Raw genomic sequence first — 55,294 nt, 5'->3', positions numbered from 1 at the left:
GCCAAGCGGGCCGCACGGGAAATGACGAGCCTCAGTGTCAACGCGCCGGCCGACATCGACGCGCTCCTCGAGGCGATCGGCGGCACCCCCCACGACGCCCGCCACCACGAGGGCGAGATGCTCCATGCGACCGAACGCCTCGTGGTGAGTCCCTGCGGCGGAGTGTTCACCCCCGTCGACGACTGCCCCGACGGATCCGTCATCGCAGCCGGCAGGATCATCGGCCATGTGGCGGGAACCGAGGTCCGGTCACCGTTCGCCGGCGAGTTGATGGGCTACCTCGCCCTCGCCGACGAGCGGGTCACCCCGAGCCAACCGATCGCCTGGCTCCGGACCGTCTGATGCGCGCATCACGGATCATCGGCTGGGGGTCGCACCTTCCCCCGAAGATCGTCACCAACGACGACCTCGCGAAGTCGCTTGACACGAGCGACGACTGGATCGTCGACCGCACCGGCATCAAGGAACGGCGCATCGGCACCTCGACCACCGAGAGCGCCAAGCACGCAGCGGAGGCGGCGATCGCCCGGGCCGGCATCGACCGCGGCGACATCGACCTCCTCGTTCTCGCCACCACGACGCCGGACCGCATGGTCCCCGCGACAGCGTCGGGCCTCCAGCACCTCCTCGGCCTGAACTGCGCGGCCTTCGACCTCAACGCGGCGTGTTCGGGTTTCGTCTACGCCCTGTTGGCAGGACGCGGTTTCGTCCAGCAGGGGTTCGACACGGTGCTCGTCGTGGGGGCCGACACACTGAGCCGCATCACCGACTGGGAGGACCGCAACACCGCCGTCCTCTTCGGCGACGGGGCCGGGGCCGTCGTCCTTCAGGCCTCCGAAGACCGCGAGGACTCGATTCTCAGCTGGTCACTCAAGTCCGACGGCTCCCTCGAGGAGCTCCTCTACTGCGATCTCGGCGGCAAGATGCAGATGAACGGCCGTGAGGTCTTCCGCCGCGCCGTGCGGATCATGGTCGACACCACCAACGAGGTCCTCGAAGGAGCCGGGCTCAGCGCCGGCGACATCGACGTGGTCATCCCCCACCAGGCGAACATCCGCATCATCGAGGCGGCCTGTGACCGACTCGGGATCCCAGCCGAACGCGCCGTCGAGGTGCTGTCGTTCTCCGGCAACACGTCCGCCGCGACCGTGCCCCTCGCCCTGGCGGAGGCAGCGGACAAGGGTCGACTCGAGCGTGGCGACCACGCCCTGCTCGTCGGTTTCGGCGCGGGAATGACGGCCGCGGCCACGATCATCCGGTGGGACCCGTGAGCCGCGTCGCCCTCGTCACCGGCGGCAACCGCGGCATCGGCGCGGCCACCGCCCGGGCCCTCGCTGATGCCGGCCACCGTGTAGCGGTGACCTACCGCACGACGGAACCCACGCTCGGCGACGACATCGTGGCGGTCCGCTGCGACGTCACCGACGACGACGCCGTCGAGGAGGCCTTCAGCCGGGTCGAGGCGGAGCTCGGTCCGGTGGAGATCCTCGTGTCGAACGCCGGCATCACCGCGGACAACCTCGCACTGCGGATGGGCACGGAAGACTTCAGCGGCGTGCTCGACGCGAATCTCACGGGCGGCTTCCGGGTCGCCAAGCGGGCGCTCAAACCCATGATGCGCGGGCGCTGGGGCCGCATCGTGTTCGTGTCGTCGGTCGTCGGACTCGGGGGGCAGGCCGGTCAGGCCAATTACGCCGCTTCCAAGGCCGGCCTCGTCGGCCTGGCGCGCTCGCTCGCCAAGGAGTTCGCGTCACGTTCGGTGACCGTCAACGTCATCGCCCCCGGCCCGATCTCCACCGATATGATCGACGCGCTATCCGAGGATCGTCAGGCGGCGATGGCTGAGGCCGTGCCGCTCGGTCGATTCGGCACACCGGAGGAGATCGCAGCGACGATCACCTTCATCGCCTCCGAGGGGGCCGGCTACATCACCGGCGCCGTGATCCCCGTGGACGGCGGCCTCGCGATGGGCGCCTGAGATTCCCCACCCAACCACACCCCCGGAGGACAACTGTGAGTGACGACAAGTTCGAACGCTTCCGCAAGTGCGCTGTCGAGGTCCTGGCCGTCGACGGTGCGCTGGTCACCAAGGAGGCCAGCTTCGCGGACGACCTCGATGCCGACAGCCTCGACCTCGTCGAGTTCGTGATGGCCCTCGAAGAGGAATTCGACATCACGGTCGAAGAAGAGGAACTCGAGGGCATCGACACCGTCGGTGGCGCCTACGACCTCGTGACCTCGAAGCTCTGAGATGACTCGCCGTCGCGTCGTCGTCACGGGCATCGGCGTCCTCGCGTCGTGCGGGATCGGTCGGGACGCGTTCTGGGCCGGACTCCTGGCGGATCCGCCCGAAGGGGTTCGTCTGGTTCCCGACTTCGACCCACTCCCCTACTTCGACAACCCCAAAGACGCCCGCCGCCAGGATCGCTTCGCCCAGTTCGCCATCGCGGCCGGCGCAGAGGCGCTCGAGCAGTCCGGTGACCCCGGCGCGGACCCCGATCGGACCGGTGTCCTGCTGGGAACCGGCATCGGTGGGCTCCAGACGCTCGAGACGCAGGTCCAGGTCCTCCTCGAGAAGGGCCCGCGTCGCGTCTCACCGTTCCTCGTGCCGATGATGATGGCGAATGCCGGAGCGGCCGCCATCTCGATGCGCTACGGGTTCCGGGGCCCGTGCGAGACGGTCGTCACCGCTTGTGCGTCGAGCAACCAGGCCATCGGCAACGCGACCGAGATGATCCGAAACGGACGCTGCGACGTCATGATCACCGGCGGCTCCGAAGCGACGAACACGCCCACCGGCACGCAGGCCTTCATCAACATGACGGCGACGTCCGCGGCGGGTATCTCACGGCCCTTCGACGCGGAGCGTGACGGCTTCATGCACGCCGAGGGCGGCGCCATCCTCGTCCTCGAGGAACTCGAACACGCGCAGGCCCGGGGTGCCGACATCCTGGGCGAGATCGCAGGCTACGCGACGACAGCCGACGCCTATCACATCACCGCTCCCCGCCCTCAGGGTGCGGGCGCGGTGCGGTGCATGGAGATCGCCATCGAGAACGCCGAGCTGTCCGCCGACGACATCGTGCACGTCAACGCCCACGGCACCTCCACGCCCCTCAACGACGCTGCCGAGGCCGAGGCGATGGCCAAGGTGTTCGGCGAGCCGGGACCGCTCGTGACCTCCACCAAGGGCGTCACGGGCCACGCGCTCGGTGCCGCCGGGGCCCTGGAGGCCGTGGCCGTGCTGATGGCCATGGAGCACCGCCTGATCCCACCCACGGCCGGCTGGGCGACCCAGGACCCCGAACTGCCCACGATGCGCCTCGTGACGGGCTCAGCGGCCCCCTGGGAGCCCGGGCCGAGCCTGTCGAACTCGTTCGGCTTCGGTGGACACAACGCGACGGTTGTGATCTCACCACCGCCGACCTGATCCGTCGGCGCCGCTCAGCCCGCGGCGTCGACCATCACGAACATCAGATCGCATTCACAGGCGACGTTCCCGCCCACGAGGGCCCGCCCTGACCCCTTGCCGGCGCGAGCCGACAGACGGCCCATTTCGACCTCCAGATCCAGTCGGTCGCCCGGCGACACCTGACGACGGAAGCGGGCCCCGTCGAGCCCGCCGAACAGCGGGAGACGTCCGCTGAAGCGCTCGTCGCTCAGTACCGCGATCGCGCCCAGCTGCGCGATGGCCTCGGCCATGAGCACCCCGGGCAGGGTGGGTCGACCCGGGAAGTGGCCGCCGAAGAACGCCTCGTCGCCCGTGAGATCCCACCAACCCGCCGCCGAGACCCCCGGCTCGAGCGCCGTGAGACCGTCGACGAACAGGAACGGGGCACGATGGGGAATGACATCGGCGGGTGCCGGGAGGCTCACGAGTCGGCCTTCAACGCGGCAAGGAGCTTCTTGGGGGTGTCCTTCGGACTCACCTTGTACCAGGCGCCCTCGATCCGCCCCGTCGGCGAGATCAGGAACGCGGAACGGATGATCCCCATGTAGGACTTCCCGTACATCTTCTTCTCACCCCACACGCCGTAACGCTCGGCCACGTCGTGGTCGGCGTCCGACAGCAGGGTGAAACCGAGGCCGTGCTTGTCGTCGAAGGCCTTCTGACGGTCCGGTTCGTCGGGGCTGATTCCGATGATCACGGTGTCGCCCACCTCAGCGGCGATCTCGCTGAGCCCGATCGACTGGGTCGTACACCCGGGGGTCAGAGCCTTCGGATAGAAGTACACGAACACCCGCCGGCCCTTCAGGCCTGTGAGCTTCACCTTCTCGCCGGTCTGGTCGCGGAGCGTGAACTGGGGTGCCCGGTCACCGGGCGCGAGCTTCTGGTCTGCCATGGCGGCAACCTACCCGCACCGCCGGGGCTGGGCGAAGTGCGGGTGCGTGGCCGGACGCGACTGCGGGGCCACCGGTTCGGGGGCCCCGCAGTCGATCATCCGTAGGTTCGTGCTCAGGCGCCCTTGGCGGCCGCCTTCAGCTTGGAACCGGCCGACACCTTGACGGCCTTGGTCGCCGGAATGTCCAGCTCCTCGCCCGTCTGGGGGTTACGACCCTTCCTGGCCGACCGGGTGGTCTGCTCGAAGCTGATCCACCCGGGGATCTGCACCTTCTCGTCGCCGGCGGCGACGACGTCGGCGACGACGTCGAAGAGACCTGTCAGTACGGCATCGACGTCGGTCTTCGTGACGTCGGTCTTCTCAGCGATCGCTGTCACGAGTTCGCTCTTGTTCATCCAATTCTCCTGTTCGATGGCGATCATGGCCCGGGCCCGCGGACGGCCGGGCGAATTACAACGATGCAACGCGAGTACGAATAGCCCGGAAAGTCAAGCATTTCCCGCTCTGCAGTGTGGCGCGGGTCCGTCGCGAACCACCGCGCGCGTCTCAGCGAGGATCGCCGCGGGGCCCGGTGAGCTCCGCTGCGACCCATCCGCGCAGCCGCTCGAGGGCCGTCCGATCGTCGCGAGCGAGACGTGCCAGCGAGCGCTTGAGACGTCGGATCAGCACCACGGTGGTGCGACAGTCCGGGCACTCGTCGAGGTGGCGTTCCACGTCGGGAACGACTCCGGCGGCCAGTTCCGCGTCGACGTAGGCGTCGAGGCGGCGCCGAGTTCGCCGATGGCGCGTCGTCCGCATCACGATCGTGCAACCCATCGGACGGCCCCGCGATTCCCGAGGCCGCGCCGACGGCAAAGGTAGGATCGCTGCCTGTGACCCCTCCACCGGCCACGAACTCCGCCGAGGCGTTCGAGGCCCATGTGCTGCCCGAACTCGACGTTCTCTACCGCGTCGCGCGGTCGATCACCCGCAACCCGACCGACGCCGAGGATCTCGTACAGGACACCCTGTTGCGTGCGTACAGGGCCATCGACCGTTTCGACGGGCGCTATCCACGCGCCTGGCTGCTCACCATCATGCGAAACGCCCAGATCAACCGGGTCCGCCGCAGGCGCCCGGAGCTCATGCGGGATCCCGACACCACGCTCGAACGCCTGGCCGACGAGGACGCAGAGGCACTCGACGTCGAGGCTCTCGTCGTCGAGGCGACCTTCGACGCGACCGTGGCCGCTGCGCTCGACGACCTGCCCGAGAAGTTCCGCGCCGTCGTGGAGCTCGTCGACATGGAGGGCCTCGCGTACCAGGAGGCAGCGGATCGACTCGGCATTCCGGTCGGTACGGTCATGAGCCGTCTCCATCGCGCTCGCAGGCGCATGCGCGACGCTCTCGACGAGTCCGATGTCGCTCGGAGGTACCGCCGATGATCCAACGGAGCTCACCATGAGACTGCGGCGAGCCTGGTGGCGGCGTCCCGACACGCCCCTGAGCTGCCGCGAGGTCGGACGCGCCCTACAGGCGTACCTCGATGGAGAACTCGACGACGACTCGGACCTGGTCGCCGCCCATCTCGAAGACTGCCTCCGGTGCGGACTCGAGGAGAGCGTCTACACCGAGATCAAGGCGTCGCTCGCACGCGGTCCCGCCGAGACCGACCCCGAGGCCATCGCCCGACTGCGGCGCTTCGGCACCGAACTCGCCGCCAGGGGTCCCGGGGTCGACGACTCTCGCTGACGTGGACGGTCAGTGCACCGTCCGGAGCCCGAACAGCGCGACGTTCATGACCGCGAGGCCCCAGACGAAAAGGCGCACATCACGCGACGTCCCACGCATCGCGTACAGGACCACCGGCCACACGACGAGCGCCACGATCCACTGGATCGCCACCTGCCGGTCCGTCGCGGGCAGCGCCATGTCGAGGAGGAACTCACCCATGTTCCGCGGAACCCTCCAGCGGGCGCCGGTGATTCCGCGGGCAGGCGCCGGTCAGCCGGCGTCGAGAGCGCGGCGGAAATCGCCGACCACCTCGGCGACCCCGGCGGGGCCGTCCTCCATCAGGCGGCGCACGACCGCCGATCCCACCACGACGCCGTCGGCGTCCTCGCACACCTCGACGGCCTGGGCGGGGGTCGACACGCCCACACCCACCAGAACCGGGATGGACGCTACGGCGCGGGCACGCGCCGCGATCAACCGGGCCGACGTCGCCAACTCCGCGCGCTCACCCGTCACTCCGAGCAGGCCGACTGCGTAGACGAACCCGCGCGCTCGCGCCGCGATGCGCACGATCCGCTCGTCGGGGCTCGTCGGAGCCACGAGCATGACAGTGGCCACGCCGATCTCGTCCGCGACGGACGCCCACGGCCCGACCTCGTCGAGGGGCAGGTCGGGCAGGATCGCTCCCGAGATGCCCGAGGCCACCAGGCTCCGGGCGAACCGCTCGTGGCCCATGCGGAACGCGATGTTGTAGTACGTCATCACGGCGAGCGGAACGCCGACGTCGAGACCCGCCGCCTCTGCGATCAGCGACGGGGGCTCGGCTCCGGCCCGCAGTGCCAGCTCACTGGCGGCCTGGATCGTCGTACCGTCCATCACCGGGTCCGAGAACGGGATACCGAGCTCGACCGCGTCCGCGCCCGCGTCGACCGCGGCACGGACAGCGTCGACCCAGCCGTCGAGGCCACAGGTCACGTAGGGCACGAGACACCGTCCCCCCGCGGCCACCTTGTCGGCGAGCGCGGTCTGCAGATCGATCGGTGTGACCACGTCGGCCATCAGCCGAGGATGTCCATCATCTGCCCGACGTCCTTGTCGCCACGCCCCGACAGGTTCAACAGCACGAGCTTTCCGGCGAGCGCCGCCCGGTCCCGGGATACCCACGCGAGTGCGTGGGCGGGCTCGAGAGCCGGGATGATGCCCTCGGTACGCGCGAGTAGCTGGAACGCCTCGATGACCTCGGCGTCGGTGACCGACTCGTAGCGCGCCCGGCCACTCTCGGCCAGATGCGCATGCTCAGGACCGATCCCGGGATAGTCGAGACCCGCGCTGATCGACTCAGCCTCGAGGACCTGACCGAACTCGTCCTGCATGAGATAGGACAGCGAACCGTGGACGACGCCGGGCACACCGTGACCGACGGCCGCGCCACCTGCGGGTTCCACCCCGACCAGTTCCGCGTCCGTGTCGTCGAAACCGCTGAAGATCCCCGCAGCGTTCGAACCGCCTCCCACGCATGCCGTCACGACGTCGGGCATGCGGCCGTGACGCTCGAGCATCTGCGCCCTCGCCTCGGTCCCGATCACCCGGTGCATCTCGCGGACCATCCACGGGTACGGGTGGGGACCCATGACCGATCCGAGGCAGTAGTGGCTGTCACCGACCGTGGCGACCCAGTCCCGCATCGCCTCGTTGATGGCGTCCTTGAGTGTCCTGCTCCCGCTCAGCGCGGGCTTCACCTCGGCGCCGAGGAGTTTCATCCGGAAGACGTTGAGCGCCTGGCGCTCGATGTCCACCTCACCCATGTAGACGACGCACTCCATCCCCATGAGCGCCGCAGCCGTGGCCGTCGCCACCCCGTGCTGGCCGGCGCCGGTCTCCGCCACGAGGCGGGTCTTTCCCATCCGGCGTGCGAGGAGCGCCTGGCCCAGCACGTTGTTGATCTTGTGGGAGCCCGTGTGATTCAGGTCCTCGCGCTTGAGCACCAGCGTGAGCCCCAACTCGTCGGACAGGCGCGGCGTCTCGGTGAGCGCCGACGGTCGGCCGGCGTAGTCCGCGAGGAGACCGTCCAGCTCGGCACGGAACTCAGGATCGCCCCAGGCCTCCCTGAACGCCCTCTCCAGCTCCTCACACGCCGGTACCAGGGTCTCGGGCACGAAACGGCCGCCGAAGCGACCGAAGCGGCCCTCAGGGGAGGGTTCGAGCATCGCCATGTCAACGTCCTCTTTCGTCGCGCTGCCAGTCGTAGAGATCCTCGGGGGCCGTGACGGGCTCCCAGTCCCCCGTCGGGGCCGAACGGGCGGCCCGGATGAAGTCACGCACCAGACGCGGGTCCTTGCGGCCCGGTGACCTCTCCACACCCGACGACACGTCCACGCCCCACGGGTGAACCTTGGCGATCGCCTCGATCACGTTGCCCGGTGTCAGACCCCCGGCCATCACGATCGGGAGTCTGCGGGGGGCATCCTCGGCGAGTGACCAGTCGAACATCTCCCCCGAGCCGGGCGTCGCGGCGTCGATGAGCACGAGGTCGGGCTCGTAGTCCGCGGCGCGTTCGAGTTCCCGCGAGCCGGCCGGGAAAGCCTTGATGACTATCGGCACGCGCTCGCCCACCCAGACGCTGTCGGCGACCGACTCGTGACCGTGGAGCTGCGCGGCCCGCAGCCCGGACTTGGAGACGATCTCCACGACACGTTCCGGTGACTCGTCACGGAAGACCCCCACCGTGAGGATCTCGGGGGGGAGCCGCCGCACGATGTCGCCCACCCGTGTCGGGCTGATCTGGCGCGTCGACGGGGCCATGACGAAGCCGACGGCGTCGGCGCCCATCGCCACCGAGAGGAGCGCGTCCTCCTCTGTCGTGATCCCACATATCTTGACGAACATCGGCTCGACCCTACCTCCGGACGGGTTCCGGATCGGGGCTCACCGGGCGCTTCGCAGGGCGCGCACGGCGGCGGCGGGATCCCCCGATGTGACGAGGGACTCCCCGACCAGGACGGCGTGGTAGCCCGCCGCTGCGAGAACCGCCGCGTCGGCGGGGCCCCGCACGCCCGATTCGGCGACCCGGACGGCGTCGTCGGGCAGGACCGCGGCGACGCGCACCGCCCTTTCGGTGTCCACCTCGAAGGTGACGAGGTCCCGCTGGTTCACCCCGATGAGACGTGCACCCACGGCCAGGGCACGCTCCACCTCGGCCTCGTCGTGGACCTCGACGAGCGCGTCGAGGCCGAGCTCGGTCGCAAGTACCCAGAAGTCGGTCAGCTCGGCGTCGTCGAGGGCCGCGGCGATCAGCAGCACGGCGTCGGCGCCCATGGCGACCGAGTCGACGACGTCGAGCTCACTCACGACGAAGTCCTTGCGGAGCACGGGGACCTCCACCGCCGACCGCGCGGCGGCCAGATCCTCACCGCTGCCGCCGAAGTGCTCCACGTCGGTCAGTACGGAGAGGCACGTCGCCCCTCCGCGCGCGTAGTCACCTGCAAGCGCTGCCGGATCGAGATCGGCCGCGAGGTCCCCCTTCGACGGTGAACGGCGCTTCACCTCGGCGATCACGCCGAGTCCGTCCACGGCGGCGATGGCGTCTCGAAACCCGCGGGCCGGCGGGAGGTGCTCCACCTCGGCGAGCGCGACGTGGAGGGACCGCCTGTCGGCGGCGGCCGCTTCACGGTGGGCGGCCAGGATCGCGTCGAGATAGGTGGCCATCAGCTGACGCTATCGGCGGTCACGCTCGGAGGCGGAGAGGGCGAGCAGCGGGATCACGAAGAAGGCGATCGCCGACACCGCCAGCACGACGACCCCCAGTCCCATCACCCCGCGACTGTTGAGGATCACACCACCGAAGAGGGTCACGAGTGCCAGCGCGAACAGCCCGAACGGTGTCATCGTCGCCCAGCGGGGCACCGCGCGCGATCGCGTGTAGGGGTGTTCCTCGGTCGATCGGCCGTACTCGGTGTCGTCGAGCGGCGTGAACTCGACGCGGCCGTGGCCCGTCGCCCGGAACCCACCCTTCGGACCCGGCCCGACCGTCGGGACGTCCAGTGTCCGGTCGTAGGCCTCGCGGCGGTTGGCATCTCCCAGGACCGTCCATGCGGCGTTGATGCGCTGCATCCGCCGTTCCGCGGTCACCCGGTCAGCTCCCGTGTGCCGATCCGGGTGATGTCGGCGGGCCAGGGCGAGATACGCGGAGCGGACCTCGGCCGCCGTGGCGGCCCGGGCGACGCCGAGCGTCTCGTAGTGGGACCGCCCGGCCACCGTTCATTCGCCGATCGGCAGCGCCACGACCCGGGCGACCGCTGCGTCGGAACCGTCCGTGCCGACCAGCACGTCCACGGGCGGCTCGACGGCCCGCTTGATGTAGGCCAGGGCGATGGTCGCCCCGCGACCGGGTGAGGTGGCGGCACTGGTGACCCGGCCGACCTCGATTCCACCCGCCCGCAGGACAGCGCCAGGCATCAGCGACTCGTCACCCACGACACCGCAGAGCCTCTCAGGCGTGTTGCCGCCGCGACTGTCTATCCGTGCGACGAGTTCCTGGCCCACGAAACAACCCTTGGTGAAACTGACGGACCCGGCGACGACGCCGGCCGCCGCGGGAATGGTGGAGTCGTCCATCTCCGAACCCATCCGGGCGACGCCGGCGGCGATGCGAACGATCTCGAGCGCCTCCGGTGGGCACCAGGTCGCGTCACCGACCGTGACCTCGGGACCGAGAAGGTCACGACCGACCGATCCGGGCCAGTCCACCGCCGCATCCACCTCCGCTGTCGCGGCCACCGAAGCCGACGCCGGCCCGCGCAGAGCCACGGCCTGCCACCGCACCGGCGTCAGCGTGCAGTCGACGCGCAACAGGAACCGGCTGAGTCGTTCGAGAAGCCGGTCGCCCCAACCCGCGTCGACATCGAGGACGAAGTCGTCGGCGGCGCGGCGGGTGACCCGACCGTGGACGTCGATCTTTCCCTGAGGCTGAAGAACCAGTGTCCAGGAGCTGTCGCCGTCGGCCATCACCGCCAGGTCGGTGGAGAGTTGCCCCTGAAGGAAGGTTGCCGCGTCGGTACCGACGGCGAGCACGACGTCCCGGGCGATCTCGACCGCGCCCACCGTCTCGGTCAGCGCGGCTTCGCCGGACGCGACATCGACCGTCGCGGCGTCGGGGGTCACTCTCCTGGCTCGCCGAGGCGGCGGAAGAAGCAGGACCTTTCCCCCGTGTGGCAGGCACCGCGGCCCTCCTGCTCCACGACGAACAGCAACGTGTCGCCGTCGCAGTCGTACCACGCCTCACGGACGTACTGGCGGTCGCCGGAGGTCTCCCCCTTGCACCAGTACTCCTGACGGGACCGGCTCCAGAACCACGTCCGTCCGGTCTCGAGGGTCCGCGCCAGAGACTCGTCGTTCATCCAGGCCATCATCAGGACCTGGCCGGTGGCCTGCTCCTGGACGATCGCGGGAACGAGTCCGTCAGAGTTGAACGTGACCTCCGCCATGGCATCGGCGTCGATCGTGAAAGGGGTGCTGGTCGGCATGGCTCAATGCTACGGCCGACGGGTCCCGCCTAGAACGTGATTTCCCCGCCGGTCCGCCTCACAGGTAGAGACCGGTGCTCGACTCCTCGAGCCGGGGCGCCGCCACGGCGTGGACGTCACGCTCGCGCAGGATGATGTAGTCGGCGCCGCGTACCTCGACCTCGTAGCGGTCCTCCGGATTGAACAGAACCTGGTCTCCGGGTTCCATCGCACGCACATTCGGCCCTGTGGCGACCACTTCGGCCCACGCGAGACGCTTGCCGACCTGTGCCGTGGCGGGGATCAGGATCCCGCCGGTGCTGCGGCGCTCGCCCTCTGCCACCTCGATGCGGACCATGATCCGGTCGTTGAGCATCTTGATGGGGAGCCGGTCGTCGTCGCCGCTGCCGTTGGCCGTCGCGGGCCCCGAGATCGACCCGGTGTCTGGGGGTACCATGGAGGTCGACGGTATCGGCGCACACCGCTCACGCGGGGCGGACCGTCACCCCGCGCGCCGCCATGTGGCGCTTCGCCTCGGCGATCGTGTGCTCGCCGAAGTGGAAGATCGATGCCGCGAGCACCGCGTCGGCGTGGCCGTCGGCCACACCCTCGACCAGGTGGTCGAGAGTCCCGACGCCGCCCGAGGCGATGACAGGCACCCCTACCGAATCCACCACGGCGGCGGTGAGTTCGATGTCGAAGCCGTCGCGCGTGCCGTCGCGGTCCATGGAGGTGAGCAGGATCTCGCCTGCTCCGAGGTCTGCGGCCTCGACCGCCCAGCTCAGCGCGTCGATTCCCGTGGGGCGCCGTCCGCCGTGGGTGTAGACCTCGAAGCCCGACTCGATCCCCGGCTCCGTCGACCGCCGGGCGTCGATCGCGATCACGACGCACTGCGCTCCGAACTCCGCGGCGATCTCCGAGAGCAGTTCGGGCCGGGCGATGGCGGCCGTGTTGACCGCCGTCTTGTCGGCCCCGACGCGTAGCAGCCGTCGGGCATCCTCGACGCTGCGGATGCCGCCACCCACCGTGAAAGGAATGAACACCTGCTCCGCGGTGTGCGCTGCGACCTCGACGATCGTGTCCCGGTCGTCCGACGACGCCGTGATGTCGAGGAAGATGAGCTCATCAGCTCCCTGGCGGTCGTATTCAGCGGCCAGCTCGACCGGGTCACCCGCATCGCGCATCCCGACGAAGTTGATTCCCTTGACGACCCGGCCCGCGTCCACGTCGAGGCACGGGATGACCCTCGCCACCTTCATCGTGGATGTCCTGCGAGTCTCGTGACGGCGTCAGCGACATCGACGGCACCTTCGTAGATGGCCCGCCCCACGATCACGCCGGCCAGACGCGAGCCGTCCACCCGCAGCGCCGCGAGGGCGTCGAGATCCTCGGGCCGGCCGACTCCACCGCTCGCGATGAGGGCGGTGTCCCCCGCAACGGCGAGCACCGCGGCGAGCTGGTCGACGTCGGGACCGCTCATCGTCCCGTCCCGCCCGATCTCGGTCACGACCAGCGCGTCGGCACCTGCCCGGGCGAAGCGACCGGCGAGCTCCACCAGGTCGAGACCGGTGGACTCGGTCCAGCCGGAGACTGCGACGTCGCGACCACGGGCGTCGAGTCCGACGGCCACCGGCTGCACACCGGCGATCGCGCTCACGAGGTCCGGGTCACGCACCGCCGCGGTGCCCACGACGACCCGTGCGACGCCGATGTCCGCGAGTGCACGGGCGGCATCGGCTGACCGGACCCCGCCGCCCACCTGCACGGGTACGTCGACCGCGGCCACGATGGCCTCCACCGTCGCCCGGTCATGGGCCTCGCCGGTCCGGGCGGCGTCGAGGTCGACCACGTGGATCCATCTCGCCCCGGCGGCGGCGAAGGCGAGCGCCTGGGCGACGGGATCGTCGGAGTAGGCCGTCTCGGCCTCGTAGTCGCCGCGCAACAGGCGCACACAGCGCCCGCCCCGCAGGTCGATGGCGGGATACAGGTCCATCAGCTCTGCACGCTCCCGGCGAAGTTCATGAGAAGCCGCAGTCCGGCGCGACCCGACTTCTCGGGGTGGAACTGGGTCGCCCAGACGTTGTCGCTCACGACCGCCGCGGTCACGGGCCCGCCGTAGTCACAGGTGGCGGCCACGTCGGGGCTGTCCACGACGGCGTAGGAGTGCACGAAGTACACCCAGTCGCCGTCGAGGCCCGCGAGCATCGGGGAATCGAGCGTCGCCGCCAGCACGTTCCACTGCATCTGGGGACGCTTCACACCTGCGGGCAGGAGGGCCACGTGGCCGTCGAGAATTCCGAGACCGTCGACACCGGGATCCTCGTCACTTCCCCGGTACAGCATCTGCATCCCGACGCAGATACCGAGGAACGGCGTCCCCGCCGCCGCGGCGTCCACGGCGATCCGCGCGAGGTCCGCGTCACGGAGTGCGTCGACACAGCGCCCGAAGGCTCCCACCCCGGGGAGGACGACGGCGTCGGCGGCCTCGATGACGGAGTGGTCGGCGGTCAGGCGGGCGTCCGCGCCGACCGCCTCGAATGCCTTCTGGGCAGATCGTAGATTGCCGATGCCGTAGTCCAGGACCGCCAGCCGGGGGCCGGCCGTCACAGCACGCCCTTGGTCGACGGCACGCCGGTCCCCTCGACCCGCACCGCGTCGCGCAGGGCACGGGCACAGCCCTTGAAGGTCGACTCGACGACGTGGTGGGTGTTGCGACCACGCACGAGCGTCACGTGGAGCGTGATCGCCGCGCTCGTCACGAAGGCGCGCCAGAACTCCTCGACCAGCTGTGGATCGAACGGCGGGTCACCGAGGATCTTCTCGCCGGGCGCGTCGGCTTCGAAGTGCAGATACGGGCGCCCCGAGAGGTCCAGCGCCACGTCCACCAGCGCCTCGTCGAGGGGAACCGACACGTTGGCGAACCGTCGGATGCCGGTTTTGTCGCCGAGCGCCTCGGCGAAGGCCTTCCCGAGGAGGATGCCCGTGTCCTCGACCGTGTGGTGCGCATCGATCTCGAGATCGCCCTCCGCTCGGATCGTGAGGTCGAATCCACCGTGGCGACCCAGTTGGTCCAGCATGTGGTCGAAGAACGGCAGCCCGGTCTCGACGGCGGTCGCGCCGGTGCCGTCGAGATCGATGTCGATCTCGATGCGGGTCTCCTTGGTGTCGCGCCGCACGGATGCGGCGCGCCGTCTCGACTCGGTCGCCATCATCCCAGTATCTCCCCAAGTGCGGCGAGGAACGACGTGTTCTCCGCCTCCGTGCCCACGGTGACCCGCAGACAACCCTCCAATCGGGGCCAGCTCGCGCAGTTCCGGACGAGGATCGACCGGTCGACCAGGCCCTGCCAGACCTCGTCTCCGGAGAGGTCGCGGGGCCGGAACAGCACGAAGTTCGACCCGGAGGGCCACTGGTCGACGGGCAGGGCGTCGAGGCCCGCGACGAGACGTCGCCGCTCGGTCACGAGCGCCGCCACGCGTTCGGTCATGGCGTCGAGGTGGTCGAAGGCGAGCGTGCCGGCCACCTGTGTGACCGCGTCGAGGTGATACGGCAACACGACGGTCTCGAGGTCCTCGACGACGCTCGGCGGCGCCACCACGTAGCCGAGCCGTGCGGCGGCCATCGACCATGTCTTGGAGAACGTGCGCGTCACGGCCAGCGGGGTATCCGCATCGACGTGGTCGACAGCGGTCGTCGTGGCGAACTGACCGTAGGCCTCGTCGACGACGACGAGCGCGCCGGCGGCGCGCGCGGCGCCGAGAACCGACGCCAGCACCGCCGGTGACTCGACGACCCCGGTCGGGTTGTTCGGCGAACACACGAAGACCACCGCCGGCCCGACCTCGTCGATCAGCTCGGCCGCGGCAACCGGGTCCACGGTGAAGTCGTCACCACGTTCACCGGTCACGATCTCCGCCCCGACGAGGTGCGCGATGTGGGAGTGCAGCGCGTAGGTCGGCTCGAACACGACGACGCGGCGGCCCGGCCCCGTGTAGGCCAACAGCAGGCACTGGAGGACCTCGTTGGAGCCGTTCGCCGCGAAGACCATCGTGGGGTCGACACCGTGGTGTGCGGCGATGCGCTCGCGCAGGATGGTGGCGGATCTGTCCGGATACCGATTCCAGGCGACGGCGCGTACCGCCTCGGCCAGCTCCTCGACGAAAGCCGCGGGTGGCGGCACGGGCGCCTCGTTCGTGTTGAGCCTGACCTCGACGTCGAGCTGGGGTGAGTGGTAGCCCGAGAACAGGGCCAGGTCGTCACGAATGCGCGGAAGGGTCATGACTGGAGCCTCGCCCTGATCGAGAGTGCGTGCGCAGCGAGACCCTCCGCGTCGGCGAGGGTGGCCGCCGCCGGGCCGACGGCTTCGAGCCCGGCCCGGTCGAGCGTCACGACGTGCAGGTCCTTCAGGAAGTCGTGGACGGTAAGCGCGCCGGCGAAGCGGGCGGTGCCGTCGGTGGGTAGGACGTGGGACGGTCCCGCCACGTAGTCGCCGATCGACGCCGGCGCCCAGGGTCCGCAGAACACGGCTCCCGCATGGCGCACACCGTCGGCCAGCGACGCCGGGTCGGCGGTCTGGATCTCGAGGTGCTCGGGAGCGATCGCGTTGGCGACGGCGAGGGCCGCGTCCGGTCCGTCCACGAGGACCGCGTAGCCGCCTCCGTCGAGGGTCGCCTCGATCTCGGCCCGGCGCGGTGATGCCTCGACGATCGTCGCGAGTTCGCGCCCGACCGCGTCGGCCACGGCCGGATCCCAGGTGATGAGCCAGGCCAGACCATCCGGACCGTGTTCGGCCTGCAGCGCGATGTCGATCGCGACCAGTCGGGGATCTGCCGACGCGTCCGCGATGACCACCACCTCCGACGGTCCGGCGAACGCCGCAGCGACCCCCACGTCGCCGGCGACCTCCCGTTTCGCGATTGCGACGAAGACGTTGCCCGGACCGGCGATGACGTCCACCGGACGCACACTGTCGGTGCCGTAGGCGAGCGCAGCGATCGCCTGCGCGCCGCCGATCGGGTGGACCTCGTCCACGCCGGCGACGGCAGCCGCCGCGAGCGTCACGGCGGGGATGGTCCCGTCGGCGCCGGGTGGTACGCACATCGCGATCTCCGCCACTCCGGCGACGCGGGCGGGGATCGCCGTCATCAGCACCGTCGACGGGTACACGGCGCGGCCTCCGGGCACGTAGACACCGGCCCGGTCGACCGGGACGGCCCGCGAGCGCACGGTGACCCCCTCGCTCTCGTACAGGGCGGAGGTCGGCATCTGCAGGCGGTGGAAGTCCCCGATCCGGCGGGCCGCGAGCTCCAGTGCCGCGACGACCTCTCCGTCGAGCCCCGCCAGTGCGGCGTGCATGTCGTCCTGCGGGATCGTCAGAGGGTCGGGGACGACACCGTCGAAACGGAGCCCGAGCTCGCGGACCGCTGCGTCGCCGCGGCCACGCACGTCAGCGATGATCGTCCTCACGGCGTCGACGGGATCGTCGCCGCTGATCTCGGGGCGGGGGAGGTCCGCAGCGGGATCGGCCTGACCGCGTCGGTCCAGGTTGCGCAGGAGCATGGCCGCCACGCTACACAGAGGGCCGGGTGGCCCGGCCCGGAATTCACGACCGTGCCCGGCCCCGACGAGAGGACACCATGGACAGCCGACCCGACGTGCCGCTGGGGGAACTCTCGACCATCGAGGCCCGCCTCAGCGAGGTTGCGACCCGACTCGCCGACATGGGCGACGGGGTCGACGCGACCGGCCGCGAGGACCTGGCGGTGGAGGTGCGCGAGATCGAGCGCCTCGTGGAGTCGGCAGCGCGTCGCGCAAGGCGCCTGCTCCGCCAACAGCGGCCCCGGTAGATCGACGGATGGCGATCCGAGTCGAAAAAGTGCACCGGCGCCCCCGAAGGGGCGCCGGTACTGGCGACATCGGGCGGCGGATCCCGTTCGTCGCCGTGTGTCAGGTGGCGGGTACCTGACGGCAATCAGAATAGCCCAGGTGACCGCAGAGCGCGGTCACATCCGGGCAGGAATTCTCTCTTTCTGAGAATCTGCGTCGCTGTGACCACTGTGCGTGTGATCCTGCAGGTCAGGGCACCGCAGCGAACGCCGACGGACAGAAGTCAGAGAGACGACAGTCTTCACATCGCGGCCGCCGGGCCGCGCACACCCGTCGGCCGTGGAGAATGAGTCGCAGACTGAAGTCCCCCCGCTCGGACGCGGGCACCATGGGATCGAGCGCGGCCTCGACGCGCACCGGGTCCGTCTCGGTGGTCAGACCGAGGCGCAGGGCCAGCCGACCCACGTGGGTGTCGACCGGTAGACCGGGGAGCCCGAAGGCCACGCTGCGGACCACGTTCGCCGTCTTTCGCCCGACACCGGGCAGTTCCGTCAGATCGGACATGCGCGTGGGCACCTGCCCGTCGTGGTCGGCGACGACACCCCGGGCCATCCCCACGAGGTTGCGGGCCTTGGACCGGTAGAAGCCCGTGGACCGCACGATCTCGGCGACCTCGGACTCGTCGGCCGACGCCAGGTCCTCGGCCGTCGGGTACCGGGCGAACAGGACCGGGGTCACGAGGTTGACGCGCGCATCGGTGCACTGCGCCGACAGGATGGTCGCCGCCAACAACTCGTAGGGACTCGTGTGGTCGAGCTCGCACAAATCGTCGGGGTACTCCTCGGCGAGCCGACGATGCGCCTCACGTGCCCGGCCCTTCGGTGATCTCGGACGTCCCACTCTCCGAGACTTCCACCGCTGCGGTGCTTCGACAAACGCACACCGACCCGCCGGTACCGTGGGCGCATGGCCGTGACCCTCTCCGGACCGCTCGACGCCGGGTTCCGGTGGCGCATCGTCGTCGACGACGGCGATCCCACCACGCTGGAAACGGAGCTCACCGGCATCCTCGCCGACATCGGCTCCCGCGGCGGGGGCGCCGTGCAGCTGTGGGTGCGCACGGTGGACGAGGAACTGGATCGGGTCGCCACCGACCTCGGCTTCGACGCCTACCGCGACCTGTGGCAGATGCGCTGTCCCCTGCCGGTCGAAGGAACCGACCTCGTGGTGCGCCCCTTCGCCGACGACGACGCCGGGGCGTTTCTCGCCGTGAACAACCGGGCCTTCTCGTGGCACCCCGAGCAGGGCGACATGTCCGAGGCCGACCTGTCCGAGCGGCGTGCCGAACCGTGGTTCGACCCGCAGGGTTTCCTGCTGCACGACCGCGATGGACGCCTCGCCGGTTTCTGCTGGACCAAGGAACACCGTGACACCACTCCCCCGCTGGGCGAGATCTACGTCATCGCCGTGGACCCCGACTTCGCCGGCCGGGGCCTCGGCACCGCCCTGACGCGAGCCGGGCTGGCACACCTGGCCGCCGCCGGCCTCACCACGGGGATGCTCTACGTCGAGTCCGACAACCACGCGGCCGTCGCCACCTACCACCGCATCGGGTTCACCCGCCACCACACGGACCGCGCCTACCGCACCCACGTGGAGGCGACGTGAGCAGCGGTTCCACCCGCTACGACCTCGACCGGGCCGGCTGGGCGACGCTGCTGGCCGACGAGCCGGCGTATCGCGTCGAGCAGGTGTGGCGAGGGCTCTACACGGACCTCGCCGATCTCGCCGAGGTGACGACGCTGCCCCACGGCCTACGGGGCCACCTCGTGGAGGCGGCGCCCGCCGCCCTCACGGCGGTCACCGAGTCCCACGGCGACAACGACACCACCCGCAAGTGGCTCTGGCGACTGACCAGCGGTGAAGCAGTCGAGACCGTCCTCATGCTCTACCCCGACAGGGCCACCGTGTGCGTCAGCACCCAGGCGGGATGTGCGATGGCCTGTTCTTTCTGCGCGACCGGACAGGCCGGCTTCGACCGCCACCTGAGCGTGGGCGAGATCGTCGAGCAGGTCGTGCGCGCTGCGGCCGCGGCGGCGCCCCGGCGGGTCTCGAACGTCGTGTTCATGGGCATGGGTGAGCCGCTCGCCAACTTCGACCCGACATGGGCCGCGGTCGAGCGCATCCACGGTGCGATGGGGGTGTCGGCCCGTTCTCTGACGATCTCGACAGTCGGGCTGATCCCCGGGATCCGGCGCCTCGCGCAGGCACCGCTCCCGGTGAACCTCGCGGTCTCTCTGCACGCCGCCGACGACGAGCTGCGCGACTCCCTCGTTCCGATCAACCGCCGGTATCCGATAGCCGACCTCGTCGCGGCCTGCGTCGACTACTTCGCCGCAACCGGGCGGCGTGTCTCGTTCGAGTGGGCGATGATCGCCGGCGTCAACGACCGCGACGTCGACGCGCGCCGCCTCGCCGCCCACGCCCGTGAGGTCGGCGCCCACGTGAACCTCATTCCGCTCAACCCGACGCCCGACTTCGGCACGCCCGGTACGAGCCGCGACGGCATCGACCGGTTCCATCGACTGCTGCGCGAGCTGGGCGTGAACGCGACGGTGCGGCGCAACCGCGGCACAGACATCGACGCCGCCTGCGGGCAGCTGCGCGCACGGGCTACGAGCACGCCCGACTCTTCCCCCGTGGAACTCCGTCGCCGCTGACGGCGGATCGCAGCACCGCCGGTGCCACACTGTTCGCCGTGCAGCAACGGCGATGGACCGACCCCACCCAGCCCCAGACGCTCCAGATCGCCGTTCTCCTCCTGTACCTGGACGGCTTCTTCGGCCTCCTCAGCCTGCCGTCGTTGCGCGGCCTCGTCGCCGTCCTCGTCGGCCCGCTGTCGGGCTACCTGATCGCCAACGAGAAGAAGATCGGTTACCGACTCGGTGTCGCGTTCTCGATGCTCGTACCTCTCCTGTTGATCGTCTTCCTCTTCCGCGAGGGCTTCGACGAGCTCTTCGAGCCCTTCTTCCTGCTCAGCGCGATGTTCCCGGTGGCACAGCTGCTGCTGCTCATCCACCCGATGAGCCGCGACTACCAGAAGATCTGGTTCAGGTGAGCCGCGCCGCCACCGACACCGTCGGCGGCGAACTCCCCACCGGCGACGACAAGGCTCGCCTCGTCACGTCGATGTTCGACCGGATCGCTCCCCGGTACGACCTCGTCAACCGCATCATGACCTTCGGGCTCGACGTCCGATGGCGGCGGCGCTGCGTGCGCGAGCTGGCACTGCCGCCCGGCTCGGTCGTGGCCGACCTCGCCTGCGGCACCGGCGACTTCTGCGGCGACCTCACCCGCGCCGGACATGTCGCGATCGGAGCCGACATGTCGGGCGGAATGCTCGCGGCCAACAGGACCGGCGCACCCCTGGTCCGTTCCGATGTGACGCGGATGCCGTTGAGTGACGCCTCCGTCGACGGGGCGACCTGCGGCTTCGCCCTGCGCAACATCGTCGACCTCGACGCGTTCCTGGCCGAAACCCACCGGGTGGTCCGTCCGGGCGGCCGCGTCGCGCTGCTCGAGGTGTGCCAACCCGCAAGCGCCACGGTGCGACGCGTCCACGGCTTCTACTTCGGGACCGTCGTCCCCCGGATCGGCGCACTGCTCTCCGACGGCGCCGCCTACGCGTACCTCCCCCGCTCCGTCGAGTACCTGCCGGCTCCCGACGAACTGGTGGAACGGGTCAGGGCCGCCGGGTTCGGTTCGGTCGAGCACCGCCGCCTGACGTTCGGCGCCGCTCAGGCGATCACCGCGACGCGGATCTAGGCTCTACCCATGCTCGTCACCGGCATCCACCACGTGTCCATCAACGTCACCGACTTCGACGCGGCCGAGGCCTTCTACAGCGGGGTTCTCGGGATGACGAAACTCGAGCGGCCCGAGTTGTCGGTGAAGGGGGCATGGTTGAACGCCGGCGACGGCCGGGAGGTCCACCTGATCGTCGCGGACCCGCCGCCCGATGCGGGCCAGCACTTCGCGTTCCTCGTCGATGACGTGGACGAGGTCCGTACAACTCTCGCGGCGTCGGGCATCGAAACCGACCCGCCCGGACAGCTCGACGGCGTGTGTCGTCAGGTGTTCTGCCACGACCCGTCGGGCAACCGCATCGAGTTCAACCAGCGGCTCTGACGCCACCCCGGCAGGGTCAGCCCGCGCCGATCCAGATACCCGCGGTGACCAGGACCCCGTAGACGAGCTGCAACCGGCCGGTCCCGGCCAGGGCCCCGACGAGGTCCCGGCCCACGGCACCGCTCAGCACGGTCCTCACGGGTGCGACGGCTGCCGCAACCGCCACGAAGCCGATCAGCACCCAGCGCGACCCGGGTGCGAGCCCGGCGACCACGGCGAAGGCCCCGACCACCAGCACCACGTAGGACACACGCGTGGCGCGGTCGCCGATGCGCACCGCGAGGGTCCGCTTCGCGCTGGCACGATCGGTGGGGATGTCGCGCAGGTTGTTGACCACCAACAACGCGCAAGCCAGTGCACCCACCCCGGCGCCCGCCAGGACGGCGCGCGCCGTCACCTCCCCGACCTGGACGTAGAAGGTCCCCACCGTCGCGACCAGGCCGAAGAAGACGAAGACGAACAACTCCCCGAAGCCGTGGTAACCGTACGGCCGTGATCCGCCCGTGTAGAACCAGCCGGCGAGCATCGACACGACGCCGACGACGAGCAACTCCGGACCGACGGCGATCGTGAGCGCGAGGCCGGCAACACCGGCCACGGCGAACGAGATCGACACCGCCGCGAGAACCCGGCGGGGCGCTACGAGCCCGGAACCGACGAGGCGGACCGGACCGACCCGGTCACGGTCCGTGCCGCGCACACCGTCGCTGTAGTCGTTGGCGTAGTTCGTGGCGATCTGCAGGGCGAGCGCGACGACCAGGGCGGCACCGGCGCGCCACCAGACGACCGAACCGGTGGCACCTTCGGCGGCCTCGGCGGCCAGAGCCGTGCCGACCAGCACGGGCACCACCGCCGCCGGTAGCGTGCGGGGACGCGCTCCGGCGACCCACAGAGCCGCGGTCAGGTTCCGTCCGCCTCGCGGGGGTCGGCGATCGTGACCTCGCGGACCGCCGGCACGGCCGCCCGCAACATGTCGAGCGCCATGGGCTCGAGGTACGCGCGGGGCATGACGCACTCGCGGCACTCCGCGCTGTCGAGAACGAGCTCGAGGGTGACCTTCGCCCCGTCGACGTCGACGAGTCGGATGTCGCCTCCGTCGGCCTGGATGATCGACCGGATCCCGGCGAGTGCGCTGTCCACGTCGGCTTGCATGGCGGTCGATTCTATCCGCTCAGCGGTGTGCCCCAGGAACCGTCATGGACGACCTCGTCGAGGTCCCGTCGGCCGCGGCGCACCGAAGCGCTCGGACGGTCAGGAGCCGGATGGCCGAGCGCGATCGCGCCGATGGGCACCGCTCCATCGGGGAGGTCGAGGGCCTCGCTGACCGCCCCGGCTTGGTGGAAGATCCCGAAGAAGAGCGCGCCGAGGCCGCGGTCGGTCACGGCCAACAGCAGGTTTTCGACTGCGAACGCGCAGTCGACCACCCAGTAGGGCACCGGCCATGCCGTGGGGTCGGCCCCGAGACCCGTCGGGGCCTTGTCGGGCTCGGAGTACCGCTCGAGGTAGCGGCTGGAGTCGGCCACGGGCACCACGATGACGGGGGCGTCGAGGAGCCCGGGCCAGGCGAACCCGGCGCGACGGTGCCGCGGAAGTGTCAGATCCCAGAACCGCTCGAAGCGATCGGGGCCACGCAGCACGACGAACCCGATCCCCTGCGCGAATCCCGCGGAGGGAGCCCGACGCGCGAGGTCGAAGAGATGTGTGAGCGTCTCGGTGTCGACGGGCCGCTGCGCGAAGCTCCGGCACATCCGGCGGGTCCGGACGGCGGCCGCGAACTCCACGGCGCCCTATGCGCCGAGGCGCTCCAGGTCCTCCGCGAGCGCCCAGCCACAGACCACGAGGGTGTCACCACGGTCGTGGTCCAGCCGGTCGAAGAGCTCGACCGTCCCCGGCGTCGGTGTCGCCTCGACGGCCTCGTGGTCGAAGAGGAACGAGGCCCCTCCGTCTCCCGACAGCACGAAGGATCGTTCGTCATAGCTGCCGTTCTCGGACCCGTAGCGCTTGGCGAGCCGCTTCCCCCAGGCACGCTGTTCACCGTTGGCGCGGTGACCTTCGCGCGGCACGAGATCGTCGAGGACTCCGAGGGCGTCGAGCGCGTCGGGCCGGTCCAACTGGAGGCCGACCACGACGTCCTCGTCGGGGAATGCCAGCAGGGCCCGGCGGAACTGTTCACCGAGGAGGCCCCGCAGGACCGTGTCGCGGCGCGAAGTACGTGCGACCGCGCCCGAACCGATGATCACGGCCGGCGTGCCACCGATGCGCTCGAGTGTGGAGAAGGAGAAACCCCGCAGCCGACCGTTCTCGCGGGCCGTCGACGACAGCACCCAGAACTCGGTCTGCTTGGACAGGTCACCCACCGAGAGGCCCCCCGTGCCCTCACCGCTGAGCTCGGCCATCTCCTCGAGCTCCGCGTCGGTGACTGCGGTGCAATCCTTCGTCTCGAGGTCGATTGCCATCTTCTGCCCCTTGATCCTCACCCGGCCGATCCCGACATAGTCCAGTACGGATGGATCCGACCTCGCAACTCGGAACTGCGCGGGGCGTCCTCTCAGACGTGGACGGCGTCGGGTCCCAGCAGCATCCGCAGCTCACCGACGAGGCCGTTGGAGGTGTCGACGCAGAACTGGTCGGGCAGCCGCAGGACCTTCGTCGCGCCGAGGTGCAGAAAGACCTCGCTGTCGCCGGGATGATCGCTCAGGAGGTCCTTGAGGGCGTCGGCCGTGTCGGCACGCAGACCGTGGTCGGGCAACTGGACCCGCAGCGGTGACGCCTCGCCGATGCCGTCGGTGTCGAACACCTCGATGTCCATACAGATCAGCTTCGAAAGGTCGTCGCGCCCGTCTACACGCCCGCGGATGACCACCACGGAATCGTCGGCGAGGAGATGCCCGTGCTCGGTCATGGTCCGGGGGAAGACCATCACCTCGACCGATCCCTCGAGGTCCTCGAGTTCGAACACCGCCATCAGGTCGCCCTTGCGCGTCCACTTCTTGGACAGGTTCGTGACCACTCCCCCGACGTTGAGGATCCGACCGTCGTCGGCTTCGAGCATCTCGGGGATCGTCACGTCACAGCGGCGGGCCAGGACGCCCTGCACGCCCATGAGCGGGTGGTCGCTGATGTAGAGACCCAGCATCTCCTTCTCGAAGGCGAGCTTGGTGGTCTTGTCGAAGTCCAGGTCGGGGATCTCGGCACGCTCGTCGAAGCCGGTGTCGACGTCGGCATCGCCGAAGAGGGTCATGACGCCCATGTCGCGCTCGCGCCTGCGCGCGAGCGTCGAGTCGATGATCCTCTCGAACACCGCGAGGAGGCCCTTGCGTGGGTGTCCGAGCGAGTCGAACGCGCCCGCCTTGACGAGTGACTCGATGGCCCTCTTGTTGAGAACGCTCGGGTCCACCCGTTCACAGAAGTCGTAGAAATCCTCGAACGGGCCGTTGGCGACCCGCTCGGCGATGATCAACTCGACGATCCCCTCGCCCACGTTGCGCACCGCCGACAGGCCGAACGGAATGGCGCCTGCGCCCCCGCTCCCGTCGTCGGTCGCAGGAAGGGCCGTGAAGTCCGACGATGACACGTTGACGTCGGGGACGAGAACCTCGATACCCAGTTGGCGGCACTCGTTGAGGTACACGGCGGCCTTCTCGAGGCTCTTCTTGACGCTGGTGAGCAGCGCCGCCATGTACTCGACGGGGTAGTGGGCCTTGAGATAGGCGATCTGATAGGCGATGTACCCGTAGCCGTAGGAATGGCTCTTGTTGAAGGCGTAGTCCGCGAAGGGCTCGATCTGGGCCCACCACTTCTCGCCGACCTCCGCGCCGTAGCCCGTGCGGTCGCAGCCGGCGATGAACTTGACCTTCTCCTCGGCCATCTTCTCGCGGATCTTCTTGCCGCAGGCCTTGCGGAGGTTGTCGGCTTCCTCGAGGGAGTACCCGGCGAAACGCTGGGCGATCCGCATCATGGACTCCTGATAGATCATGAGTCCGTAGGTGTCGGCGAGGATCTCCGCGGCATCCTCGTGGATCAACTCGATCTCGGAGCGCCCGTTCTTGCGGTCCGCGTAGTCGTTGTGCATGTTCGCCTCCATCGGCCCCGGCCGATAGAGGGCGACGAGCGCCGCGACGTCGTCGAAGGTGGTCGGCGCCAACGAGCGCATCAGCGCCCGCATCGGTGCCGACTCGAGCTGGAACACCCCGACGGTGTCGCCGCGCTGCAGGAGAGCGAAGGTCTCCTCGTCAACGAGGTCGACGTGGTCGATGTCGACCTCGACGCCGCGCCCCTCACGTATCAGAGCGAGCGCGTCGGTGATGACGTCGAGGTTGCGCAGCCCGAGGAAGTCCATCTTCAACAGACCGAGTTCCTCGACGCCGTGCATCTCGTACTGGGTTACGACGGCAGCATCCGCGGGGTCCTGACCCGACTCGGGCTTGCGCTGGATGGGCACGAGATCGGTGAGCGGTTCGCGGGTGATGACCACCGCCGCCGCGTGGATCCCGTCCTGGCGCCGCAGTCCCTCCAGGCCGCGGGCGACCTCCATCACCGCTCGGGCGTCGCTGTCGGACTCGTACATCGCCCGCAGGTCCCCGGCCATGAGATAGCCGTCGCGGTACTTCTCGTGCTCGTCGAGACAGGCGTACAGCGGGGTGTCGCGTCCCATGACCAGCGGCGGCATCGCCTTGGCGATCTTGTCGCCGAGCCCGTAGGGGTGGCCGAGCACGCGGGCGGCGTCGCGCACGGCGGCGCGTGCCTTGATGGTCGAGAACGTGACGATCTGGGCGACGTGGTCACGCCCGTAGCGCTCGGCCGCGTAGCGGATCATCTCGTCGCGGTACCGCGAGTCGAAGTCCATGTCGATGTCGGGCATCTGGCGGCGGCCGGGGTTGAGGAACCGCTCGAACAGCAGGTCGTACTCGATGGGGTCGAGATCCGTGATGCGCAGGCAGTACGAGACGGCGCAGCCGGCGGCGCTCCCCCGCCCGGGCCCGACCCGGATGTTCGCCTCGCGCGCGTGTCGGATCAGGTCCCAGGTGATGAGGAAGTAGGACGAGAACCCCATCTGGGAGATGACCCGCAGCTCGTAGGCGAGCCGCTCGACGGCCTTGTCGGGCAGGTCACGACCCCAGCGTTCGCGGGCACCCTCGAAGGCGAGATGCTCAAGGTACGCGTCGGTGCCGTCGAAGCCCTCCGGAATGGGGAACTCCGGCAGCTTCGGCTCGCCGAACTCGATCTCCACATTGGCCCGCTCCGCGATCCACAGCGTGTTGTCACACGCCTCGGGAACGTCGCGGAACAACGAACGCATCTGCGTGGCGGACTTGAGGTAGTGCTCCTCGCCGTGGAACTTGAACCGGTCGGGGTCGCTCATCAGCGAACCCGTCTGCACACATAGGAGCGCATCGTGGGCCACCGAGTCCTCACGGTGGGTGTAGTGGCTGTCGTTGGTGGCCAGGACGGGCGCGCCGATGCGCTTCGCGATCTCGAGCAGCTGGGGGTTGGTCGCGTGCTGCTCGGGGATTCCGTGATCCTGGAGTTCGACGAACAGGTTGTCGCGACCGAAGATGTCCTGGAGGCGCGCGGCCTTGGTGACGGCACCCTCGGTGTCGCCCTGCATCAGCGACTGCAGGACGTGGCCACCGAGACAGCCCGTGGTTGCGATGACCCCGTCGGCGTGGTCCGCGAGGACCTCCCAGTCCACGCGGGGCTTGTAGTAGTAACCCTCGAGGAAGGCCCGCGAGGCGATCTGGATCAGGTTGCGGTAGCCGGTGTCGTTCTCGGCCAGAAGCGTGAGGTGGTAGTAGAGCTTGCGACCACCGTCGGTCTCACCACCCGAGTCGTCGACGCGACCCCGCCGCGACGGGCGCTCGGCCCGGTTGTCGTGGGCCATGTAGGCCTCGGTGCCGATGACGGGGTTGATGCCGGCGTCACGGCACGCCTTGTAGAAGTCCAGTACCCCGTACATGTTGCCGTGGTCGGTGATCCCGATCGCCGGCTGGCCGTCGGCCACCGCGGCACCTACGACCTCGCCGATACGGGCGGCCCCGTCGAGCATCGAGTACTCGGTGTGGACGTGAAGGTGGGTGAACGAGTCGGGCATCGCCGTCCGTTGGGTCTCCGGGTGTGGGGCGACGGACCTGGCGGTCCCCAGCTGATCCACAGGCCTGATCCACAGCCTGTGGATGAATCACACCGATGTCATTCGACACTATCGCCGAGCACACGACCGCTCAAGGGGCCCGCACCGTGGCGCCGATCCCGGCCCACCTGCCGCGCGGGCCGACACCCACCGCTCTCAGAGATAGGTCCCGTGTCTGCCGTCGGTGGGTGTCTGCGGCCCCTGTCCGGGTGGCGCACCCGGACGGCCCTGTGGTCCCGCCGGTAGCTGCTGGCGCATGTTGGCAAGCTGTTGCTGCGCGGCCATCTGCTGGGCGAACAGCGTCGCCTGGATCCCCTGGACGAGGCCTTCGAGCCAGCCGACGAGCTGTGCCTCCGCCACACGCAGCTCCGCCTCGCTGGGGGTCTCGTCTCCTGCGAAGGGAAGCGTGAGCCGGTCCAACTCGTCGCGCAGGTCCGGTGAGACCGCCGAGGACAACTCGGCGATCGACGTCTCGTAGATCGACCGGAGCCGATCGCGGCTGGGTTCGTCGAGACTCGCCTCGCGCAGCTCCTCGAGGAGCTGGCGCATCATCGCACCGACCCGCATCACCTTGGCGGGCTGCTCGATCGACTCGGTGGGCTCCTCGTCGCCGGTGTCACCGTCGCTGTCGGGCAGGGACGACCCGTCGACGAGCTCCCCGTGTTCGATCACACGTCCTTCGCCGCCGGGGGGACCGGGGTCGGTGGGGCCGGGGTGGGTCGCAGGTTCGTCGCTCACGTCGTGAACCGTAACTGTCTCAGGTCACCGCGGCCACGACCGGCACCAGCATCTCCCCCGGCGTCAGCGAGCCATGGCGGCCGAAGAGGCGGGTCGACACAGCGTCGTCGCCGTCGGCGAAACCGACCCGACCGCGCGCGGCCACGGCGACGTCACCGAGCCGCGCGCGCGCCGTGGGCACGACCACCGGACCGAGCAGACCCTCCGCCACGAACTCCTCGCGGGTCCACACCCAGGCGTCGTCGCCGAGGGTGGCACGGGCCGCGTCCGCGACGTCCTCCGCCGCGCCGGGACGGGTGTGCAACCACCGCAGACGCGCCTCGCCGGACTGGTACCGGACGCCGTCGGTCACCGCCGGGTCGAGCGCGACCAGTTCCGTGTCGCAGTCGACGAGCCCGTGGTCGGCGGTCACCACCACCGCGACCCCCGACGGGAGAGCCTCCATCAGGTCGGCGACCATGCGATCGACCGCCACCAGCTCACGCCGATGGTGCTCACCGAGGCCGTGCACATGGGCGATCTTGTCGACACCGTCGTAGTACGCGTACACGAACGTCTCCCCCGAGCCGATCGCGTCCGCGGCCTCCACCGAGATCGACGACGCCGCGTGATACCCCCTGTAGGGGTTGTCGCGCAGGTGGGTGCGGGTCAGCCCGCTGCGCGTGAACGCGACCGGCGAGATCACCTGTGTGGCACGGCCACCGAACGGTTCGGCCTCCGCGAAGTCCTCGGGGACGATCCGCTCGCGGGCGTCACCGGCCGGGGTCCGCCAGCGCAGCGCGTTCAGTACCTCTCCCCCTCCGATGTCGATGCGGTAGCCGACCACTCCGTGCTCGCCGGGCGGTGTCCCGGTGACGATCGAGGTCAACGCGGTCGCCGTCGTCGACGGGACCACCGTGGACACGGCCCCACCGGCCATCGCTGCCACCGTTGGCATGGCGGCGCGGTTCGCCTCGAGTTGGTGCCAGCCCAGTCCGTCGAGGACGAGGAGCACGACCCGGTCGGCATCGGTCGCGACGGCCGGCAACCAGCCCCGGCCGGCATCGGGGTGATCCACCAGTGCCGGCACGATGTTCGTCACACACGCCCCGCCGTAGTCGGGACGGACCTGGTCGGAGTCGTTCACCCGACTCAGGGTAAGGGGCGCCCGGGACCGCTGGGTCGTGCGACCCAGTCGGAATGCGGTGTGAACCGCCCGGGCCCATCGGCCCGATAACAGGGGTATGGAACGACCCGCGCCCACCGCATTCCCCACACCACCCGCACCGCCCACCTCACGGCGCATCGCGATGATCACCACTGCCATCGTGTTCGCCCTGATGGCGACGGCCTGTGCGATCGGCACCAGCGGGGCGGCCGAGGAACCCGGCGGCGATGCCACGACCGCCGGCAGCGAACTCGTGAGCGCCTCGCTGCGCGCCCCGGACGGGCGGCTGCGGACGTACCACGTCCACGTGCCGACAGCAGCGGGCGACGAGCCGCTCCCGCTGCTGATCGCCCTGCACGGCGGCACCGGCTGGGGTCTGCAGTTCCGCGACGCCTCCGGGTTCGACGAGCTGGCGGAGTCGGAGGGGTTCATCGTCGCCTACCCCGACGGCACGCAGATCCTGCGGCGACGTGAGAGCCGTGTGTGGAACGGCGGAGCGTGCTGCGGCCTCGCCTCCGACACGCGGCGCGGTGTCGACGACGTCGGCTTCATCTCGATGATGATCGACGAGATCGCCGCCGACCATCGTGTGGACACGGGCCGCATCTACGCGACCGGCCACTCCAACGGCGCCATCATGGCCTACCGGCTCGCATGCGAACTCAGCGACCGGATCGTCGCCGTCGGCTTCCAGGCGGGATCCCTCGAGATCGACGGGTGTCAGCCGGACGAACCGGTCGCGGCCATGGCCATCCACGGCACCGACGACACGAACCTGCCGATCGACGGTGGCCCGGGTTCGGGGATATCCGGCCACGACTTCTTCTCGCCACGGCTCAGCATCGAGCGCCTCGCCGAGGTGAACGGGTGCACCACCGACGACACCGCCGTCGATCCCGTCGACGCCGACGTGACACGACGTACCTGGGCCGGCTGCGCCGACGACCTCACCGTGCAGTTCGTCGAGGTCGCCGGAGCGAGTCACGCCTGGATGGGTCGACCCACGACAGTGCTGCAGTGGCTGCTGTCGGGACGCCCCTACCGCGACCTCGATGCAGCCGCCACGGTCTGGGACTTCGTTTCGCAGTTCGAACGCGACTGAGTGCCGACCGGGGGTTCCGCTCGCCTCGGCGCGGAGCCTCCTAGGCTGGGGTCGTGAAGGTGTCGACGCGGGGTGACTACGCGAGCCGTGCGCTGTTGTCACTCGCTCTGCGCCATGGCGACGGCACCCCCACCTCGGTGCGTGACATCGCGGAGCGCACGGGGCTTCCCCAGCCGTATCTCGAGCAGATACTCCTCGCCCTCAAGGGCGCCGGCCTGGTGCGCTCCAAGCGTGGAGTCGGGGGCGGCTACCTCCTGGCGCGACCACCCGACGAGATCCGTCTCAGCGAGATCGTCAGCGCCGTGGACGGCCCGATCGTCGCCGGCGACTTCGGCGAACCCCACCAGGACGGGGCCTGTGACCACGAGGGCCAGTGCGTCCTACTCGCGATCTGGGCGTGCGTCGGCGACCGGATGAAGGAGCTGCTGGGCTCGTTCACCCTCGCTGACATCGCCGGGATGACCCGGGGCCAACAGCCGTGGCCCAACGACACCACCGAACGCGCCTGAGGCACCGGTCACAGTCAGCCAGAGAGCGAGTCCAACAGCGCGGCGAGGTCTGCGGGGATCTCCGCGCTGACGTCACACGGTGTCCCGTCGACGGGATGGGCGAAGCGCAACCTGCGGGCGTGCAGGGCCACGCGGTCACACAGGTCACCCGAGCCTCCGTAGGCGTGGTCGCCGAGCAACGGATGACCGATCGCGGCCATGTGCACCCGGATCTGATGCGTGCGACCGGTCTCGAGCTGGAACTCGACCACGCTCGCGGGTACCGGCTCGTCGACCCGCCGCAGGACCCGGTACCCGGTTCGGGCGTCACGGCCCTCCCGCCTCACCGTCATCTTGGTGGGCTGACGGTTGGAGCGTCCGATCGGTGCATCGACGACACCCTCGTCGTCGCTGACATGCCCGGCGACGACGCCGACGTAGGTCCGCTCGACGGAGTGCGCGGCCATCATCGCCGACAGCGTCTCGTGGACCGCAGGCGTCCGGGCGACCAGCAAGAGGCCCGAGGTGCCACGGTCGAGACGATGGACGATCCCGGGGCGACCCTCCTCACCCACTGACGCGATCTCGGGGTAGTGGGCGATCAGACCGTGGACCAGGGTTCCCTCGGCGTTTCCCGCCCCCGGGTGCACGACCACACCGGCGGGCTTGTCGACGACCAGCAGGTGCTCGTCGGCGAAGGCGACGGTGAACTCCACCGTCGGATCGGGTCGTAGTCGACCGTCCTCGGCATCGGGCAGTTCCACACTCAGAACCTCACCGGTCACGACGCGTCGCGACCGCGAGGTGACCACGTCGCCGTCCACTCCGACCGCGCCCGCCGTGACGAGGTCGGCCACCGCCGAACGACTCCGCCCGGTCAGCCGCGCGACGACCCGGTCGAGCCGCTCGCCGTCGGTCGCGGCTCCGATCGTCTCGGTCAGTCGTTCCACGAGGACCCGACGCCGACGAGCGCCACCAGGACGATCCCCACGACGATCGCCATGTCGGCCACGTTGAACACGGGCCACCACTGCAGGTCGACGAAGTCGACGACGGCACCGCCTGCGAAGCCGTCACCGCGCCGGAAGAGGCGGTCGCCGAGGTTGCCGATGGCACCACCGGCCACCACACCCACGACCACCGCCTCGCGCATGCGGGCCACGCGGCCGGCGTACCACAGCAGGCCCACCGAGATCACGGCCGCGGCGAGCGCGAACCACCGACCCGCCCCGGAACCCAGGGAGAAGGCCGAACCCTCGTTGAAGACGAGGTTGAACCTGAGGCTTCCGACGAGGTCGATCGTGTGACCGTCGTCGAGAGCGACGAGCGCCCACCACTTGGTGAGCTGATCGACACCGAGGATCGCCGCCGAGACCGCGACCGCGACGAGTATCTGACGCCGGGACAGGTCCTGGTCGTGAGGGGTCGCCGAGGACGGAGCCTCAGCGTCGACCGAGGCCACCGGCCTTGTACTCGACACGTTCCGACGCCCACGGGATGGCCTTGAGCCGCTCCTTGGGAATCGGCTTGCCACTCACGGTGCAGATGCCGTAGGTGCCCTTGTCGATGCGCATCAGCGCAGCCTCGATCTGTTCCACCGCAGCCCGCGCGTGGGCACTCAGGGCGAGGTCCCGCTCGCGCTCGACGGCGAGGCTGTCCCCCTCACCGGACTCCTCGTCGAACTGGGTGTCGCCGGGCTCACGGTCGTCGACGAGCGCGTCCGCCTCGGCCTTGAGCGAGTCGGCGGACTCGATGTACTTCGAGCGCTCGGAGAGCAGCGACTTGCGCTGGCGGCGCAGAAACTTGTCGTCGGCGTGGTCGTTCGGCGTGATCGCGTCCTCGTCGGCGAGGACGTCGGCCAGTGTCCGCGCACGAGGGGGCTTCTCGGCGGCCTGCTTGGATTTCGCCATGTCGTGCGTCCGTTCTTTATCGGGCCGGCGCAGCAATGGCACCCGGCGGGGGCCGTGAGAGCAGCGCATTGTACGCCTCAGCGGTGGTCCTGGCAATGCACTCAACAACGGACCGGCCCCGGTATTCCCGGGCGGAGGCGGCTGTACGATTCGGAGGGCCGATCCGACCCCGAGGTGACGACCGCTCCCATGAGCCACCCTGCCGACCGCAACGACGACACCAGCGCGGCCACCCCCTACCCGAGGGTGCCGACGCGTCCGGATCTACCGGCGCTCGAGGAGGCGATCCTGCGACGCTGGAGGAGCGACGGGACCTTCGAGGCATCCGTGGAAGAGCGCGAGACCGGCGAGCGTGGAGCCAACGAGTTCGTCTTCTACGACGGCCCCCCGTTCGCCAACGGCCTCCCCCACCACGGTCATCTCCTGACCGGCTACGTGAAAGACGTCGTCCCGCGGTACCAGACCATGCGGGGCCGACGCGTGGAGCGGAGGTTCGGCTGGGACTGTCACGGGCTGCCCGCCGAGATGGAGGCCGAGAAGGAACTCGGCGTGTCGGGGCGCCGCGACATCACCTCCTACGGGATCGCCGAGTTCAACGACCACTGCCGCAGTTCGGTCATGCGCTACACCCAGGACTGGCGCTCGACGGTCGAGCGCCAGGCCCGGTGGGTGGACTTCGATCACGACTACAAGACCATGGACCTCTCCTACATGGAGAGCGTCATCTGGGCCTTCAAACAGCTCTGGGACAAGGGGCTCGTCTACGAGGCCTACCGGGTCATGCCCTACAGCTGGGGGGCGGAGACCCCGCTGTCGAACTTCGAGATCCGACTCGACGACGCCACCCGACCACGTCAGGACCCGGCCATCACGGTTGCCTTCGACCTGGAGCCCCGGCCGGGCGACCCCGGGCCGATGCGCATCCTCGCCTGGACCACGACACCGTGGACCCTGCCGTCGAACCTCGCGCTCGCCGTCGGGGCCGACATCGAGTACTCGATCATGGCCGAGGCCGGCGAGGACGGGACCATCTACACGATCCTCGGCTCCGCCGCCGTCGAGCGCTACGGGCCCCAGCTCGCCGACGCGGAACTCCACGGCACCGTCTCGGGTGCGGAGCTCGCCGAGCGCACCTACCAGCCGTTGTTCGACTACTTCGCGGACACGCCCAACGCATTCCGCGTCCTCCTCGCCGACTTCGTCGGCACCGCGGACGGCACCGGCATCGTGCACCTCGCGCCCGGTTTCGGCGAGGACGACCAGGTGGTGAGTGAAGCCGCCGGGATCAGCCTGGTCGTACCCGTCGACGACGAGGGACGCTTCACCGACGACGTTCCCGAGTGGGCGGGCGAGAACGTCTTCGACGCCAATCCGTCGGTCATCGCCGCTCTCAAGGAGCGGGGCCGGATCGTCCGGCATGACACCTACGACCACAACTACCCGCACTGCTGGCGCACGGACACCCCGATCATCTACCGGGCGCTCAGTTCCTGGTACGTGAAGGTGACCGACATCCGCGACCGGATGCTGGAGCTGAACCGGGAGATCAACTGGATCCCGGACCACGTCCGTGACGGCAGGTTCGGCAAGTGGCTCGAGGGGGCGCGGGACTGGTCCATCTCGCGGAACCGCTTCTGGGGTTCCCCGATCCCCGTGTGGCGCTCGGACGACCCCGAGTATCCCCGTATCGACGTCTACGGCAGCCTCGACGAGATCGAGCGTGACTTCGGCGTCCGCCTCGACGACCTCCACCGACCGACCGTCGACGCACTCGTGCGGCCCAATCCCGACGACCCGACCGGGAAGTCGATGATGAGGCGGGTACCCGAGGTGCTCGACTGCTGGTTCGAGTCCGGATCCATGCCCTACGCGCAGGTCCACTACCCCTTCGAGAACCGGGACTGGTTCGAGGATCACTTCCCCGCCGATTTCATCGTCGAGTACGTCAACCAGACCCGCGGCTGGTTCTACACGCTGCACGTGCTGTCGACCGCTCTCTTCGACCGTCCGCCGTTCCGCAACGCCATATGTCACGGGATCCTGCTCGCGTCCGACGGGGCCAAGCTCTCCAAGCGCCTCAAGAACTACACGGACCCCACCGAGATCTTCTCGACCAAGGGCAGCGACGCGCTGCGGTGGTATCTCGTGTCGTCGCCGGTCGTGCGCGGCGGCGAGGTCCGCGTGGACGACGACGAGATCACCGACGTCATCCGCCTCGTCATCAACCCGATCTGGAACGCCTACTCGTTCTTCACCCTGTACGCGAACGCCGACGGGATCAGCGCGACTGAACGGACCACGTCGACCCACGTACTGGACCGCTACCTGCTCGCGAAGACCCACGACCTCGTGACCGAGGTCACCGCGGCCATGGACGCCTACGACCTGCCGGCCGCATGCGGGCGGATCACGGCGTTCCTCGACGCACTCAACAACTGGTACATCCGCCGCTCCCGGGACAGATTCTGGGCACCCGCCGCCGAGGTCGACCCCGAGGCCAAGCGCGATGCCTACGACACCCTCTACACGGTGCTCACGACCCTGGTCCGGGTGGCGGCGCCGATGCTGCCACTCGTCACCGAGGAGATCCACACGGGTCTCACGGGTGCGCGGTCGGTACACCTCACCGACTGGCCCGAAGCGGCAGACCTCCCGGGGGACCCGGCGCTCGTAGCGGCCATGGACCGCGCTCGCGACGTCGCGTCGGTCGCCCTCGGCATCCGCGAGGACAACGGCATCGCCGCCAGGGTGCCCCTGGCGCGTCTCACCGTCCACGGCCACGGGGCCGAGGCGCTCGCACCGTTCGTCGATCTCCTCGCGGACGAGGTGAACGTGAAGCACGTCGACCTGGCCGACGAACTCGACGCGGACATCACCTTCGAACTCAAGCCCAACGGACGACTCCTGGGCCCCCGACTCGGTGGCGACATGCAGAAGGTCCTCGCCGGCGCACGCGCCGGAGAGTGGACGCCCAACGCCGACGGTTCGGTCATCGTCGCCGACCACACCCTCACCGGCGACGAGTTCGAACTCTCACTGGTTGCAGAGGGACACCCGGGAACGGCCGCCCTGCGCACCAACGACGCCGTGGTCACCCTCGACCTGAACCTGACGGAGGAACTCATCGCCGAGGGCCGGGCCCGTCACATGGTGCGATCGATCCAGCAGGCCCGACGTGACTCCGGCCTCGAGGTGACCGACCGGATCGTGCTGACCCTCGACGTCGGCGGTGACATGGCCGCCGCCGTCGAGGCCCACCGCGGATTCATCAGCGACCAGGTACTCGCGACCGAACTGGTCGTCGGCCCGGTGGGCGAGGATGCCCCGAGGGTGTCCCTGGACGGCGCCGACGTCGGGATCGAAGTGACGGTGGTCGGCGGGACCTGAGCGCTCCAGCCGGGCCCCGCGGCGCTCAGCGTCGCCGGAAGCGACCCTTCGGTTCCTCGTCGTCCTGGTCGAAGAAGGCAGCCATCGCCCGATCGGCATCGTCGTCGGGTGTACCCAGCGGGTCCTCGTCGTCGACCGCACGGCGCAACTCGTCGAGGAACGAGTCCCCACCGGTGTCGTCGCCGGTCTCGTAGCCGCTGTCGACGCCCGCCTCGTAGAAGTCGAGCGCGGCATCGCCTCCGTCGGCGGGTGGCTCCTCGGCGAACGCCCCGCGGATCACCTCGCCCTCGCTGCCATCGGAACGCGGCGCCCCGTCATCGGCCTGCGCAGCCGCTGACTCCCGGGGCCGCAGCTCCGCGGCCGGTTCGGGCTCGTCGGCCCACATCGGCTCGGGCGTCGGCGCCTCCTGGCCCGTGAGGTCCAGGATGGCCGACCCCGTCGCTTCAGACTCGGGTTCCGGCTCCGGCTCAGGTTCCGGCTCGGGGTCGGGCTCGGGCTCCGGTTCAGGTTCCGGCTCGGGGTCGGGCTCCGCCGCGACCACCCCGACCTCGATCGACGACTCGGTGACCTCGGGATCCACGTCGGCCATCGCGGGCGCAGCGGTCCCGGCCAGCGCCTCGTCGGAGACCAGACGGCCCAGAGCCTCGACCACCCCGCTGAGATCCCCGCGGCGCCGTGCGAGATGAGCTTCGAAGCTCTCCACGTCGGCGGCGAGCTCCTGACGCGCGGCGCGTAGCGCCTCGACCTCGGCGACCAGCGGAGCCCGGGTCTCCTCGACCAGTCGGCGTGCCTCGGCCAGCGCACCGCTCTTGATCCGCTCGGCGTGGGCCTCGGCGTCGGCGACCAGCTTCTTGGACTGGTGCTCGGCCTCTGCGGTGACAGTCACGGCGTGGGCCTCGGCCTGGCGACGCACCTCCACCGAGTCGCTCTCGGCATCGTGCACCACGCGGTCAGCGGTCTCCTGGGCCGCGGCGAGCATGCGTTGCACGGCGCGGTCGGGGTCGTGCAGCTGTGGTCCGGCGCCGCCGGTCGCGGGCGAACCCGCCCGGGCCTCAGCGTCGGCCACCTGCTGGCGGAGTTGGGCGACGGCGCGCCCTACGCGTGCGAGAAACTCGTCGACCTCGGCCGGGTCGTACCCGCGCCGTGCCTCGGAGAACTGCACGTCCTTCATCACCTGGGGCGTGAGATCCATGGCAGGCAAGGCTACTGCGCGGCCTCCGGTCGCGTGCGACAGCCCCGGGGCGTCAACAGATGACGGCCTGCAGGAAAAAGAGGCCGAACAACACGATCGTCGGCGAGAGGTCGAGCCCCATCCCGCCCATCCGGATCGGTGGGATCATGCGCCGCAGCGGTGTCAGAACCGGATCCGTCACCATGTAGAGGAAGCCGGCGACGGTCGCGATCGGCCCGTCGGGGTCCAGCGGGAACCAGCTGAGAATGATCCGGGCGAAGACCGCGATGATGTAGAACAGGATGAGATAGCAGACGATCACCATGGCGGGGGCTCCGGGTGTGGGAAGGCGGTCAGCCCTCGGTGAAGCCCTGCTCAGCGAGGCGCTGGCGGTCCTCGGCCGTCACCTGAACATCGGTCGGCGTTAGCAGGTAGACCTGGTTGGCGACGCGTTCCATGTGACCACCGAGTCCGTAACAGAGCCCGCTCGCGAAGTCGATGAGCCGACGTGAGAGGTCCCGCTCGACCTCCTGGAGATTCACGATCACCGGCTGCTTCGACTTGAACCGGTCGGCGATCTCCTGGGCGTCGTTGAAACCGTGGGGCACCACGACGTGGGGGTTCGCCTGCGGTGGAGCCGGACGCGGCCGCACCGTGGTCGAACCGACGGGACGCACGGCGCGGGGCTGCATGCGCGGCGCGTCCCCCTCGACGGGGTCGCTGCTACGCGGGGTGGGCATGGCCCTGACGTTGCCGGGATCCTCGGCACCGCCGCGCGGCGAACGCTGTACCTGAGCAGCGGCGGGGGCGGGCCGACGGGCGTCGTCGGCGGATCCGGCGCCGTGGGCGTCGTAGTCGTAGTCCTCGTACTCCTCGTCGGGGCCGAGCCCGAGGTACAGCAACGTCTTTTTCCAGACCGACATCGAATCTCCAACAGCCGTCGTGGGCCCTGGGAATACTAGTCTCGCACGCGGCGATCCAGGCGGCGCGGACCTCCCGGGCTCCGACGTGGGAGCGCCACGATCACCTTCACCGTGGCCGGGGGCCGAACAGGGCGGTACCGAGGCGCACCATCGTGGTGCCCTGCTCCACCGCGAGGGCCAGGTCCCCGGACATCCCCATCGAGCAGTGCTGAAGGTCCAGGTCGTCGACGAGAGAGCGCAGAGTCGCGAACTGTCGGGCGACGGTCCCGTCGGCGGCGACGGCGGCGACACCCATCAACCCGATGACGTCGAGACCCGCGTCGCGGGCAGCACCGACGAGCGAGCCGGTCTCCGCCGGCGCACAGCCGCCCTTGGAGGCCTCCGCGCTGATGTCGACCTGGACCATGACGGTCGCGCCTGGGTCGTACCGGGCGATCCGTTCGACGAGCTTCAGCCGGTCGACGCTCTGCCACACGTCGACCGAACCGGCCAGCGGTCGAACCTTGTTGGACTGCAGGCGTCCGATGAAGTGGCGGCGCAGACCGGGCGAGACCTCGGACCTGGCGATCAGGTCGTCGGCGTAGTTCTCCCCGATATCACCGAGGCCCACGGCCTCCGCTGCAGCGACCGCCCAGGGGCCGAATCCCTTCGTCACCGCGACGACCGTGACCTGACCGGCGGCGTCGCCCGCCGCGCTCATCGTCTCGCGTGCGACGGCGAGCCGGCGCGCCACCGCCTCCACGTCGCCGCTCTCTCCGGTCGGTGGCATCGTCACAGGGTCTTCTCCAGCCAGGCCACCGTGACCTGGCGTCCGATGTCGCCCCGGGCACGGTGTGACCAGTAGCCCGGGTCACACGCGGTACATCCGCCAACGCTCTCGACGGCGGTCACGCCGGCATCGACGAGCGCCGACCGCACGGTCGCGTCCAGGTCGAGGGCGGGTCGCCCGGTGCCGGTCTCTGCGATGACCGCCGTCCCGAACATGTCGGCCATGCGCGCCAGGTCGGTTGCTCCGAACTCGTAGCAGGTGGGGCAGATGTGGGGTCCGATCACCGCCTCGGTGGCGACGACGCCGAGCGTCGACATCGCAGCCGCCGAGCAACCGACCACGCCCGACACGAGGCCCCGCCAACCGGCGTGCACCACAGCGAGAGCACCCTCACCCGCGAGCACGACCGGCACGCAGTCCGCGGTTCGGACCGACAGTGGTGCACCGGCAACGGTCGTGACGGCCGCGTCGGCGGCTTCGCCGGCGGCGTCGCCCGGTGCGGTGACGACGACCACATCGGCGCCGTGCACCTGTTGCAGCCACGTCCACGGCGCATCGACCAGGTCGGTGTGGCGGCGGGCCAGGCCGTCGGCACCGGGTGTGAAGTCGCCCGCGGCGGCGGTGGTCGAGATCACCCGTGCGACGAGCCCGTCGCCGGCCGACAGAGTCAGGTCGACGCGACGTGCGGACGCAGCCGCCACCGCTTCAGCGCAGGAACGAGGGGACGTCGAAGTCGTCGGCGGTTCCATCGCCGTCATCGGACTCCGCGAACGGGTCGGTGAGTCCGAACAGCTCGTCGTCGTCATCGTCGGTGCGCGTACGCGTACTCGCGGCGGCCGAGGCGGAGTCGGCCCCGCGTGAGGCGCCGGTGGGTCGGCTGGTGGCGGCAGCCGACGATGTGGACCCGGAACCACGTTCGCCGTCCCAACGATCGAAACCGGCGGCGATGACCGTCACGCGGACGCTGTCGCCCATCTGGTCGTCGATGACGGCACCGAAGATGATGTTGGCATCCGGGTGCGCCACGGACTGGATGATCTCGGCGGCCTCGTTGACCTCGAACAGTCCGAGTTCGTTGCCGCCCGTGATCGTGAGCAGGATGCCGCGCGCTCCCTCGATGGACGCCTCCAGCAGCGGACTGGATATCGCCTTGCGGGCCGCAGACACCGCCCGCTCCTCACCCGAGGAGGTTCCGATGCCCATGAGGGCCGAACCGGCGTCGCTCATGACCATCTTGACGTCGGCGAAGTCGGTGTTGATGAGCCCGGGCGTCGTGATGAGGTCGGTGATGCCCTGAACGCCCTGCAACAGGACCTCGTCGGCCATGCGGAAGGCGTCGAGCACCGACGTCTTCTCATCGGAGATGTTGAGAAGTCGGTCGTTGGGGATGACGATCTGGGTGTCGACCTTCTCCTTGAGTCGCGTGATGCCGGTCTCGGCCTGCACGGCACGCCGGCGACCCTCGAAGCCGAAGGGACGGGTCACGACCGCGATGGTGAGGGCGCCGATGGAGCGTGCGATCTCGGCGATGACCGGAGCCGCACCTGTACCGGTACCGCCTCCTTCGCCGGCGGTGATGAACACCATGTCGGCCCCCGCCAGGGCCTCTTCGATGTCGTCTCGATTGGCATCGGCGGCCGCTGCGCCGACGTCGGGGTCACTGCCCGCTCCCAGGCCACGGGTCAACTCCCGGCCGATGTCGATCTTGACATCGGCGTCGCTCATCAGCAGCGCCTGTGCGTCGGTGTTGACGGCGATGAACTCGACACCGCGGAGCCCCGCATCGATCATCCGGTTGACGGCGTTCACGCCGCCCCCGCCCACACCGACGACCTTGATCACAGCAAGATAGTTCTGCGGAGTGGTCGTCATGTCTCTCTCCCGTTCAATGGCGACCCTCGAAACTCTCAACTTGAGGTCTAAGGTTTGGAGACCCGAAACAATTAAAGGTCTGGTCGCGCGTGAAACAAACGGTACGCGCTCCGCGCGCGAACGTCAACAACCCCGCCTCAGTACCGGCGCACTCGGAGCCCTCACGTCGAGTGTGACCATACATGTCAACTCGACATCGAGGAGAAACGTTCTCACAGCCGTCAACTTCTCCTCGAGTTGGCGATCGTCCCCCATGAGGACCCGGCCGCCCTGTTCGAGGTCGAGCACCACAGCGCCCTGCTCGTCCACCGCGACCGAACGGGTCGCCGCGCCCACCACGACGTCGCCAGCGGCACGCGCCGCGACGGCCACCGCCGCCAGGTCCCGCGTTGCGAGCCAGGCGCCGGGCGCGGCCGGCGCGGTCACCCCGACGACGGTCTCGAGGCCGGCGGGCGGCGCCTCATGGACCTCCAGGACACGCCCGGCGATGTCGACGACGGCCCACCACTGTCCCGCGGCCACCGCAGCCACCGGGGTGCGTTCGGTCACGGTGAAGACGACCTCGCCGGACCAGGATCGCTCCGAGGCCACCTCGGCCACCCAGGGCAGTGCGACGATCGCCTCGCGCGCATCAGCCAGATCGAGCGTGAGCAGGGAGGCACCCTCCTCGATGCCTGCCACCTCGGCGACCACCGTGGGGTCGCTGCGTACCGCGCCCTCGACCGTCACCGTGTCCACGGCGAGCAGCGAACTCTGCAGGACGACCGCTGCGACGGCGACCGCCAGCACCACCGCGGCGAGCCACAACGTCCGACGGGTCCGTCGTCGCTGGTGTTCGTTCTCGACCGCGGCGCGCCGCGCCGCGATCCGCGGGTCCATCCGCATTGCGATCGTCATCGTCGCCGACCTCCTCGATCGTCGTGCCCGTCGTCCACGTCCTGCTCGTCGAAACCCACCAACCGTGTCTCGGCCCTCAGCACCACACCGCTGTGGCGACGGACCTGTTCGGCGACCGTCGCCATCAGCTCACGCACGTCCGCCGCGGAACCACCCGGATCGACCTGGATGAAGTTGGCATGCTTCATCGACACCTCCGCCGACCCGATCCGTAGTCCCTTGCACCCGGCGAGGTCGATGAGGCGGCCCGCGGCGTCTCCCGCCGGATTGACGAAGACCGAACCGGCGTTCTGACCGCCCGGCTGGTTGTCGCGCCGCCAGCGGACGATGGCCGCGATCTCCTCTTCGGCAGCGCCACGCTCCCCCCGCACGAGTGAGATCGTGGCGGATGTCACCACGTCGTCGGCGCCCAGCGCAGAGGACCGGTAACCCAGTGCCAGATCCGTGGCGGACCTGGTCGCCACTGTCGCCCCGGCCAGATCGACGATGCGGGCGTCGACGAGCGACGCCGCCATGTCCGAGCCGTGTCCCCCGGCGTTCATCCGCACGGCGCCGCCGACGGAGCCGGGCACCCCTACGGCCCACTCGAATCCACTGAGCCCCTCCGCAGCGGTGCGACGCGCCACCGCCGGCAGTGGCGCCGCACCTCCGCAGCGAACCGTGACGTCGTCGATCGTGATCGATGCGAACCCCTCCCCCAGGCGCAGGGCGACGCCGGCGAACCCGGTGTCGGCCACGAGCAGGTTCGAGCCCCGCCCCACGACCAGTACCGCGACATCACCACCGGCGCAACGAACGTCCTCCACCGCGGAGGCCACGGCCAGGAGTTCCTCCTCCGAGTCGAGCTCCACGAAGACCTCCGCTGCTCCACCGACCCGGTAGGTGGTCAGGGTTCCGATGTCCACACGCCGTCGGACCCGACCGGCGCCGAGCGCCTCGTCGAGCCGACCCGCGACCTCGTCGAGAGCCGTCATCGCTGCTCCAGCTGGGCCGCGACGACATCGGCCATCGAAGGGAGGTCGCCCGCGCCCAACGTGAGGCACAGGTCGCCGGGCCGTAGTCGCCGGGTGAGGTAGTCCGTGAGATCGCCGCGGTGGGGAAGCCATGCGACATCGGCCCGCGGGTGTGCGTCGAGAACCGCGTCGACGATCAACTTGCCCGTGACACCGGGTCGGGGTTTCTCCCCTGCGCCGTACACGTCCGTCACGACGATGCGGTCGGCGTCACCGAATGCGTCGGCGAAGGTCGCCGCGAGGGTCTCGGTGCGGCTGAACCGGTGCGGTTGGAAGACACACACGATCCGGTCCCACCCGCCGCCGCGTGCGGCCTCGAGGGTCGCCGCGACCTCTGTCGGCAGATGCGCGTAGTCGTCGACGAAGGTGACTCCGCCGGCGGTGCCGCGATGCTCGAAGCGACGCGCCACCCCGGCGAAACGGCCGAGCGCCTCGACGACGGCATCCACGTCGGCTCCGAGCTCGGTCGCGGCCACGAGCGCTGCGGTCGCGTTCAGAGCGTTGTGCAGCCCGGGGAGGGGAATGGTCACCTCGGCGAGGAGTTGGCCGGCGCGCTCCAGCCGGAACGACGAACCCGTACGGCGGGCCCGGCGATCCACGAGACGGACGTCGGCATCGGCCGACACGCCGTAGGTCAACGCACCCACCCGCTCGGCGACCGCGGCTGCGCCCGGGTCGTCGGCGTAGACGATCCGGGGTCCGTCGACGCGCGCGAGGAACTCACCGAAGGCGTCGCTCAACGCGTCGAACCCACCCCAGTGCTCGAGGTGGTCAGGCTCGACGCTCGTCACGATGGCGGCGCCGGCATCGAGTGCGAGGAAGGTCCCGTCACTCTCGTCGGCCTCCACCACGAACCAGCCGTCGTCACCGCCCCAGTGGGCCCCGGAGCCGATCTCGTTCACGTCGCCACCGATGATGAAGGAGGGGTCCAGGCCGGCGTGACGCAGCGCCAGTGCCGTCATCGACGAGGTCGTCGTCTTCCCATGGGTACCTGCGACCGCCAGAGTCGGTCGAAGGAGGGTGAGGGCCGCCAGGACCTCGGCCCGCGACAGAACGGGAATCCCGGCTTCGCGCGCGGCGACGACCTCGACGTTGTGATCGGGCACCGCGGTCGACCTGGTGACGACGTCCACCCCGGCCACAGCCGAGGCGTCGTGACCGACGCGCACGTCGATGCCGCGGGCCCGGAGGCTCTCGAGCGATCGCGACGTCCGCAGGTCGCTGCCGGTCACCTCATGGCCCAGAGTTGCGAGCACCGTCGCGATGGCGCTCATGCCGGCCCCACCGATGCCGACGAGATGGACACGCAGCCGATGCGTCGGGTCGAGGTCGAGGCGGACGGCGTCACGCACGGGCGTACTCCTCAGCCAGACGGGCGACTGCGGCCGCCGCGTCACGGTGTGCCATGGACGCGGCTGCTGCACCCATGGTCGCCAGGCGGTCCGGGTCGCCCAGGAGGGTGGTGATGAGCTCCGCGAGCCGGGGCCCGTCGAGTTCTTCGTCGGGCACTACCACCGCACCACCCGTCCGCTCGACCGCCCGGGCATTGGCGCTCTGGTGGTCACCCGGTGCGCCCGGTAGGGGGACGAGCACCGACGGCGTGCCGGTGACGGTCAGCTCCGCGACCGAGGTGGCACCGGCCCGACAGACGACGAGATCGGCAGCCGCGAAGACGCTCGCCATGTCGTTCTCGAAACGCACGAGCCGACGGGTCAGGGCACCCTCGTCGACGACCGACTCCGCGACCTCCTCCCAGTCACGGTCCCCGACGATGTGGCGGACCGCCAGGTCTCCCCGTCCGGCGAGGATCCGACAGGCGTCGACCGTGGCCCGGTTGACGCGGCGGGCCCCGAGCGAACCCCCGAAGACGACGATCAGATGCCGGTCGACGGGGACTTCGAGCCGGGTGCGTGCCGCGGCACGCCCTGCGGACCGGTCCACGGCGAGGATCTCCTCACGCACCGGGTTCCCCGTCAGAACCGAGCGCGGCAGGTCCGTACCGGCGAAGGAGACGGCACAGGCGCGCGCCCAGCGGGCGACGAGACGGTTCGCGGCACCGGGTACGGCGTTCTGCTCGGCGACCACCACGGGGATGCGGCGCAGGAGCGCCGCAACGGCACAGGGCACGGAGGCGTAGCCACCGAGCGAGATCACCACGCGGGGGCGGAGACGACCGAGCAGACGATGGGCCTGCCACAGCCCACGAGCCAGACCCGTGATCGCTGCGACGTTGTCGAAGGTGAGCCGACGTCGGATGCCCCGACCGGGCAGCACGGTCAGATCGAAGCCCGCCGCGGGGACCAGGTCGCTGTCGACACCGCGACGGCTGCCGACGAAGTGGATCGACTCCGGCGGATGCCCGGCCGCCACGAGAGCCCGGCCGATCGCGATACCGGGGAACACGTGGCCGGCCGTGCCACCACCCGCCACGACCGCCCAGATCGGCGCGGTCACGAGGCGACCCTGCCCTGGCGGGCGACGTTGAGCACGATGCCGATTGCGGCCATGTTGACCACCAGCGCCGAACCACCGAAGGACAGGAACGGGAGCGAGACCCCCGTCACCGGCAACAGCCCGACGACGGCACCGATGTTGATGAACGCCTGCAGCGTCAACCACGTCGTGACGCCGGCTGCGAGCAGCGTTCCCAACAGGTCGCGGGACTGCATCGAGATGCGGATTCCGACGATCGCGAGTCCGACGAACAGCGCGATCACGAACGTCGCTCCCAGCCAGCCGAGTTCCTCGGCGACCACGGCGAAGATGAAGTCCGTGTGGGCGAAGGGGAGGTAGCCGAACTTGGCGCGCCCGGTCCCGAGGCCGGTCCCCGACAGTCCGCCGGAAGCGATGCCGACGAGGGACTGGATGGTCTGGTAGCCGGTGTTGAGGGGGTCGTCCCACGGGTCGAGGAAGGCGAAGACCCGGTCGCGGCGGTAGCTCGCGGACATCGACAGCGCCGTGGCGAGCCCCATGCTCGCGAGCGCGGTGGCCGCGAGGGGAAGGAACCGCACGCCGGCCACGAACATGACCCCGAATGCGATCGCGCCGACGATGATCGCCGCGCCGAGACTCGGCTGCAGCAGGATGAGCCCGGCGAGTATCGCGACGACGACCACGATCGGGCGCAGCCCCGCGACGCTGCGGTGCAGACTCGGCGCACGCCGCGCGAGCAGGTCCGCGGAGAAGACGACGATGCCGAGCTTCGCCAGCTCGGACGGCTGGATCGTGATGGGACCGATCTGGATCCAGCGGGACGCCCCGTTGGCGCTCACACCCAGACCGGGCAGGAGCACGACGAGCAGGAGTCCGACCGTCACGACCAGGAACGGACGGGCGAGGTGGCGCCAGCGGTGGTAGTCGACGCGCATCGTGACCATCAGGGCGACGAAGGCGAGACACGACCAGATGGCCTGACGCTGGAAGTGGAACCAGCTCGAGCCGTTGTCGTCGAGCGAGGTCACCGAAGAGGCCGACAGCACCATCACCAGACCGATGAGGTTCAACAGCAGCACGAGCAGGAACAGCGAGACGAAGGTCCCCGAACGGCGTCCCGCTGGTCGGGCGAGCCCGGCCGGTCGGCGTGGTCTGGTCGTGACGGCGGCCATCATTGCCCCTCGGAGAGTCGGTGGACGCGTGCGGTGAAGTCGTCACCACGAGCGCTGTAGTCGGCGTACTGGTCGAAGGACGCGCAGGCGGGCGACAACAGAACGACGTCACCGGGCTCCGCGAGCTCGGCGGCGTGACCCACGGCGGCGGCCATGTCGGCAGCGAGCACCGTCGGCCGCAGTCCATCGAAGTGCCCGACGACCGCGGGTCCGGCCTCGCCGAGGCCGACGACGGCCTTGATGGATGCCGCCCCCTCGAGAAGCGGCGCCAGATCAACCCCCTTGTCGCGGCCGCCGGCGATGAGCACCACGGATTCGAAGCCGGCGAGCGCGGCCAACACGGCGTGGGGGGTCGTCGCCTTCGAGTCGTCGTACCACCGGACGCCGCCCACCTCGGCGACGAGCGCCACCCGGTGGGGCTGGCCGACGAATCCACGCAGCGCCCCGGCCATCACCGACTCGGAGACGGTCACGACCCCGGCGGCGGCCGCCGCTTCGATGGTCGCGACGGCAGCCATCGCATTCGCGATGTCGTGGGGCAGAGACCGCCACAGTTCCGACACCGCCAAGAGCGATCGGCCGTGCACCGTCAGATCACCGCCGGCCACGGTCACCGCCGCGGCACCTCCGCCTGCTCCGGCGCCGACCCCGAAGCCGACGACGGGCACGTTCACAGCGGCGAGGTGCGCGGCCACGACCGGATCGTCCAGGTTGCCGACGCACGCTCCCGCCCGGGCGAACACCTTTGCCTTCGACCTCTCGTAGACCTCCAGGCTCCGGTGCACGTCGAGGTGGTCGGGCGCGAAGTTGAGCCAGGTCGCGACCGCGGGGGCGAACCGCGTCGTCGGCGCGAGCCGGAACGACGATGCCTCCACGACGAACAGGTCGACGGCCGCATCGTCGATGGCCGCCACGAGCGGTACATCCGTGTTGCCGGCCGCGACGACCCCCAGACCGGTCGCCTCGAGGATCGACACGAGCAGGTCGGTGACCGTCGTCTTTCCGTTCGTCCCCGTCACCGCCAGCACGGGCCGGCTGTCCCAGTCCGTCGCCAGGTCCAGCTCCGAGGTGACGGCGAGCCCCCGTGCCTCGGCGAGCGCGAACGCCGCGTGACACTCGGGGATCCCCGGGCTCGGCACGAACAGGTCCGCGTCGGCGACGAGCGCTCCCAGGGCCCCTGGCGACGGCGACGCCACGAGTTCGACTGCATCCGCCGCGGCATCGGCGGCCATCCGGGCCGATGGGGCGTCGTCGACAGCCACGACGTCGTGGCCGCGTCGAACGAGCGCCCGTGTGACCGCCCGGCCGGTCACACCGAACCCGACGACGAGTGCCCGGCTCAATCCGCCGCCCCCGTCGAGATGAAGTCGGCGTAGTAGAGCCCGAGGGCGAGTGCGGTGGCGAAGCCCGCCACCAACCAGAAGCGGATGATGACCCAGGTCTCGTGCCAGCCGAGAAGTTCGAAATGGTGATGGATGGGGGCCATCCGGAACACCCGCCGACCGAAGATCCGGAAGCTCGCCACCTGGATGATCACCGAGAGCGTCTCGGCCACGAACAGAGCGCCGATGATCGGCAACAGGAGCTGGGTGTTGGTCGCCAGCGCCATGCACGCGAGCCCCGTCCCGAGTGCCAGCGACCCGGTGTCGCCCATGAAGATCCGTGCGGGAGCCGCGTTCCACCACAGGAAGCCGGCGCACGCCCCGAGCATCGCCGCAGCCACCACGGCGAGGTCCAGAGCATGGGGGATGTCATAGATCGACTGGTTGCGGAAGGCCCAGAAGCTGATGACGACGAACGCCGCGTAGCCGAACAGCGACGAGCCACCGGCCAGCCCGTCGAGGCCGTCGGTGAGATTCACGGCGTTGGCTGTTGCCAGAATGAGCAACGAAGACCAGATCACCCAACCCACGGGACCCAGGTCGATGTCGATCGAATCGTGGCGGGTGAACGAGAGCTCGGTGTGCACGTCGGTGAAGGTGACCATGAGGATCGACCAGCCGACGGCGACGCTCACGAGGCCGACGATCTTCGAGCTCTTGGTGAGGCCGAGGTTGCGCTCGCGCGAGACCTTGATCCAGTCGTCGAGGAGGCCGACCCCCGCCGCGCAGACGATCGCCGCCATGACGAGGAGTCCCGTGCGGGTGTAGATGCCGTTGTAGTAGTCCGAGATGACATAGGCGAGGGTTGCACCTCCCACGATCGCGACACCGCCCATCGTCGGCGTACCGGCTTTCACGTGGTGACCGTCAGGTCCGTCGGCGCGGATGGGCTGACCGATCCGGTGACGCCTCAACCAGTCGATGAGGAAGCGGGTTCCCACCAACGAGAACGTCAGGGACAGGCCCGCGGCCAGGAGCAGGCGGATCACGGCGCGCCCTCCCCCGGGGCCAGCAGCGATGCCACCACGGCACGGTCGTCGAATGGGGTCACCACGCCACCGATGTCCTGGGTGGTCTCGTGGCCCTTCCCGGCGACGACCACGACGTCGCCGACTCCGGCATCGTCGAGGGCGATGGAAATCGCCCGTCGGCGATCGAGCTCGACCTCTACGTGAGGTCGATGGTTCTCGTCGACGCCGTCGAGGATCGCGGCCGCGATGGCTGCGGGGTTCTCGGTGCGGGGGTTGTCGCTGGTGATCACCACCCGGTCCGCACGCCGGGCCGCGATGTCGCCCATCACCGGACGCTTGGCGGTGTCGCGATCCCCACCGCAGCCGAAGACGACAGTGAGGCGCCCCGGGGCGAACGAGCGTGCCGAGTCGAGCGTCGTCGCCAACGCGTCGGGCGTGTGGGCGTAGTCCACGATCACGAGGGCGCCGTCGGCTCCGTCAGCGACCACCTCGAAGCGACCCGGGACGGCGGCGACGGAACGGAGGCCGGCGCGGACGGCGGCCTCGTCGACGCCGCACAGGAGTGCGGCCTCGGCGGCCAGCAGGGCGTCGGCCACCATGAACGAACCTCCCAGGGGAACCTCGAGGGATCCACCGCGCCAGTCCATCGAGGTCGACCCGGGCCCCGACGACACGCCGGTGGTCGCCGAGGGCGACACCTCGACGCACGGGATCGCCAGGCGCGCCACGATGCGACGGCCGGCGGGGTCGTCGGTGTTCACGACCGCCGCCTGCGACAGCGAAGGGTCGAACAGGCGCGCCTTCGCTGCCTCGTAGTCGTCCATCGTCCGGTGGTAGTCGAGGTGCTCGGGTGAGAGGTTGGTGAACACCGAGACTGCGAAACGGGTCCCTGCGACGCGACCCTGCGCCAGGGCGTGCGAGGAGACCTCGAGGGCGACGACCCCGACACCCTGGCCCCGCATGCGATCGAGGTTGCGCTGGAGTTCGACGGCCTCCGGGGTCGTGCGGAGACCCGAGAGGGTCCCGAGAGCGACTGCGCTGTGGCCGCCACCGCGGGCAGCGGCTGCGACAAGGTGTGTGACCGTCGTCTTCCCGTTCGTCCCGGTGACTCCGACCACTGTGAGGTCGCGGGACGGGTGGTCGAAGAACGCCGCAGCGAGGGGCCCGACCACGGCACGTACGGAGTCGACCATGATGGTTGCGACCTCCGTCGCCACCGGACGTTCGGCGACGAGAGCCACCGCCCCGCCGGCCACCGCACCTGCGGCGAAATCGTGGCCGTCGACGGTGTGTCCCGGGACGCACACGAAGAGGTCCCCGTGCCGGACCTCGCGCGAGTCGGTCGCGATGTCGCGGACGTGGACATCCCCGTCGCCGACGACACGGCCACCCACCGCGTCAGCGAGATCGGCGAGACGCACCTCACGGTCCCGCACCGGATGCCTCCTCGAGCTCACCGTCGGTGGCGGGGCCCTCCGCCACACCCACCGCCAGGGCGTCGGGGGCCGGATCAGCGACCGGCTCGGGAGTGGGGATGTCGGCGACCACACCACCGGTGGGCGGTATCCGCAGATGCCGCAGGGTGTAGCGCGCCAGTTCCGCGAACGGTGGTGCCGATGCGAAACTCGCGTAGATGCTGGCGGAGGGTTCGTCGATGACGACGATGATCGAGATCTGCGGGTCGTCGGCGGGCAGGAACCCCGCGAACGTCGTCACGTACGTGAAGTTGCCTGCGCCGTCCTCGTAGCCGCCCCCGGGAAGCGGCTTCCACGCCGTCCCCGTCTTGCCGGCGACCGCGTAGCCCTCCACGGCGGCGAGTTGTCCGGTTCCCTCGTCGACCACCCGTGTCAGGATGGTCCGCATCTGGGCGGCCGCGGCCTCACCCACCACACGGCGACCCTCGGCGACCGCGGGCTGGTGACGGGTCCCGTCGGCTTCCACCACCGCCGAGACGATCGTCGGCGGCACGTAGACCCCGCCGTTCGCGATGGCGTTCAGGCCCGCCAGCATCTGCAGCGGGGTCACGGAGATCCCCTGGCCGATGGGGACAGTGCCGATCGTCGTCCCCGACCACTGGTCGAGCGGCAGAACGATGCCCGGCGTCTCCCCCGGCAGACCGACGCCGGTCGCAGCGCCGAGCCCGAATCCCCGCAGGTAGTCGTCGAGGCGCGCCCCGCCGAGCTCCTGGGCCCAGAGAATGGAGCCGACGTTGGAGGACCGGGTCACGATGTCGGAGACCGACCATTCCTCGATCGGATGACCGGAGTGATCCGAGAAGGTGTCGTCGTACAACACGATCGAGTCGGGTACGTCCTTGACCGAATCGGGGTTGGCGATACCCGAGTCGAGCACACCTGCGAACGTCAGTGCCTTCATCACCGAGCCCGGCTCGTAGGCCCAGGTGATCGCCCGGTTCTCGTTGGACACGACCGGCTCACCGGTCTCCTCGTCGCGCTCGACGTTGACGATCGCGAGGATCTCCCCCGTCGACGGCACGGTGATCACGACGACGCCACCGGCGGCGTCCATCTCCTCCACCTGGGCCAGCAGAACCTGCTCGGCCTCGAACTGCAGGGACCCGTCGATCGTCAGGTGCACGTCGGCACCGCGGTGCGCCGGCTCGAGGTCGCTGGGAGCGACGGGGATCGCCCGTCCCTGGGCATCACGCTCGAAGGAGAGTTCGCCGGCGGCTCCCCTCAGGATCTCGTCGTACGCGAGCTCGACTCCACTCAGCCCGACGTTGTCGACACCGACCTGGCCCACGACCGACCCGGCGAGCGATTCGCCTGCCGGGTTGAAGCGCTTCGGCTCGGGCCACGTGTAGATGCCGTCGAGGTCGAGCGCTTCGACCTGAGCCACGACGTCGTCGGGCACCTGGCGACTCAGATAGACGAAACGCGAATCGGCGGCGAGGTCCACGGCGAGCGCGGTCGGGTCCAGGCCGAGCACCGGTGCGAGCAGCGCCGCCTCCGTCACCGGGTCGCCCACGAAGCGGGGGTCGGCCCACACGGCTGCCTGATCCAGTGACGTCGCGAGAAGCTGGCCGTTGCGGTCACGGACGTCCCCGCGTGCACCGGGGATGGCGATGGTCTCCGTTCGCTGGCTCTGGCCGAACTCGACGTACCGCTCAGGATGGCGTAGCTGGAGATCGGCCAGCCGCCAACTCAGTACCCCGGCGACGATGACGACGATCGCACCCACCGCGAAGAGCCGTCGACGGACCCGTACGAGCGCGAAGGCCGGACGGACGACACGTCCGGACCGTGATCCGGTGGCCGTGGCGGCGCGCCGCGCGGGGCCGGGGAGTCGACGGGTGTCCACCGCGTCACTGCCCGCCCGGGACCGCGGAGCCCGCAGGGACGGGAGCGAGGTAGGTCACATCGGTGGGGTCGACCATGCCGAGCCGCGCCTTGGCCTCGGCCTCGATGCGGCCCGGGGCGAGCAGAGCCGCCACTTCGACTTCGAGTCGGTCGTTCTCGGCGCGCAGTTCCACGGCGTGGGCGTCGAGTCTCTCGAGGTCACGCTGGCCCTCGATGATCACGGCGTGGAACGCCGCCATGCCGAAGAGGCCGATGAGAACGACGATCACCGAGACCACGCCGACGACCCCCACCAGGCGGGTGCTGTCGCGGCGGGGCGCCCGTGCGGGACGTACGCCATGGCGTTCGGGACGCGGGTCGGGGCGGCGGAGTGGAGCGGCGGCGGTCGATGCCCGCCGATCGGGGACCGCCGCTGTACGCGTACGTGTCGGCGTCATGTTGCGGCCAATCTCTCGAATGCGCGGAGCCGCGCTGACTGGGACCGACGGTTCCGGGCGACCTCGTCGTCGCCGGGGCGACGCCCGCGGCGCCCGAGGAGCTTCACGGTCGGGACGGCTCCACACACGCACGGCAGCGCCGAGGGACACTCGCAGCCGCCGGTCTCGGCGTCGCGCAGGATGCGCTTGGTGATGCGGTCCTCGCCGGAGTGGTAGGAGATCACGACACCGCGCCCACCGGGGGCGAGTCGGGTGATGGCCATGGTGAGCGCCGCGGACAGAGCGGCCAGCTCGTCGTTGACCGCGATCCGGATGGCCTGGAAGGTCCGGCGAGCGGGGTGGCGTCCGCGGCGCGCCGCCGCCGGAATGGCGGTGACGACGGTCTCGGCGAGTTCGGTGGTGTCGGCGATGGGCCGGGCGGCGACGATCGCCGCGGCGATCCGCCGGGCGAAACGCTCGTCGCCACCGGCGACGAGCAGAGACCGCAGCTCCTCGGCGTCCGCCTCGTTCACGATTGCCGCGGCGTCGCGGCCTGCTGTCGGATCCATTCGCATGTCGAGCGGTCCGGACTGCCTGTAGGAGAACCCGCGTTCACCCCTGTCGAGCTGAGGGGAACTCACGCCGAGATCGAACAGCACGCCGGCGATCCGGTCCACCCCGAGGGCATCGAGTGCACTGTCGAGTTCGTCGAAACGGCGATGGACGACCACGGCGCGATCGCCGAACACCGCCAGACGGTCCGCTGCGGCCCCGACCGCGGAGGGATCACGGTCGAGGCCGACGAGGCGGAGATCCTCGCGTTGTTCCAGGAGGGCCGTGGCGTGCCCGGCGCCGCCGACCGTCGCGTCGAGGATCGTGCCCGCAGGCCCGGCGGTGAGCACCTCGATGACCTCGGCCACCATGACCGGTTCGTGTTCGAACGTCGTCGAGTTCACTGTTCGAGGTGCTCTCCGCCGCGCGGGCCTCGGCTCATCGGCAGTCTCCCGGCCAACTGGCGCACGTCGGGATTTCTCCCCGATCGAGCTAGATGGCAAGCGGGCGGAGTAGGGGCCTTCCATCCTGTCGACCGGGAGACTGCCCATGAGCGAGACCACGTTGGCCCCTGCATCACGGATTGGACCGCTGATTCCTCCTTTCTCGTCGTCGTCATCGGTTGCATCACATCCAGTTGCCGTCGTCGGCAGCGTCCTCGGCCGCGTCGTGGACCTCTGTCCAACGCTGCGGGTCCCAGACCTCGACGCGGTCCCCCGCGCCGATGACCATGACCTCGCGATCGAGCCCGACCGCGTCCCTCAGGTGCGAGGGCAGCACCACACGACCCTGGGAGTCCTGACGTAGCTCGGCGGCACCCGCGGCGAACCGGCGGAGCTGGTTCGTCGAGGCTTCGCCGTTGCGAACCCTCTCCCGGAGCCGACCGAGCGTTCTCTGAAAGTCCTCCGCCGTCCACACGCCGAGGCAGGCCGCTCCCGGCGCCCGTGTGGCGAAGCAGGTGTCGCCGAGATGGGACCGGAACGGGACCGGCAACGCGAGACGACCCTTGTCGTCCAGCGACCGCTCGTGCGTTCCCAGAAATCCGACGAACACCGTGCTCTTCCGTCTGTCGTCCCGTGTATCGATCCGTCCGTGGTCCCGGAGCAGGGGTGCCGGCGTCGCCTGTCGGTGACGTCGACGTGAGTGCTCGTTCTCGTCGCGCTCGGTCTGTTGTCACGACAGACGACCTTCTCTCCCTATCTCCCCACGAGTCCCCACACTACGCCCTAATCCCCCACACGTCAACCAAAAAGCTCCCCACGCGGCCCATCGGCACACGCAGAGCGCGAAAATTCGCGCTCGAAGCGCGAGAGCTCAGGCGGGGAAGCCCACCGACGCGACCGCTCCCCCCACCCTCGGACCGATGGCTCCACCCGGGAGCCGTGAAGGTCACAGCGAGGTGACGGCCTCCACCAGGGCGTCGCGGAGATGATCCCGTGGCCCGTCGAGGCCCACGGCCACGTCGGCGAGCGGACCGGGATCGCCCGTCGGCAGACCGACCAGCACCGCCTCGAGCACGGACGGCTCCCAACGGGTGAGCACCGACACCGACAGGCGGGACCACGCCCGCGTGCGGCGCTGGGAGATGCCGACGACCTTGCGACCCGCCACGGTCACCTCGCCGGGACCGAGGCCCGCGAAGCACACGAGCCGACCCGCCGGTCCGGGTTCCCATCCACCCCGGTGAATCCGGGGCGTCACGCCCGTGCCCGCCACGACCCCCGCACACACCTCGCCGAGCCACCAGAAGGCCCGTCCGACGTCGTCGACCGCCAACGGGTCGCCCGCCGGCACGACGATGTCGAGCCACACGTCGGCGCCGGGAGTCACGTGGACCGCTCCGCCGCCACTTCGGCGCCGGGCGACCTCGACGCCGGCTGCATCCGCCGCCGCAGCGTCGACGAGCTCCGGGGACTGCGAACTACCCAGT

65 protein-coding genes (2 of these 65 only partly in view) are annotated in these 55,294 nt (G+C 69.9%); 16 read left to right on the top strand and 49 right to left on the bottom strand.

The window, feature by feature from the left end; genetic code table 11:
* The 5 genes in view from fabD to RIE08_00630 are tightly spaced (at most 35 nt apart) and all read left to right on the top strand, a layout consistent with a single transcriptional unit that may run on beyond the window.
* Positions 1 to 342 carry the final stretch of an ACP S-malonyltransferase gene (gene fabD / locus RIE08_00650; protein ID MEQ8716097.1) on the top strand. It extends 831 nt beyond the left edge of the window, so 342 of the gene's 1,173 nt are visible here — the last part of the coding sequence; the start codon falls outside the window, past its left edge; it ends in the stop codon at positions 340 to 342.
* On the top strand, positions 342 to 1,271 hold the full coding sequence (locus RIE08_00645; protein MEQ8716096.1) for a beta-ketoacyl-ACP synthase III: 930 nt from the start codon (positions 342 to 344) through the stop codon (positions 1,269 to 1,271). The genes fabD and RIE08_00645 overlap by 1 nt, the downstream gene beginning before the upstream one ends.
* Positions 1,268 to 1,978, top strand: a complete 711-nt coding sequence (gene fabG / locus RIE08_00640; protein MEQ8716095.1) for a 3-oxoacyl-ACP reductase FabG — start codon at positions 1,268 to 1,270, stop codon at positions 1,976 to 1,978. Before RIE08_00645 ends, fabG begins: the two co-directional genes overlap by 4 nt.
* Before the next feature lie 35 nt (positions 1,979 to 2,013).
* Positions 2,014 to 2,250, top strand: coding sequence for an acyl carrier protein (gene acpP, locus RIE08_00635; protein ID MEQ8716094.1), 237 nt, complete (start codon positions 2,014 to 2,016; stop codon positions 2,248 to 2,250).
* Position 2,251: 1 nt separating this feature from the next.
* Positions 2,252 to 3,430, top strand: a complete 1,179-nt coding sequence (locus RIE08_00630) for a beta-ketoacyl-ACP synthase II (GenBank protein ID MEQ8716093.1) — start codon at positions 2,252 to 2,254, stop codon at positions 3,428 to 3,430.
* Between the two features lie 14 nt (positions 3,431 to 3,444).
* Here the strand turns inward: RIE08_00630 and fabZ are convergent, their stop codons facing one another.
* The 4 genes from fabZ to RIE08_00610 all read right to left on the bottom strand — a co-directional run bounded on the left by fabZ (position 3,445) and on the right by RIE08_00610 (position 5,141).
* Positions 3,445 to 3,876: a 3-hydroxyacyl-ACP dehydratase FabZ gene (gene fabZ, locus RIE08_00625; protein MEQ8716092.1), complete on the bottom strand. Its 432-nt coding sequence runs from the start codon at positions 3,874 to 3,876 to the stop codon at positions 3,445 to 3,447.
* The gene (gene bcp / locus RIE08_00620) at positions 3,873 to 4,343 is read right to left on the bottom strand and encodes a thioredoxin-dependent thiol peroxidase (protein MEQ8716091.1); all 471 of its coding nucleotides are present in this window, start codon (positions 4,341 to 4,343) and stop codon (positions 3,873 to 3,875) included. The genes fabZ and bcp overlap by 4 nt, the downstream gene beginning before the upstream one ends.
* A gap of 113 nt (positions 4,344 to 4,456) precedes the next feature.
* Positions 4,457 to 4,738 carry an HU family DNA-binding protein gene (locus RIE08_00615; protein ID MEQ8716090.1) on the bottom strand — a complete coding sequence of 94 codons (282 nt, stop codon included), beginning with the start codon at positions 4,736 to 4,738 and terminating at the stop codon, positions 4,457 to 4,459.
* Between the two features lie 151 nt (positions 4,739 to 4,889).
* On the bottom strand, positions 4,890 to 5,141 hold the full coding sequence (locus RIE08_00610) for a zf-HC2 domain-containing protein (GenBank protein MEQ8716089.1): 252 nt from the start codon (positions 5,139 to 5,141) through the stop codon (positions 4,890 to 4,892).
* Between the two features lie 74 nt (positions 5,142 to 5,215).
* Between RIE08_00610 and RIE08_00605 the strand changes: the two genes are divergently transcribed.
* Positions 5,216 to 5,767, top strand: a complete 552-nt coding sequence (locus RIE08_00605; protein MEQ8716088.1) for a sigma-70 family RNA polymerase sigma factor — start codon at positions 5,216 to 5,218, stop codon at positions 5,765 to 5,767.
* A 16-nt stretch (positions 5,768 to 5,783) separates the two neighbouring features.
* Complete coding sequence (locus RIE08_00600; protein ID MEQ8716087.1) at positions 5,784 to 6,074, top strand: zf-HC2 domain-containing protein; 291 nt, start codon at positions 5,784 to 5,786, stop codon at positions 6,072 to 6,074.
* A gap of 9 nt (positions 6,075 to 6,083) precedes the next feature.
* Here RIE08_00600 and RIE08_00595 read toward each other — a convergent pair whose 3' ends face one another.
* From RIE08_00595 to hisD, 15 genes are read right to left on the bottom strand one after another with little or no spacing between them, the layout of a single operon-like run.
* Entirely contained in the window at positions 6,084 to 6,275 is a 192-nt protein-coding gene (locus tag RIE08_00595; GenBank protein ID MEQ8716086.1) for a hypothetical protein, read from the bottom strand.
* Between the two features lie 51 nt (positions 6,276 to 6,326).
* Positions 6,327 to 7,115, bottom strand: coding sequence for a tryptophan synthase subunit alpha (gene trpA / locus RIE08_00590; protein MEQ8716085.1), 789 nt, complete (start codon positions 7,113 to 7,115; stop codon positions 6,327 to 6,329).
* Positions 7,115 to 8,269 (bottom strand): tryptophan synthase subunit beta, encoded by a 1,155-nt coding sequence (gene trpB / locus RIE08_00585; protein MEQ8716084.1) that lies wholly within the window; start codon positions 8,267 to 8,269, stop codon positions 7,115 to 7,117. The genes trpA and trpB overlap by 1 nt, the downstream gene beginning before the upstream one ends.
* A gap of 1 nt (position 8,270) precedes the next feature.
* A complete protein-coding gene (locus RIE08_00580; GenBank protein ID MEQ8716083.1) occupies positions 8,271 to 8,942 on the bottom strand; it encodes a phosphoribosylanthranilate isomerase in 672 nt (223 codons plus the stop codon).
* Positions 8,943 to 8,981: 39 nt separating this feature from the next.
* Complete coding sequence (gene trpC / locus RIE08_00575) at positions 8,982 to 9,761, bottom strand: indole-3-glycerol phosphate synthase TrpC (protein ID MEQ8716082.1); 780 nt, start codon at positions 9,759 to 9,761, stop codon at positions 8,982 to 8,984.
* A 9-nt stretch (positions 9,762 to 9,770) separates the two neighbouring features.
* Positions 9,771 to 10,310 carry a DnaJ domain-containing protein gene (locus RIE08_00570; GenBank protein MEQ8716081.1) on the bottom strand — a complete coding sequence of 180 codons (540 nt, stop codon included), beginning with the start codon at positions 10,308 to 10,310 and terminating at the stop codon, positions 9,771 to 9,773.
* A 3-nt stretch (positions 10,311 to 10,313) separates the two neighbouring features.
* Entirely contained in the window at positions 10,314 to 11,216 is a 903-nt protein-coding gene (locus RIE08_00565; protein ID MEQ8716080.1) for a glycine cleavage T C-terminal barrel domain-containing protein, read from the bottom strand.
* The gene (gene hisI / locus RIE08_00560) at positions 11,213 to 11,578 is read right to left on the bottom strand and encodes a phosphoribosyl-AMP cyclohydrolase (protein ID MEQ8716079.1); all 366 of its coding nucleotides are present in this window, start codon (positions 11,576 to 11,578) and stop codon (positions 11,213 to 11,215) included. Before hisI ends, RIE08_00565 begins: the two co-directional genes overlap by 4 nt.
* Before the next feature lie 58 nt (positions 11,579 to 11,636).
* Positions 11,637 to 12,014 (bottom strand): co-chaperone GroES, encoded by a 378-nt coding sequence (locus tag RIE08_00555; GenBank protein MEQ8716078.1) that lies wholly within the window; start codon positions 12,012 to 12,014, stop codon positions 11,637 to 11,639.
* A gap of 28 nt (positions 12,015 to 12,042) precedes the next feature.
* Positions 12,043 to 12,816, bottom strand: a complete 774-nt coding sequence (hisF, locus tag RIE08_00550) for an imidazole glycerol phosphate synthase subunit HisF (protein ID MEQ8716077.1) — start codon at positions 12,814 to 12,816, stop codon at positions 12,043 to 12,045.
* Positions 12,813 to 13,550 carry a 1-(5-phosphoribosyl)-5-[(5-phosphoribosylamino)methylideneamino]imidazole-4-carboxamide isomerase gene (hisA, locus tag RIE08_00545; protein ID MEQ8716076.1) on the bottom strand — a complete coding sequence of 246 codons (738 nt, stop codon included), beginning with the start codon at positions 13,548 to 13,550 and terminating at the stop codon, positions 12,813 to 12,815. The genes hisF and hisA overlap by 4 nt, the downstream gene beginning before the upstream one ends.
* Positions 13,550 to 14,164: an imidazole glycerol phosphate synthase subunit HisH gene (gene hisH / locus RIE08_00540; protein MEQ8716075.1), complete on the bottom strand. Its 615-nt coding sequence runs from the start codon at positions 14,162 to 14,164 to the stop codon at positions 13,550 to 13,552. Before hisH ends, hisA begins: the two co-directional genes overlap by 1 nt.
* Positions 14,161 to 14,766 carry an imidazoleglycerol-phosphate dehydratase HisB gene (gene hisB, locus RIE08_00535; GenBank protein MEQ8716074.1) on the bottom strand — a complete coding sequence of 202 codons (606 nt, stop codon included), beginning with the start codon at positions 14,764 to 14,766 and terminating at the stop codon, positions 14,161 to 14,163. Before hisB ends, hisH begins: the two co-directional genes overlap by 4 nt.
* The gene (gene hisC / locus RIE08_00530; protein ID MEQ8716073.1) at positions 14,766 to 15,836 is read right to left on the bottom strand and encodes a histidinol-phosphate transaminase; all 1,071 of its coding nucleotides are present in this window, start codon (positions 15,834 to 15,836) and stop codon (positions 14,766 to 14,768) included. Before hisC ends, hisB begins: the two co-directional genes overlap by 1 nt.
* Positions 15,833 to 17,116, bottom strand: coding sequence for a histidinol dehydrogenase (gene hisD / locus RIE08_00525; protein MEQ8716072.1), 1,284 nt, complete (start codon positions 17,114 to 17,116; stop codon positions 15,833 to 15,835). Before hisD ends, hisC begins: the two co-directional genes overlap by 4 nt.
* A 77-nt stretch (positions 17,117 to 17,193) precedes the next feature.
* Here hisD and RIE08_00520 point away from each other — a divergent pair, with 77 nt between their 5' ends.
* Complete coding sequence (locus tag RIE08_00520; protein ID MEQ8716071.1) at positions 17,194 to 17,403, top strand: hypothetical protein; 210 nt, start codon at positions 17,194 to 17,196, stop codon at positions 17,401 to 17,403.
* A 229-nt stretch (positions 17,404 to 17,632) separates the two neighbouring features.
* Here RIE08_00520 and nth read toward each other — a convergent pair whose 3' ends face one another.
* Complete coding sequence (gene nth, locus RIE08_00515) at positions 17,633 to 18,283, bottom strand: endonuclease III (protein MEQ8716070.1); 651 nt, start codon at positions 18,281 to 18,283, stop codon at positions 17,633 to 17,635.
* 66 nt (positions 18,284 to 18,349) lie between these two features.
* Here nth and mshD point away from each other — a divergent pair, with 66 nt between their 5' ends.
* The 5 genes from mshD to RIE08_00490 are packed head-to-tail and all read left to right on the top strand — an operon-like array spanning position 18,350 to position 21,571.
* Complete coding sequence (gene mshD, locus RIE08_00510) at positions 18,350 to 19,051, top strand: mycothiol synthase (protein MEQ8716069.1); 702 nt, start codon at positions 18,350 to 18,352, stop codon at positions 19,049 to 19,051.
* The gene (gene rlmN / locus RIE08_00505) at positions 19,048 to 20,103 is read left to right on the top strand and encodes a 23S rRNA (adenine(2503)-C(2))-methyltransferase RlmN (GenBank protein ID MEQ8716068.1); all 1,056 of its coding nucleotides are present in this window, start codon (positions 19,048 to 19,050) and stop codon (positions 20,101 to 20,103) included. Before mshD ends, rlmN begins: the two co-directional genes overlap by 4 nt.
* A gap of 38 nt (positions 20,104 to 20,141) precedes the next feature.
* Positions 20,142 to 20,501, top strand: a complete 360-nt coding sequence (locus RIE08_00500; GenBank protein MEQ8716067.1) for a hypothetical protein — start codon at positions 20,142 to 20,144, stop codon at positions 20,499 to 20,501.
* Entirely contained in the window at positions 20,498 to 21,208 is a 711-nt protein-coding gene (locus RIE08_00495; protein MEQ8716066.1) for a ubiquinone/menaquinone biosynthesis methyltransferase, read from the top strand. The genes RIE08_00500 and RIE08_00495 overlap by 4 nt, the downstream gene beginning before the upstream one ends.
* 9 nt (positions 21,209 to 21,217) lie before the next feature.
* Positions 21,218 to 21,571, top strand: a complete 354-nt coding sequence (locus tag RIE08_00490; protein ID MEQ8716065.1) for a VOC family protein — start codon at positions 21,218 to 21,220, stop codon at positions 21,569 to 21,571.
* A gap of 16 nt (positions 21,572 to 21,587) precedes the next feature.
* On the opposite strand, the gene RIE08_00485 is transcribed toward RIE08_00490, so the two are convergent.
* The 7 genes from RIE08_00485 to RIE08_00455 form a co-directional block, all read right to left on the bottom strand.
* Positions 21,588 to 22,463: a 1,4-dihydroxy-2-naphthoate polyprenyltransferase gene (locus RIE08_00485; GenBank protein ID MEQ8716064.1), complete on the bottom strand. Its 876-nt coding sequence runs from the start codon at positions 22,461 to 22,463 to the stop codon at positions 21,588 to 21,590.
* An 8-nt stretch (positions 22,464 to 22,471) separates the two neighbouring features.
* The gene (locus RIE08_00480; protein ID MEQ8716063.1) at positions 22,472 to 22,723 is read right to left on the bottom strand and encodes a NifU family protein; all 252 of its coding nucleotides are present in this window, start codon (positions 22,721 to 22,723) and stop codon (positions 22,472 to 22,474) included.
* Between the two features lie 11 nt (positions 22,724 to 22,734).
* A complete protein-coding gene (locus RIE08_00475) occupies positions 22,735 to 23,352 on the bottom strand; it encodes a nitroreductase family protein (protein ID MEQ8716062.1) in 618 nt (205 codons plus the stop codon).
* Between the two features lie 6 nt (positions 23,353 to 23,358).
* Positions 23,359 to 24,027: a hypothetical protein gene (locus tag RIE08_00470; protein ID MEQ8716061.1), complete on the bottom strand. Its 669-nt coding sequence runs from the start codon at positions 24,025 to 24,027 to the stop codon at positions 23,359 to 23,361.
* 92 nt (positions 24,028 to 24,119) lie between these two features.
* Positions 24,120 to 27,662 (bottom strand): DNA polymerase III subunit alpha, encoded by a 3,543-nt coding sequence (gene dnaE, locus RIE08_00465; GenBank protein ID MEQ8716060.1) that lies wholly within the window; start codon positions 27,660 to 27,662, stop codon positions 24,120 to 24,122.
* A gap of 195 nt (positions 27,663 to 27,857) precedes the next feature.
* Entirely contained in the window at positions 27,858 to 28,439 is a 582-nt protein-coding gene (locus tag RIE08_00460) for a DUF2587 domain-containing protein (protein ID MEQ8716059.1), read from the bottom strand.
* Positions 28,440 to 28,458: 19 nt separating this feature from the next.
* Positions 28,459 to 29,565, bottom strand: a complete 1,107-nt coding sequence (locus RIE08_00455) for an alkaline phosphatase family protein (protein ID MEQ8716058.1) — start codon at positions 29,563 to 29,565, stop codon at positions 28,459 to 28,461.
* 97 nt (positions 29,566 to 29,662) lie between these two features.
* On the opposite strand from RIE08_00455, the gene RIE08_00450 reads away from it, so the two are divergent.
* Both RIE08_00450 and RIE08_00445 read left to right on the top strand, forming a co-directional pair.
* Positions 29,663 to 30,688 (top strand): PHB depolymerase family esterase, encoded by a 1,026-nt coding sequence (locus RIE08_00450; GenBank protein ID MEQ8716057.1) that lies wholly within the window; start codon positions 29,663 to 29,665, stop codon positions 30,686 to 30,688.
* A 53-nt stretch (positions 30,689 to 30,741) separates the two neighbouring features.
* Positions 30,742 to 31,197 (top strand): Rrf2 family transcriptional regulator, encoded by a 456-nt coding sequence (locus tag RIE08_00445; GenBank protein MEQ8716056.1) that lies wholly within the window; start codon positions 30,742 to 30,744, stop codon positions 31,195 to 31,197.
* A 14-nt stretch (positions 31,198 to 31,211) separates the two neighbouring features.
* Here the strand turns inward: RIE08_00445 and RIE08_00440 are convergent, their stop codons facing one another.
* From RIE08_00440 to RIE08_00430, 3 genes are read right to left on the bottom strand one after another with little or no spacing between them, the layout of a single operon-like run.
* Complete coding sequence (locus RIE08_00440) at positions 31,212 to 32,126, bottom strand: RluA family pseudouridine synthase (protein MEQ8716055.1); 915 nt, start codon at positions 32,124 to 32,126, stop codon at positions 31,212 to 31,214.
* On the bottom strand, positions 32,114 to 32,638 hold the full coding sequence (gene lspA / locus RIE08_00435) for a signal peptidase II (protein ID MEQ8716054.1): 525 nt from the start codon (positions 32,636 to 32,638) through the stop codon (positions 32,114 to 32,116). The genes RIE08_00440 and lspA overlap by 13 nt, the downstream gene beginning before the upstream one ends.
* Positions 32,619 to 33,086 (bottom strand): TraR/DksA C4-type zinc finger protein, encoded by a 468-nt coding sequence (locus RIE08_00430; protein ID MEQ8716053.1) that lies wholly within the window; start codon positions 33,084 to 33,086, stop codon positions 32,619 to 32,621. Before RIE08_00430 ends, lspA begins: the two co-directional genes overlap by 20 nt.
* A 189-nt stretch (positions 33,087 to 33,275) precedes the next feature.
* On the opposite strand from RIE08_00430, the gene ileS reads away from it, so the two are divergent.
* Positions 33,276 to 36,473: an isoleucine--tRNA ligase gene (ileS, locus tag RIE08_00425; GenBank protein ID MEQ8716052.1), complete on the top strand. Its 3,198-nt coding sequence runs from the start codon at positions 33,276 to 33,278 to the stop codon at positions 36,471 to 36,473.
* 25 nt (positions 36,474 to 36,498) lie between these two features.
* Here the strand turns inward: ileS and RIE08_00420 are convergent, their stop codons facing one another.
* The 19 genes from RIE08_00420 to RIE08_00330 form a co-directional block, all read right to left on the bottom strand.
* Positions 36,499 to 37,665, bottom strand: coding sequence for a DivIVA domain-containing protein (locus tag RIE08_00420; protein ID MEQ8716051.1), 1,167 nt, complete (start codon positions 37,663 to 37,665; stop codon positions 36,499 to 36,501).
* A 52-nt stretch (positions 37,666 to 37,717) separates the two neighbouring features.
* A complete protein-coding gene (locus RIE08_00415) occupies positions 37,718 to 37,969 on the bottom strand; it encodes a YggT family protein (protein MEQ8716050.1) in 252 nt (83 codons plus the stop codon).
* A gap of 28 nt (positions 37,970 to 37,997) precedes the next feature.
* Complete coding sequence (locus RIE08_00410; protein MEQ8716049.1) at positions 37,998 to 38,567, bottom strand: cell division protein SepF; 570 nt, start codon at positions 38,565 to 38,567, stop codon at positions 37,998 to 38,000.
* Positions 38,568 to 38,673: 106 nt separating this feature from the next.
* On the bottom strand, positions 38,674 to 39,336 hold the full coding sequence (locus RIE08_00405) for a YggS family pyridoxal phosphate enzyme (GenBank protein MEQ8716048.1): 663 nt from the start codon (positions 39,334 to 39,336) through the stop codon (positions 38,674 to 38,676).
* 2 nt (positions 39,337 to 39,338) lie between these two features.
* Complete coding sequence (locus RIE08_00400) at positions 39,339 to 40,037, bottom strand: polyphenol oxidase family protein (protein MEQ8716047.1); 699 nt, start codon at positions 40,035 to 40,037, stop codon at positions 39,339 to 39,341.
* Positions 40,038 to 40,041: 4 nt separating this feature from the next.
* Positions 40,042 to 41,208: a cell division protein FtsZ gene (gene ftsZ / locus RIE08_00395; GenBank protein ID MEQ8716046.1), complete on the bottom strand. Its 1,167-nt coding sequence runs from the start codon at positions 41,206 to 41,208 to the stop codon at positions 40,042 to 40,044.
* 123 nt (positions 41,209 to 41,331) lie between these two features.
* Positions 41,332 to 42,105 carry an FtsQ-type POTRA domain-containing protein gene (locus RIE08_00390; GenBank protein ID MEQ8716045.1) on the bottom strand — a complete coding sequence of 258 codons (774 nt, stop codon included), beginning with the start codon at positions 42,103 to 42,105 and terminating at the stop codon, positions 41,332 to 41,334.
* Entirely contained in the window at positions 42,102 to 43,079 is a 978-nt protein-coding gene (murB, locus tag RIE08_00385) for a UDP-N-acetylmuramate dehydrogenase (protein MEQ8716044.1), read from the bottom strand. Before murB ends, RIE08_00390 begins: the two co-directional genes overlap by 4 nt.
* On the bottom strand, positions 43,076 to 44,470 hold the full coding sequence (murC, locus tag RIE08_00380; protein ID MEQ8716043.1) for a UDP-N-acetylmuramate--L-alanine ligase: 1,395 nt from the start codon (positions 44,468 to 44,470) through the stop codon (positions 43,076 to 43,078). The genes murB and murC overlap by 4 nt, the downstream gene beginning before the upstream one ends.
* Positions 44,463 to 45,572 carry an undecaprenyldiphospho-muramoylpentapeptide beta-N-acetylglucosaminyltransferase gene (murG, locus tag RIE08_00375; protein MEQ8716042.1) on the bottom strand — a complete coding sequence of 370 codons (1,110 nt, stop codon included), beginning with the start codon at positions 45,570 to 45,572 and terminating at the stop codon, positions 44,463 to 44,465. The genes murC and murG overlap by 8 nt, the downstream gene beginning before the upstream one ends.
* On the bottom strand, positions 45,569 to 46,723 hold the full coding sequence (gene ftsW / locus RIE08_00370) for a putative lipid II flippase FtsW (protein MEQ8716041.1): 1,155 nt from the start codon (positions 46,721 to 46,723) through the stop codon (positions 45,569 to 45,571). The genes murG and ftsW overlap by 4 nt, the downstream gene beginning before the upstream one ends.
* Positions 46,723 to 48,066 (bottom strand): UDP-N-acetylmuramoyl-L-alanine--D-glutamate ligase, encoded by a 1,344-nt coding sequence (gene murD, locus RIE08_00365; GenBank protein MEQ8716040.1) that lies wholly within the window; start codon positions 48,064 to 48,066, stop codon positions 46,723 to 46,725. Before murD ends, ftsW begins: the two co-directional genes overlap by 1 nt.
* Positions 48,063 to 49,094 carry a phospho-N-acetylmuramoyl-pentapeptide-transferase gene (gene mraY / locus RIE08_00360; GenBank protein ID MEQ8716039.1) on the bottom strand — a complete coding sequence of 344 codons (1,032 nt, stop codon included), beginning with the start codon at positions 49,092 to 49,094 and terminating at the stop codon, positions 48,063 to 48,065. The genes murD and mraY overlap by 4 nt, the downstream gene beginning before the upstream one ends.
* On the bottom strand, positions 49,091 to 50,512 hold the full coding sequence (locus RIE08_00355; GenBank protein MEQ8716038.1) for a UDP-N-acetylmuramoyl-L-alanyl-D-glutamate--2,6-diaminopimelate ligase: 1,422 nt from the start codon (positions 50,510 to 50,512) through the stop codon (positions 49,091 to 49,093). The genes mraY and RIE08_00355 overlap by 4 nt, the downstream gene beginning before the upstream one ends.
* The gene (locus tag RIE08_00350) at positions 50,499 to 52,397 is read right to left on the bottom strand and encodes a penicillin-binding protein 2 (protein MEQ8716037.1); all 1,899 of its coding nucleotides are present in this window, start codon (positions 52,395 to 52,397) and stop codon (positions 50,499 to 50,501) included. The genes RIE08_00355 and RIE08_00350 overlap by 14 nt, the downstream gene beginning before the upstream one ends.
* Before the next feature lie 4 nt (positions 52,398 to 52,401).
* The gene (locus RIE08_00345) at positions 52,402 to 52,833 is read right to left on the bottom strand and encodes a septum formation initiator family protein (protein MEQ8716036.1); all 432 of its coding nucleotides are present in this window, start codon (positions 52,831 to 52,833) and stop codon (positions 52,402 to 52,404) included.
* A complete protein-coding gene (rsmH, locus tag RIE08_00340; protein MEQ8716035.1) occupies positions 52,830 to 53,768 on the bottom strand; it encodes a 16S rRNA (cytosine(1402)-N(4))-methyltransferase RsmH in 939 nt (312 codons plus the stop codon). The genes RIE08_00345 and rsmH overlap by 4 nt, the downstream gene beginning before the upstream one ends.
* A 223-nt stretch (positions 53,769 to 53,991) precedes the next feature.
* Positions 53,992 to 54,417 carry a cell division/cell wall cluster transcriptional repressor MraZ gene (locus RIE08_00335; protein ID MEQ8716034.1) on the bottom strand — a complete coding sequence of 142 codons (426 nt, stop codon included), beginning with the start codon at positions 54,415 to 54,417 and terminating at the stop codon, positions 53,992 to 53,994.
* 336 nt (positions 54,418 to 54,753) lie between these two features.
* Positions 54,754 to 55,294 carry the 3' portion of a hypothetical protein gene (locus RIE08_00330; protein MEQ8716033.1) on the bottom strand. It continues 128 nt past the right edge of the window, so the window shows 541 of its 669 coding nt (coding positions 129–669); its start codon lies off the right edge, out of view — the gene reads right to left on this strand; its stop codon occupies positions 54,754 to 54,756.

It is taken from the genome of Acidimicrobiales bacterium, assembly GCA_040219085.1.
Taxonomy (GTDB): domain Bacteria; phylum Actinomycetota; class Acidimicrobiia; order Acidimicrobiales; family JAVJTC01; genus JAVJTC01.
Note: the sequence above shows the minus strand (reverse complement) of the source record. Positions and strands in the feature narration are given on the sequence as shown.

Excerpts from the sequence above, each read along its gene's own strand:
- RIE08_00470 (MEQ8716061.1), bottom strand. The coding sequence starts at position 24,027 with ATGGCAATCGACCTCGAGACGAAGGATTGCACCGCAGTCACCGACGCG.
- RIE08_00345 (MEQ8716036.1), bottom strand. The coding sequence starts at position 52,833 with ATGACGCCGACACGTACGCGTACAGCGGCGGTCCCCGATCGGCGGGCA.
- ftsZ (MEQ8716046.1), bottom strand. The coding sequence starts at position 41,208 with ATGACGACCACTCCGCAGAACTATCTTGCTGTGATCAAGGTCGTCGGT.
- murB (MEQ8716044.1), bottom strand. The coding sequence starts at position 43,079 with ATGACGGCTCTCGACGAGGTCGCGGGTCGGCTCGACGAGGCGCTCGGC.
- RIE08_00410 (MEQ8716049.1), bottom strand. The coding sequence starts at position 38,567 with ATGTCGGTCTGGAAAAAGACGTTGCTGTACCTCGGGCTCGGCCCCGAC.
- RIE08_00490 (MEQ8716065.1), top strand. The coding sequence starts at position 21,218 with ATGCTCGTCACCGGCATCCACCACGTGTCCATCAACGTCACCGACTTC.
- RIE08_00630 (MEQ8716093.1), top strand. The coding sequence starts at position 2,252 with ATGACTCGCCGTCGCGTCGTCGTCACGGGCATCGGCGTCCTCGCGTCG.
- hisF (MEQ8716077.1), bottom strand. The coding sequence starts at position 12,816 with ATGAAGGTGGCGAGGGTCATCCCGTGCCTCGACGTGGACGCGGGCCGG.
- RIE08_00450 (MEQ8716057.1), top strand. The coding sequence starts at position 29,663 with ATGGAACGACCCGCGCCCACCGCATTCCCCACACCACCCGCACCGCCC.
- RIE08_00390 (MEQ8716045.1), bottom strand. The coding sequence starts at position 42,105 with ATGACGATCGCAATGCGGATGGACCCGCGGATCGCGGCGCGGCGCGCC.
- RIE08_00645 (MEQ8716096.1), top strand. The coding sequence starts at position 342 with ATGCGCGCATCACGGATCATCGGCTGGGGGTCGCACCTTCCCCCGAAG.
- hisD (MEQ8716072.1), bottom strand. The coding sequence starts at position 17,116 with ATGCTCCTGCGCAACCTGGACCGACGCGGTCAGGCCGATCCCGCTGCG.
- trpB (MEQ8716084.1), bottom strand. The coding sequence starts at position 8,269 with ATGGCGATGCTCGAACCCTCCCCTGAGGGCCGCTTCGGTCGCTTCGGC.
- RIE08_00405 (MEQ8716048.1), bottom strand. The coding sequence starts at position 39,336 with ATGCCACCGACCGGAGAGAGCGGCGACGTGGAGGCGGTGGCGCGCCGG.
- RIE08_00615 (MEQ8716090.1), bottom strand. The coding sequence starts at position 4,738 with ATGAACAAGAGCGAACTCGTGACAGCGATCGCTGAGAAGACCGACGTC.
- hisC (MEQ8716073.1), bottom strand. The coding sequence starts at position 15,836 with ATGACCCTTCCGCGCATTCGTGACGACCTGGCCCTGTTCTCGGGCTAC.
- RIE08_00415 (MEQ8716050.1), bottom strand. The coding sequence starts at position 37,969 with ATGGTGATCGTCTGCTATCTCATCCTGTTCTACATCATCGCGGTCTTC.
- bcp (MEQ8716091.1), bottom strand. The coding sequence starts at position 4,343 with ATGGCAGACCAGAAGCTCGCGCCCGGTGACCGGGCACCCCAGTTCACG.
- RIE08_00610 (MEQ8716089.1), bottom strand. The coding sequence starts at position 5,141 with ATGCGGACGACGCGCCATCGGCGAACTCGGCGCCGCCTCGACGCCTAC.
- RIE08_00580 (MEQ8716083.1), bottom strand. The coding sequence starts at position 8,942 with ATGTTCGTCAAGATATGTGGGATCACGACAGAGGAGGACGCGCTCCTC.
- hisA (MEQ8716076.1), bottom strand. The coding sequence starts at position 13,550 with ATGGACCTGTATCCCGCCATCGACCTGCGGGGCGGGCGCTGTGTGCGC.
- RIE08_00420 (MEQ8716051.1), bottom strand. The coding sequence starts at position 37,665 with ATGGATCTCACGCCCCAGGTGATGAAGGACGTGCAGTTCTCCGAGGCA.
- trpC (MEQ8716082.1), bottom strand. The coding sequence starts at position 9,761 with ATGGCCACCTATCTCGACGCGATCCTGGCCGCCCACCGTGAAGCGGCC.
- RIE08_00600 (MEQ8716087.1), top strand. The coding sequence starts at position 5,784 with ATGAGACTGCGGCGAGCCTGGTGGCGGCGTCCCGACACGCCCCTGAGC.
- trpA (MEQ8716085.1), bottom strand. The coding sequence starts at position 7,115 with ATGGCCGACGTGGTCACACCGATCGATCTGCAGACCGCGCTCGCCGAC.
- RIE08_00430 (MEQ8716053.1), bottom strand. The coding sequence starts at position 33,086 with ATGGCGAAATCCAAGCAGGCCGCCGAGAAGCCCCCTCGTGCGCGGACA.
- RIE08_00555 (MEQ8716078.1), bottom strand. The coding sequence starts at position 12,014 with ATGGTACCCCCAGACACCGGGTCGATCTCGGGGCCCGCGACGGCCAAC.
- RIE08_00480 (MEQ8716063.1), bottom strand. The coding sequence starts at position 22,723 with ATGCAAGCCGACGTGGACAGCGCACTCGCCGGGATCCGGTCGATCATC.
- ftsW (MEQ8716041.1), bottom strand. The coding sequence starts at position 46,723 with ATGGCCGCCGTCACGACCAGACCACGCCGACCGGCCGGGCTCGCCCGA.
- hisI (MEQ8716079.1), bottom strand. The coding sequence starts at position 11,578 with ATGCCGACCAGCACCCCTTTCACGATCGACGCCGATGCCATGGCGGAG.
- hisB (MEQ8716074.1), bottom strand. The coding sequence starts at position 14,766 with ATGGCGACCGAGTCGAGACGGCGCGCCGCATCCGTGCGGCGCGACACC.
- RIE08_00595 (MEQ8716086.1), bottom strand. The coding sequence starts at position 6,275 with ATGGGTGAGTTCCTCCTCGACATGGCGCTGCCCGCGACGGACCGGCAG.
- ileS (MEQ8716052.1), top strand. The coding sequence starts at position 33,276 with ATGAGCCACCCTGCCGACCGCAACGACGACACCAGCGCGGCCACCCCC.
- dnaE (MEQ8716060.1), bottom strand. The coding sequence starts at position 27,662 with ATGCCCGACTCGTTCACCCACCTTCACGTCCACACCGAGTACTCGATG.
- mshD (MEQ8716069.1), top strand. The coding sequence starts at position 18,350 with ATGGCCGTGACCCTCTCCGGACCGCTCGACGCCGGGTTCCGGTGGCGC.
- RIE08_00520 (MEQ8716071.1), top strand. The coding sequence starts at position 17,194 with ATGGACAGCCGACCCGACGTGCCGCTGGGGGAACTCTCGACCATCGAG.